The organism is Micromonospora sp. NPDC049497, assembly GCF_044465805.1.
Lineage (GTDB): Bacteria > Actinomycetota > Actinomycetes > Mycobacteriales > Micromonosporaceae > Micromonospora.
Genome location: NZ_JBITMC010000004.1, coordinates 184,461 through 239,653 on the forward strand (window position 1 = coordinate 184,461; position 55,193 = coordinate 239,653).

52 protein-coding genes and 1 pseudogene are annotated in these 55,193 nt (G+C 72.5%); 17 read left to right on the forward strand and 36 right to left on the reverse strand.

Features of this window, described 5'->3' with window-relative positions:
* Positions 1 to 169 precede the first annotated feature (169 nt).
* The 3 genes from ACIBR0_RS08600 to ACIBR0_RS08610 all read left to right on the forward strand — a co-directional run bounded on the left by ACIBR0_RS08600 (position 170) and on the right by ACIBR0_RS08610 (position 1,418).
* The gene (locus ACIBR0_RS08600; RefSeq protein WP_396713566.1) at positions 170 to 517 is read left to right on the forward strand and encodes an ArsR/SmtB family transcription factor; all 348 of its coding nucleotides are present in this window, start codon (positions 170 to 172) and stop codon (positions 515 to 517) included.
* Between the two features lie 62 nt (positions 518 to 579).
* Positions 580 to 1,014, forward strand: a complete 435-nt coding sequence (locus ACIBR0_RS08605; protein ID WP_396713824.1) for an SRPBCC domain-containing protein — start codon at positions 580 to 582, stop codon at positions 1,012 to 1,014.
* Entirely contained in the window at positions 1,011 to 1,418 is a 408-nt protein-coding gene (locus tag ACIBR0_RS08610; RefSeq protein WP_396713568.1) for a VOC family protein, read from the forward strand. Before ACIBR0_RS08605 ends, ACIBR0_RS08610 begins: the two co-directional genes overlap by 4 nt.
* Before the next feature lie 76 nt (positions 1,419 to 1,494).
* Here the strand turns inward: ACIBR0_RS08610 and ACIBR0_RS08615 are convergent, their stop codons facing one another.
* The 3 genes from ACIBR0_RS08615 to ACIBR0_RS08625 form a co-directional block, all read right to left on the reverse strand.
* Positions 1,495 to 4,050, reverse strand: a complete 2,556-nt coding sequence (locus ACIBR0_RS08615; protein WP_396713570.1) for a GNAT family N-acetyltransferase — start codon at positions 4,048 to 4,050, stop codon at positions 1,495 to 1,497.
* Positions 4,051 to 4,076: 26 nt separating this feature from the next.
* Positions 4,077 to 5,258: an acetoin utilization protein AcuC gene (locus ACIBR0_RS08620; RefSeq protein WP_396713572.1), complete on the reverse strand. Its 1,182-nt coding sequence runs from the start codon at positions 5,256 to 5,258 to the stop codon at positions 4,077 to 4,079.
* A gap of 62 nt (positions 5,259 to 5,320) precedes the next feature.
* Positions 5,321 to 6,166 (reverse strand): sulfurtransferase, encoded by an 846-nt coding sequence (locus ACIBR0_RS08625; RefSeq protein WP_396713574.1) that lies wholly within the window; start codon positions 6,164 to 6,166, stop codon positions 5,321 to 5,323.
* Between the two features lie 97 nt (positions 6,167 to 6,263).
* Between ACIBR0_RS08625 and ACIBR0_RS08630 the strand changes: the two genes are divergently transcribed.
* A complete protein-coding gene (locus ACIBR0_RS08630) occupies positions 6,264 to 6,947 on the forward strand; it encodes a metal-dependent transcriptional regulator (RefSeq protein WP_396713576.1) in 684 nt (227 codons plus the stop codon).
* A 40-nt stretch (positions 6,948 to 6,987) separates the two neighbouring features.
* Here ACIBR0_RS08630 and ACIBR0_RS08635 read toward each other — a convergent pair whose 3' ends face one another.
* The 5 genes from ACIBR0_RS08635 to ACIBR0_RS08655 all read right to left on the reverse strand — a co-directional run bounded on the left by ACIBR0_RS08635 (position 6,988) and on the right by ACIBR0_RS08655 (position 10,330).
* Positions 6,988 to 7,236 (reverse strand): DUF5522 domain-containing protein, encoded by a 249-nt coding sequence (locus ACIBR0_RS08635; RefSeq protein WP_357034460.1) that lies wholly within the window; start codon positions 7,234 to 7,236, stop codon positions 6,988 to 6,990.
* Between the two features lie 134 nt (positions 7,237 to 7,370).
* Complete coding sequence (locus tag ACIBR0_RS08640; protein WP_396713579.1) at positions 7,371 to 8,360, reverse strand: asparaginase; 990 nt, start codon at positions 8,358 to 8,360, stop codon at positions 7,371 to 7,373.
* 185 nt (positions 8,361 to 8,545) lie between these two features.
* Entirely contained in the window at positions 8,546 to 9,853 is a 1,308-nt protein-coding gene (locus ACIBR0_RS08645; RefSeq protein WP_396713581.1) for a hypothetical protein, read from the reverse strand.
* Between the two features lie 52 nt (positions 9,854 to 9,905).
* Positions 9,906 to 10,166: a hypothetical protein gene (locus ACIBR0_RS08650; RefSeq protein WP_396713583.1), complete on the reverse strand. Its 261-nt coding sequence runs from the start codon at positions 10,164 to 10,166 to the stop codon at positions 9,906 to 9,908.
* Entirely contained in the window at positions 10,163 to 10,330 is a 168-nt protein-coding gene (locus ACIBR0_RS08655) for a hypothetical protein (protein WP_396713585.1), read from the reverse strand. Before ACIBR0_RS08655 ends, ACIBR0_RS08650 begins: the two co-directional genes overlap by 4 nt.
* Positions 10,331 to 10,552: 222 nt before the next feature.
* Here ACIBR0_RS08655 and ACIBR0_RS08660 point away from each other — a divergent pair, with 222 nt between their 5' ends.
* A complete protein-coding gene (locus ACIBR0_RS08660) occupies positions 10,553 to 11,515 on the forward strand; it encodes a LuxR C-terminal-related transcriptional regulator (protein WP_396713587.1) in 963 nt (320 codons plus the stop codon).
* 219 nt (positions 11,516 to 11,734) lie between these two features.
* Here ACIBR0_RS08660 and ACIBR0_RS08665 read toward each other — a convergent pair whose 3' ends face one another.
* Positions 11,735 to 11,866 (reverse strand): hypothetical protein, encoded by a 132-nt coding sequence (locus ACIBR0_RS08665; RefSeq protein WP_396713589.1) that lies wholly within the window; start codon positions 11,864 to 11,866, stop codon positions 11,735 to 11,737.
* Positions 11,867 to 11,984: 118 nt separating this feature from the next.
* Here ACIBR0_RS08665 and ACIBR0_RS08670 point away from each other — a divergent pair, with 118 nt between their 5' ends.
* Positions 11,985 to 12,305: a TraR/DksA family transcriptional regulator gene (locus ACIBR0_RS08670; protein ID WP_396713591.1), complete on the forward strand. Its 321-nt coding sequence runs from the start codon at positions 11,985 to 11,987 to the stop codon at positions 12,303 to 12,305.
* A 245-nt stretch (positions 12,306 to 12,550) separates the two neighbouring features.
* Here the strand turns inward: ACIBR0_RS08670 and ACIBR0_RS08675 are convergent, their stop codons facing one another.
* The 3 genes from ACIBR0_RS08675 to nrdR form a co-directional block, all read right to left on the reverse strand.
* The gene (locus ACIBR0_RS08675; protein WP_396713592.1) at positions 12,551 to 12,772 is read right to left on the reverse strand and encodes a hypothetical protein; all 222 of its coding nucleotides are present in this window, start codon (positions 12,770 to 12,772) and stop codon (positions 12,551 to 12,553) included.
* Between the two features lie 597 nt (positions 12,773 to 13,369).
* Positions 13,370 to 16,258: a vitamin B12-dependent ribonucleotide reductase gene (locus ACIBR0_RS08680; protein WP_396713594.1), complete on the reverse strand. Its 2,889-nt coding sequence runs from the start codon at positions 16,256 to 16,258 to the stop codon at positions 13,370 to 13,372.
* Between the two features lie 67 nt (positions 16,259 to 16,325).
* A complete protein-coding gene (gene nrdR / locus ACIBR0_RS08685) occupies positions 16,326 to 16,826 on the reverse strand; it encodes a transcriptional regulator NrdR (RefSeq protein ID WP_396713596.1) in 501 nt (166 codons plus the stop codon).
* 551 nt (positions 16,827 to 17,377) lie between these two features.
* Between nrdR and lexA the strand changes: the two genes are divergently transcribed.
* The gene (gene lexA / locus ACIBR0_RS08690; protein ID WP_396713598.1) at positions 17,378 to 18,160 is read left to right on the forward strand and encodes a transcriptional repressor LexA; all 783 of its coding nucleotides are present in this window, start codon (positions 17,378 to 17,380) and stop codon (positions 18,158 to 18,160) included.
* 60 nt (positions 18,161 to 18,220) lie between these two features.
* Here lexA and ACIBR0_RS08695 read toward each other — a convergent pair whose 3' ends face one another.
* A complete protein-coding gene (locus ACIBR0_RS08695) occupies positions 18,221 to 20,020 on the reverse strand; it encodes a hypothetical protein (protein ID WP_396713600.1) in 1,800 nt (599 codons plus the stop codon).
* Between the two features lie 49 nt (positions 20,021 to 20,069).
* Positions 20,070 to 21,521, reverse strand: coding sequence for a GTPase HflX (gene hflX / locus ACIBR0_RS08700; protein WP_396713602.1), 1,452 nt, complete (start codon positions 21,519 to 21,521; stop codon positions 20,070 to 20,072).
* 178 nt (positions 21,522 to 21,699) lie between these two features.
* Here hflX and ACIBR0_RS08705 point away from each other — a divergent pair, with 178 nt between their 5' ends.
* Positions 21,700 to 23,172, forward strand: a complete 1,473-nt coding sequence (locus ACIBR0_RS08705; RefSeq protein WP_396713604.1) for an NAD-dependent malic enzyme — start codon at positions 21,700 to 21,702, stop codon at positions 23,170 to 23,172.
* Between the two features lie 187 nt (positions 23,173 to 23,359).
* Here the strand turns inward: ACIBR0_RS08705 and dapF are convergent, their stop codons facing one another.
* The 4 genes from dapF to ACIBR0_RS08725 form a co-directional block, all read right to left on the reverse strand.
* Positions 23,360 to 24,214 (reverse strand): diaminopimelate epimerase, encoded by an 855-nt coding sequence (dapF, locus tag ACIBR0_RS08710; protein WP_396713606.1) that lies wholly within the window; start codon positions 24,212 to 24,214, stop codon positions 23,360 to 23,362.
* 7 nt (positions 24,215 to 24,221) lie between these two features.
* Positions 24,222 to 25,127 carry a tRNA (adenosine(37)-N6)-dimethylallyltransferase MiaA gene (miaA, locus tag ACIBR0_RS08715; RefSeq protein ID WP_396713608.1) on the reverse strand — a complete coding sequence of 302 codons (906 nt, stop codon included), beginning with the start codon at positions 25,125 to 25,127 and terminating at the stop codon, positions 24,222 to 24,224.
* Positions 25,124 to 25,843, reverse strand: coding sequence for a class III extradiol dioxygenase subunit B-like domain-containing protein (locus ACIBR0_RS08720; protein WP_396713610.1), 720 nt, complete (start codon positions 25,841 to 25,843; stop codon positions 25,124 to 25,126). Before ACIBR0_RS08720 ends, miaA begins: the two co-directional genes overlap by 4 nt.
* Positions 25,844 to 25,989: 146 nt before the next feature.
* Positions 25,990 to 26,439 (reverse strand): hypothetical protein, encoded by a 450-nt coding sequence (locus ACIBR0_RS08725; protein WP_396713612.1) that lies wholly within the window; start codon positions 26,437 to 26,439, stop codon positions 25,990 to 25,992.
* A gap of 248 nt (positions 26,440 to 26,687) precedes the next feature.
* Here ACIBR0_RS08725 and ACIBR0_RS08730 point away from each other — a divergent pair, with 248 nt between their 5' ends.
* Entirely contained in the window at positions 26,688 to 27,896 is a 1,209-nt protein-coding gene (locus tag ACIBR0_RS08730; protein ID WP_396713613.1) for a DUF349 domain-containing protein, read from the forward strand.
* 429 nt (positions 27,897 to 28,325) lie between these two features.
* Positions 28,326 to 29,936, forward strand: a complete 1,611-nt coding sequence (locus ACIBR0_RS08735; RefSeq protein WP_396713615.1) for a cellulase family glycosylhydrolase — start codon at positions 28,326 to 28,328, stop codon at positions 29,934 to 29,936.
* 93 nt (positions 29,937 to 30,029) lie between these two features.
* Here the strand turns inward: ACIBR0_RS08735 and miaB are convergent, their stop codons facing one another.
* Positions 30,030 to 31,535, reverse strand: coding sequence for a tRNA (N6-isopentenyl adenosine(37)-C2)-methylthiotransferase MiaB (gene miaB, locus ACIBR0_RS08740; protein WP_396713617.1), 1,506 nt, complete (start codon positions 31,533 to 31,535; stop codon positions 30,030 to 30,032).
* A gap of 52 nt (positions 31,536 to 31,587) precedes the next feature.
* On the opposite strand from miaB, the gene ACIBR0_RS08745 reads away from it, so the two are divergent.
* Positions 31,588 to 31,809, forward strand: a complete 222-nt coding sequence (locus ACIBR0_RS08745; RefSeq protein ID WP_357033435.1) for a DUF2277 family protein — start codon at positions 31,588 to 31,590, stop codon at positions 31,807 to 31,809.
* A 34-nt stretch (positions 31,810 to 31,843) separates the two neighbouring features.
* Here the strand turns inward: ACIBR0_RS08745 and ACIBR0_RS08750 are convergent, their stop codons facing one another.
* Positions 31,844 to 32,323, reverse strand: a complete 480-nt coding sequence (locus ACIBR0_RS08750; protein ID WP_357033432.1) for a hypothetical protein — start codon at positions 32,321 to 32,323, stop codon at positions 31,844 to 31,846.
* 202 nt (positions 32,324 to 32,525) lie between these two features.
* Complete coding sequence (selD, locus tag ACIBR0_RS08755; protein ID WP_396713619.1) at positions 32,526 to 33,515, reverse strand: selenide, water dikinase SelD; 990 nt, start codon at positions 33,513 to 33,515, stop codon at positions 32,526 to 32,528.
* Positions 33,516 to 33,709: 194 nt separating this feature from the next.
* Between selD and ACIBR0_RS08760 the strand changes: the two genes are divergently transcribed.
* Genes ACIBR0_RS08760 through ACIBR0_RS08775 form a run of 4 tightly spaced genes read left to right on the forward strand, consistent with a single transcriptional unit; the run spans position 33,710 to position 37,106 of the window.
* A complete protein-coding gene (locus ACIBR0_RS08760) occupies positions 33,710 to 34,465 on the forward strand; it encodes an amino acid ABC transporter ATP-binding protein (protein WP_357033427.1) in 756 nt (251 codons plus the stop codon).
* Positions 34,466 to 34,519: 54 nt separating this feature from the next.
* Positions 34,520 to 35,398 carry a glutamate ABC transporter substrate-binding protein gene (locus tag ACIBR0_RS08765; RefSeq protein ID WP_396713621.1) on the forward strand — a complete coding sequence of 293 codons (879 nt, stop codon included), beginning with the start codon at positions 34,520 to 34,522 and terminating at the stop codon, positions 35,396 to 35,398.
* Positions 35,399 to 35,436: 38 nt separating this feature from the next.
* Positions 35,437 to 36,144, forward strand: a complete 708-nt coding sequence (locus tag ACIBR0_RS08770; protein WP_396713623.1) for an amino acid ABC transporter permease — start codon at positions 35,437 to 35,439, stop codon at positions 36,142 to 36,144.
* Positions 36,141 to 37,106 carry an amino acid ABC transporter permease gene (locus ACIBR0_RS08775; RefSeq protein WP_396713625.1) on the forward strand — a complete coding sequence of 322 codons (966 nt, stop codon included), beginning with the start codon at positions 36,141 to 36,143 and terminating at the stop codon, positions 37,104 to 37,106. Before ACIBR0_RS08770 ends, ACIBR0_RS08775 begins: the two co-directional genes overlap by 4 nt.
* A 61-nt stretch (positions 37,107 to 37,167) precedes the next feature.
* Here the strand turns inward: ACIBR0_RS08775 and rny are convergent, their stop codons facing one another.
* The 8 genes and pseudogenes from rny to ACIBR0_RS08815 all read right to left on the reverse strand — a co-directional run bounded on the left by rny (position 37,168) and on the right by ACIBR0_RS08815 (position 46,402).
* Positions 37,168 to 38,934 carry a ribonuclease Y gene (gene rny / locus ACIBR0_RS08780; protein ID WP_396713627.1) on the reverse strand — a complete coding sequence of 589 codons (1,767 nt, stop codon included), beginning with the start codon at positions 38,932 to 38,934 and terminating at the stop codon, positions 37,168 to 37,170.
* Positions 38,935 to 39,540: 606 nt separating this feature from the next.
* Complete coding sequence (locus tag ACIBR0_RS08785) at positions 39,541 to 40,239, reverse strand: regulatory protein RecX (RefSeq protein ID WP_396713629.1); 699 nt, start codon at positions 40,237 to 40,239, stop codon at positions 39,541 to 39,543.
* A 14-nt stretch (positions 40,240 to 40,253) separates the two neighbouring features.
* Positions 40,254 to 41,300: a recombinase RecA gene (recA, locus tag ACIBR0_RS08790; protein WP_357033407.1), complete on the reverse strand. Its 1,047-nt coding sequence runs from the start codon at positions 41,298 to 41,300 to the stop codon at positions 40,254 to 40,256.
* Between the two features lie 184 nt (positions 41,301 to 41,484).
* Positions 41,485 to 41,685 (reverse strand): DUF3046 domain-containing protein, encoded by a 201-nt coding sequence (locus tag ACIBR0_RS08795; protein ID WP_030504158.1) that lies wholly within the window; start codon positions 41,683 to 41,685, stop codon positions 41,485 to 41,487.
* Positions 41,676 to 43,038 (reverse strand): annotated as a pseudogene (locus tag ACIBR0_RS08800) (MFS transporter). The gene ACIBR0_RS08795 and the pseudogene ACIBR0_RS08800 overlap by 10 nt, the downstream one beginning before the upstream one ends.
* A gap of 80 nt (positions 43,039 to 43,118) precedes the next feature.
* Entirely contained in the window at positions 43,119 to 44,258 is a 1,140-nt protein-coding gene (locus ACIBR0_RS08805; RefSeq protein WP_396713632.1) for an acyl-CoA dehydrogenase family protein, read from the reverse strand.
* Positions 44,259 to 44,306: 48 nt separating this feature from the next.
* Positions 44,307 to 45,005 carry a UdgX family uracil-DNA binding protein gene (locus ACIBR0_RS08810; RefSeq protein ID WP_396713634.1) on the reverse strand — a complete coding sequence of 233 codons (699 nt, stop codon included), beginning with the start codon at positions 45,003 to 45,005 and terminating at the stop codon, positions 44,307 to 44,309.
* Positions 45,006 to 45,061: 56 nt separating this feature from the next.
* On the reverse strand, positions 45,062 to 46,402 hold the full coding sequence (locus ACIBR0_RS08815; protein ID WP_396713636.1) for an aminotransferase class I/II-fold pyridoxal phosphate-dependent enzyme: 1,341 nt from the start codon (positions 46,400 to 46,402) through the stop codon (positions 45,062 to 45,064).
* Between the two features lie 38 nt (positions 46,403 to 46,440).
* Between ACIBR0_RS08815 and ACIBR0_RS08820 the strand changes: the two genes are divergently transcribed.
* Both ACIBR0_RS08820 and leuE read left to right on the forward strand, forming a co-directional pair.
* Entirely contained in the window at positions 46,441 to 47,682 is a 1,242-nt protein-coding gene (locus ACIBR0_RS08820; protein WP_396713638.1) for a bifunctional pyridoxamine 5'-phosphate oxidase family protein/GNAT family N-acetyltransferase, read from the forward strand.
* Positions 47,682 to 48,350 (forward strand): leucine efflux protein LeuE, encoded by a 669-nt coding sequence (gene leuE, locus ACIBR0_RS08825; RefSeq protein WP_396713825.1) that lies wholly within the window; start codon positions 47,682 to 47,684, stop codon positions 48,348 to 48,350. The genes ACIBR0_RS08820 and leuE overlap by 1 nt, the downstream gene beginning before the upstream one ends.
* Positions 48,351 to 48,367: 17 nt before the next feature.
* Here leuE and ACIBR0_RS08830 read toward each other — a convergent pair whose 3' ends face one another.
* The 7 genes from ACIBR0_RS08830 to ACIBR0_RS08860 all read right to left on the reverse strand — a co-directional run bounded on the left by ACIBR0_RS08830 (position 48,368) and on the right by ACIBR0_RS08860 (position 55,021).
* Positions 48,368 to 49,297, reverse strand: coding sequence for a sporulation protein (locus ACIBR0_RS08830; protein ID WP_396713640.1), 930 nt, complete (start codon positions 49,295 to 49,297; stop codon positions 48,368 to 48,370).
* Positions 49,298 to 49,412: 115 nt separating this feature from the next.
* The gene (locus tag ACIBR0_RS08835; protein WP_396713642.1) at positions 49,413 to 50,477 is read right to left on the reverse strand and encodes a hemolysin family protein; all 1,065 of its coding nucleotides are present in this window, start codon (positions 50,475 to 50,477) and stop codon (positions 49,413 to 49,415) included.
* Positions 50,474 to 51,838 carry a hemolysin family protein gene (locus ACIBR0_RS08840; protein ID WP_396713643.1) on the reverse strand — a complete coding sequence of 455 codons (1,365 nt, stop codon included), beginning with the start codon at positions 51,836 to 51,838 and terminating at the stop codon, positions 50,474 to 50,476. Before ACIBR0_RS08840 ends, ACIBR0_RS08835 begins: the two co-directional genes overlap by 4 nt.
* A 202-nt stretch (positions 51,839 to 52,040) precedes the next feature.
* Entirely contained in the window at positions 52,041 to 53,612 is a 1,572-nt protein-coding gene (locus tag ACIBR0_RS08845; RefSeq protein ID WP_396713645.1) for a M28 family metallopeptidase, read from the reverse strand.
* A 224-nt stretch (positions 53,613 to 53,836) separates the two neighbouring features.
* Complete coding sequence (gene mnhG / locus ACIBR0_RS08850; RefSeq protein WP_396713647.1) at positions 53,837 to 54,163, reverse strand: monovalent cation/H(+) antiporter subunit G; 327 nt, start codon at positions 54,161 to 54,163, stop codon at positions 53,837 to 53,839.
* Complete coding sequence (locus tag ACIBR0_RS08855; RefSeq protein ID WP_357042411.1) at positions 54,163 to 54,426, reverse strand: monovalent cation/H+ antiporter complex subunit F; 264 nt, start codon at positions 54,424 to 54,426, stop codon at positions 54,163 to 54,165. The genes mnhG and ACIBR0_RS08855 overlap by 1 nt, the downstream gene beginning before the upstream one ends.
* A 1-nt stretch (position 54,427) precedes the next feature.
* A complete protein-coding gene (locus ACIBR0_RS08860; RefSeq protein WP_396713649.1) occupies positions 54,428 to 55,021 on the reverse strand; it encodes a Na+/H+ antiporter subunit E in 594 nt (197 codons plus the stop codon).
* Positions 55,022 to 55,193: the final 172 nt, after the last annotated feature.

The window sequence follows — 55,193 nt, forward strand, 5'->3', positions numbered from 1 at the left end:
GGCGCCCCCGGGGGGGGGGCCGGGGGGGGGGGGGCGCCGGGCGGCGCCCCCCCCGGCCCCGGGGGGGGCCCGGGGGGGGGGGGGGGCCCCCCACGTCGTTGCGGCGCTTGACCTCGGCGGACATCCGCGGTAGAAACCTCTTGGTTATTGAACCAGGAGGTTATATTCAGTGGACACGGACGCGCTCGACGCCACCTTCTCGGCCCTTGCCGACCCGACCCGCCGGGCCATCCTCGCCCGGCTCGCGGCCGGCGAGGCGACCGTGACCGAGCTGGCCGCGCCGTTCGCGATGAGCCAGCCGGCCATCTCCAAGCACCTCCGGGTGCTGGAACGCGCCGGCCTGGTCACGCGGGGGCGGGACGCCCAACGGCGACCCTGCCGGCTGGCGGCCGAGCCGCTGCGGGAGGCCACGGCGTGGCTGGCGGACTACCGCGACTACTGGGCGGAGAGCTACCAGCGCCTGGACGCGCTACTGGACGACCTCCAGCGCAGCGGCACCGAGAGCCGCGCCCGGTGACGGGCACCCACGACCCACTCGTGGTGCACGCGCCCGGTGACCGGCACATCGTGCTCAGCCGGATGTTCGACGCGGCGGCTCCGCTGGTCTTCGGCGCGTTCACCCGGCCGGAGCTGCTGGTCCGCTGGTACGGGGCGCGGGGCTGGCGGCTCGTCGAGTGCGAGGTCGACCTGCGGGTGGGCGGCCGCTGGCGCTTCGTGTCGCACGGCCCCGGCGGGCGGATGGTGCAGTACGGCACGTACCGGACGGTCGACCCGCCGCACCGGCTGGCCTGCACCGAGCTCTTCGAGGACCAGTCCTATCCGGGCGAGACGCTGGTCGACCACGAGTTCACCGAACTGGTCGGGCGGACCACCGTCACCACCACCCTGCGGTACGCCACACCCGAGGGCCGGGACACGGTGTTGCGCTATCCGATGGCCCGTGGCGTCGGAGAGAGCTTCACCCGCCTGGCCGACCTGCTCCACCAGACATCGACGACAGGAGAGATTCCGTGAACTGGACGCTGGAAGTGGTGGTCGTACCGGTCTCCGACGTGGACCGGGCGAAGGAGTTCTACGCCGAGCGGCTCGGCTTCGCCGTCGACCACGACACCGTGATCAACGACGACGCGCGGATCGTACAGCTGACCCCGCCGGGCTCCGGCTGCTCGATCGTCATCGGCAAGGGCGTGGTGCCCGACATGCCGCCGGGGTCGCTCAAGGGCCTCCAACTGGTCGTGCCGGACCTCCACAAGGCCCGCGCCGAGCTGGTCGAGCGGGGTGTCGAGGTCAGCGAGATCCAGGTGGTGGGCAAGAACCCGCGCCCCGTGCCGGAGCCTCTGGACAACGTCGGCTTCGTCTTCTTCACCGACCCGGACGGCAACTCCTGGGGCGTGCAGCAGATCTCCAGCCGCCCTTGAGCGCCCGCCCCACCGGCGATAGGCGTTAAGAAGGGCCCCTTCCTCTACCGCAGGCGTTAAGAAGGGGCCCTTCCTTTCACAGGCGGCGGGGGCCGGTGTCGGGGCGGGCGGCGGCGGAACCGACGCGGACCGTCGCGTGCAGCACCGAGATGCCGTCGGGTCGCGCGAGCACCGGGTTCAGCGTCAACGCGCGGACCCGGGGCTGCTCGTCGGCGAGCCGGCCCACACGCAGCAGCAGGTCCGCCAGGGCGGCCCGGTCCACCGGCGCGGCCCCCCGGTGACCGCGCAGCAGCGGCGCCGCGCGCGGCTCGTCGACGAGTTCGGCGGCGTCGCGGTCGGTCAGCGGCACCGCCCGCCAGGCCCGGTCCCCGAGCAGCTCGGTGGCGACGCCGCCGAGGCCGAAGCCCACCACCGGGCCGAACGCAGGGTCCTCCACCAGCTCCACCACACAGGCCACGCCGGGCGGGACCATCGGCTGGACCAGGACGTCCGCGCCGAAGACCGTCGCCATCTCGGCGTACGCGCGGTGCACCGTCGCCGCGTCCGGCAGGTCGAGACGGACGGCCCCGAGGTCCAGCCGGTGCCGCAGACCGGGGGCGGCGGCCTTCAGGGCCACCGGGAACCCGAGCCGCGTCGCCGCGTCCACCGCCTCGTCGACCGTGCGCGCCGGCACCGACTGGACCACGTCGATGCCGTACGCGGCGAGCAGCCCGATCGGGTCCAGCGCCTCGGGTCGCAGCGCCACCTGCGCCGCCTCCGGGTCGACGTCGGGCAGCTCGGGCAGGGTGCCCGGGGACCGGCGGAGCCAGTCGGCGTACGCGGTGACCCGGGCGAGGGCGCGGACCGCCTCCTCCACACCCCCGTACGCGGGCACGCCGGCCGGCGCCCGGCCGACCAGGAACGTCGCCACGGTCGGCTTGCCGGCGACGAGTGCGGCGGGCAGGGCGGCGGTGAAGTCCCGTTCCACGTCGGAGAGCTGACCGGGCAGCGGTGGCGCGAAGACCGCCACCAGGGCGTCCACCCGGTCGTCGGCGGCGGCCCCGGCGAGCGCGGCGGCGAACTCCGGCGCGCCGGCCCGGGGCCCGACGTCGCGCGGGTAGCCGTCGGCGAGGGTCAGTCCCTGTGCGGCGCAGGCGGTCGCGGCGAGGCCGGTCAGCGCCGAGGAGTTGCCGACCACGCCGACCCGGCGACCGGCCGGGAGCGGCTGGTTGGCCAGCAGCACCCCGACGTCGAGCAGCTCGGACACGGTGTCCACCCGGATCACGCCGGACTGGGCGAACAGGGCGCTGACGGCGACCTCGTCCGGGCCGGTGGAGGGGCCCAGGCCGGGTGGCCGGGCCGGCGAGGCCAGGGCGACCACCGGCTTCTCCCGCCCGATCCGTCGGGCCAGCCGGGCGAACTTGCGCGGGTTCCCGAAGGTCTCCAGGTACAGCATGATCACGTCCGTGCCGGGGTCGTCCTGCCAGTACTGCATCAGGTCGTTGCCCGACACGTCGGCCCGGTTGCCCGCGGAGACGAAGCTGGACAGGCCCAGCCCGCGCCGGTCCGCCTCGGCCAGCAGCGCCACCCCGAACGCGCCGGACTGGCTGAAGATGCCAACCCGGCCGGGCACCGGCAGCCTCGGGGCGAGCGTGGCGTTCAGGCGTACCGTCGGGTCGGTGTTGGCCACCCCGAGACAGTTCGGGCCGACCACGCGCATGCCCGCCGCGTGCGCCGCGCGGACCAGGGCGCGCTGCGCGGCCGCTCCCTCCGCGCCGGCCTCGGCGAAGCCGGCGGAGATGACCACCAGACCGTGCGCCCCGGCGGCGGCCGCGTCGGCGACCACGGCCTCCGCCGCCTCCGGCGGCACCGCCACCACGGCAAGGTCGACCGGCAGGCCCGCGTCGACGGCCGACGGGTACGCGGGCAGCCCGGCGACCGTCCGCGCGGTCGGGTGCACGGGCACCACCGCACCGGTGAAGCCCCCGTCCCGCAGGTGGCCCAGCACCGCCGCGCCGACGCCCTGCCCGGTGGCGCTGGCGCCGTAGACCGCGACCCCGCGCGGCGCGAGCAGCCGGGCGATGGAACGGGCCTCGGTGCGGTGCTCCCGGCCGCGCTGCACCTCCAGGGTGGCCTCGGTGGGCGCGATCGGGAAGGTCAGGTGCACCACGCCGTCGGCGAACTGCCGCTGCACCTGGTAGCCGAAGTCGGAGAAGACCCGCAGCATCGCGCCGTTGCTCGGCAGCACCTCCGCGACGAAGCTCATGATGCCGGCCCGCGGTGCCGCGTCGGCCAGGTGCTCCAGCAGCACCGACCCGATGCCCCGGCCCTGGTAGGCGTCCTCCACCACGAACGCCACCTCGGCCTCCGGCGCCTGGGGGCCGAGGCGCTCGTAGCGGCCGACCGCCACGATCTGGTCACCGGCCAGCACCACGAACGCCTCCCGGTCGCGGTGGTCGACGTTGACGAAGCGTTGCAGGTCCCGGTCGGGGATCCGGGGGTACGGCGAGAAGTAGCGCAGGTAGCGGGTGCGCTCGGAGAAGCGGGAGTGCATCGCCACGATTTCCGGCGCGTCCGACGGGCGGATCGGCCGCAACTGGACGGTGGTGCCGTCGCTGAGCAGCACGTCCACCGGCTGGTCCACCGTGGTCACGACGTCACCGTCCCGCCCCGGCCCGGTCAGTCACGGGGATCGTGCGGATCGAGCCCGAGCAGCGGGAAGACGGACCTCCGGGTCGCGGCGACGGCCCGGTCCACCGCTGTCGGCTCCCCCGTCGGCTGCCACGGCTCGTACGCCGGGTCCACGTCGTCGGTCATCCGCAGCGGGATCTCCCGGCCCGGACGACGGGCGGCGGCCAGCTCCCGCCAGGCGGGCGGGGTCAGCGTGGCCGGCTCCAGCGGTGCGCCGGTCGCCACGGCGAGCAGGTGCGTCCACGCCCGGGGCACCACCTCGACCAGGGCGTACCCGCCGCCGCCGGTGGCCACCCAGCGGCCCTCGCACAGCTCGTCGGCGAGTCTCCGCAGGGCGATGTACGTGGCGCGCTGCCCGTCCACGCTCAGGTGCAGGTCGGCCAGCGGGTCCAGCCGGTGGCCGTCGGCGCCGCACTGGGTCACCAGGATCTGGGGCCGGAACGCGCGCAGCACCGACGGCACGATCGCGTGGAAGGCACGCTGCCAGCCGGCGTCGTCGACGCCCGGCGGCAGCGGCACGTTCACCGCCGTCCCCTGCGCCTCCGGCCCGCCGGTCTCGTCGGGGAAGCCGGTGCCCGGGAACAGCGCCAGCGGGGTCTCGTGCAGGCTGACCGTGAGCACCCGGGGGTCGTCCCAGAAGACCTGCTGCACGCCGTCGCCGTGGTGCACGTCGACGTCCACGTACGCGACACGCTCCGCACCGAGGTCGAGCAACCGGGCGATGGCCACCGCCGGGTCGTTGTAGACGCAGAAGCCGGCGGCACGGGCCGGCATCGCGTGGTGCAGCCCACCGGCGACGCTGACCGCCCGCCGGGCCTCGCCCCGCCAGACCGCCTCGGCGGCGGCGACGGTGGCCCCGGCGATCAGCGCGCTGGACTCGTGCATCCCGTCGAAGACCGGGTTGTCGGAGGTGCCCAGTCCGAAGCCGGCGAAGAGGGGGTCGCGCGGCGCGGCGCGGACCGCGTCCAGGTAGCGCGGGTCGTGCACCCGGGCCAGCAGGTCGTCGTCGGCCGGCTCCGGCTTGACCAGCCGCACACCGGGCCGCTCCAGCACCCCCAGCTCGCGGGCGAGCGCCATGGTGAGCTCGACGCGTACCGGGTCCAGCGGGTGGTCACCCATGTCGTAGGTGAGCAGCGACGGGTCCCACACCACCACCGTGTCGTCGGACATGCGCCCATCGTCGCACGCGACCGGCAGCGGCCCGCCGCGCGCCTGCGGGTGTCGCCGACGCGCTACTCCCCCGTGGCCACCGGGCGCGACGGGTCGGCGACCCAGTTGCTCCACGAGCCGACGTAGAGCGCGGCGTCCGGACGACCCGCCAGGTGCAGGGCGAGGACGGCCTGCGCGGCGGTCACCCCCGAGCCGCAGTACGCCCCGACCGGCCGGGCGGTTTCCACCCCGGCGGCGGCGAACCGTTCCCGCAGCGCGTCGGCGGCGGGGAAGCGACCGTCGGTGACGTACTCGGGGGCGGGCACGTTCACCGCGCCGGGCACGTGGCCGGCGACCGGGTCGATCGGCTCGGTCTCGCCCCGGAAGCGCGGCGCGGCCCGCACGTCCAGCAGCACCCCCTCGTCGGCGGCGGCCAGCTCGGCGGCCCGCCCGGCGTCGAGCACCGGCAGGGCACCCGGGCGCACCTCGACGTCACCGGCCGCCGGGGTGGGCACCGCCGTCGTGGTGGGCAGTCCGGCGGCCAGCCAGGCCGGGAAGCCGCCGTGCAGGAGGCGTACGTCCCGGTGGCCCGCCCAGCGCAGCGTCCACCACGCGCGGGCGGCGGCCACCCCGTCGCCACCGTCGTACACCACGACGGGGTGACCCGCGCGGACGCCGGCGGCCCGCAGCGCGGCCTGGAGCGCCGCCGGGTCGGGCAGCGGGTGCCGACCGGCTGCGCCCGGCGGGCCGCACAGCTCGGTGTCCAGGTCGACGAAGACCGCGCCGGGCAGGTGGGCCACGGCGTAGTCGTCCCGCCCCGGTGGGCCGGTCAGCCGCCAGCGGACGTCGAGCACGGTGGGCGGGTCGGCGCGGTCCAGCTCGGCGGCGAGCCGGTCGGCCTCCACGAGGAGATCTTCGGTACCGGACATGGCGACCAGTCAACACCATCCGGGTGCGGGCCTCGCGGTTCGACGGCGGGCGTTATCGGTCGCGCGGGGTAGCATCGTGCACCGGAGGGCCACTGACGTGAAGCATGATCTGGTCGACACGACCGAGATGTACCTGCGCACCATCCTCGAGCTGGAAGAGGAGGGGGTGCCGCCGCTGCGCGCCCGGATCGCCGAACGGCTCCGGCAGAGCGGCCCCACCGTCAGCCAGACCGTCGCCCGCATGGAGCGGGACGGCCTGCTCACCGTCGAGGGCGACCGCCACCTCGCGCTCACGGCGGAGGGCCGCAGCTCCGCCGTGTCGGTCATGCGCAAACACCGCCTCGCCGAGCTGCTGCTGGTCAACGTCATCGGCATGCCCTACGAGGAGGCCCACGAGGAGGCCTGCCGGTGGGAGCACGTGATGAGCGACGCGGTCGAGAAGCGGGTCTACGACCTGCTCAACCGGCCGACCCGCTCGCCGTACGGCAACCCGATCCCGGGACTGGAGGAGCTGGGCTCCCCCGGGCCGGCCGCCGAGGCGGCCGAGGGTGAGCGCAACCTGGCGTTCCCCGGTCTCTCCGGGCCGGTCGTGGTCCGGCGGATCTGCGAGAGCGTGCAGACCGACGCCGACGTGCTGCGGCAGTTGCACGCCGCGGGGGTCGACCCTGGTGCCACGGTGACCGTCGCCCAGGAACGCGACGGCGTCTCCATCGACCGCTCCGGCGACCGGGTCCGGCTGCCGCGCGAGGTCGCCTCCCGGGTCTTCGTCGCCGCCGGCTGACGTTCCGCCGCGGCCCGGCCGTTCCGCTGCGGTCCGGCCGTCAGGTCGGGTCGTCGACGTACGGGCAGTGCCGGCAGCCGCGCCCGCAGCAGGTGCCACGGCGGGCCAGGAACCCCGCGCTGAGCACGAACAGGCCGGTCGCCGGGTCCGGGTAGCCGGCCTCACCGGCGGCCAGCGCGGCGGTGTGCGCGGCGACGATCCGCTCCCGATCGGGGTGGTCGTGCGCGAGGCGGGACGGGTGCGGCTCGGTGAGCGGCCGGCCGGCCAGGGGTCGTCGCTCTCCTGTCATCCGGGCCAGTCTAGGGACCGGTCAGGGCGCGACCGCGGCGGGCGGGCCGCTTGATCCACTCGGCGTCATTGAAGTCGGGGTGTCGTCGCGCGCGGGACACCCCGGTTTCGGTGAAGGCGAGTGGATCAACCACGTCAACCGTGGTCGGCGAAGGCGGCCACGACCCCGTCGCGGTCCACGCCGGCGGCGAGGAGCAGCCGGAGCAGCACCTTCGCCTTGTACGGGTCGAGCAGGCCCCCGTCGACCAGCCCCCGCCGTCGCAGGTCGGTCTCCGAGCCGATTGCGCCGTAGGTGTGCCGCAGGACCGACCCGGCGCCGGTGCGGGACGTCAGCACGACCGGCATCCGCTCGGCGAGCGCACCCAGCACCGGCGCGAGCGCCGGCCGGACGTGCCCGACGCCGAAGCCGGCGACCACCAGGCCGTGGCAGGCGTCGGCGACACCACCGAGCAGCAGCGCGTCGTCGTCCAGGGTCGCGGTGTGCAACGCGACGCGGGTGGCGTCGAGACGGCCCGTGTCGACCCGCGGAAGCGGCACCCGACGCTCCGGCCGGGCCAGCACCCGCACCCGACCCTCGATCACGTGCCCGACCGGGCCGGCGTTCGGCGACGAGAAGGTGCCGGTGCTGGTGCTGTGCGTCTTGCGTACCCAGCGGGCGGCGTGGATCTCGTCGTTGACCGCGACGAGCACGCCGAGGCCACGGGTGCTCGGCGCGGCGGTGACCCGGGCGGCGGCGAGCAGGTTCGCCGGCCCGTCCGCGCCGGGCAGGGTCGGGTTGCGCATCGCGCCGGTGAACACCAGCGGCGCGTCGTGCGGCCAGACCAGGTCGGCCAGGAACGCCGTCTCCTCCAGCGTGTCGGTCCCCTGGGTGACGATCACGCCGGTCGCGCCGGCGGTCACCGCCCGCGAGGCGGTGTCGACCACGTCGAGCAACTGGCGGTACGTGAGGTCGGCGCTGGGCACCGCGTGCGCGTCGCGTACGTCCAGGGGCAGCCCGATCTCCGCCAGCCCCGGCACGGCGGCAGTGAGGTCCTCGCCGGTCAGCCTGGTGACCACGCCCTGGGCACCGGGGTCGACCCCGCCCATCGCGATCGTGCCGCCGAGGGTGAACAGGGCGATGGACATGGAACCTCCCGCAGCCGTACCGGAACGCGGCCCGCAGACCGTACCGCCCGGGTCGACGTCCGGTGGGTCCGGTCCGCCGGCGCACGGCGGACCGGCGCGGCGGGTTCCGAGGTGGCGTCGCGGCACGCGGCGACGGGGCCCGGGAGAAGTCCCGGACCCCGCCGCCACTGTCGAGCCAGCTGTGATCAGACGCCGTAGATGAACTCGATGTCGACCGCACCGCCGCTGTTGCTGTTGCGCAGGTAGACGGTGTTGTTGCTCGGCCGGCGGACACCCGGGGTGGCGTCCCCGTCGCCGTCCCAGTCGCCCGGCACCGCCACGTCGCCCGAGGGACCGTGGCCGAAGATGAAGGACGCGTCGGTGCTCGTGGTGCCGTTGGTCAGGTACCAGGTCGAAATGCTGGGCCGGAACACGCCGACCCGGTCGATGCCGTCGTCGTTCCAGTCACCCGCGACCGGCCGGTCGCCCGACGGACCGTGGCCGAACTTGAAGGACATGTCGGTGCTCGTGGTGCCGTTGGTCAGGTACCACATCGACTCGCTCGGCCGGAACACGCCGACCCGGTCGATGCCGTCGCCGTTCCAGTCACCCGCGACCGGCAGGTCACCCGACGGACCGTGGCCGAACTTGAAGGACATGTCCGTGCTCGTGGTGCCGTTGGTCAGGTACCACATCGACTCGCTCGGCCGGAACACGCCGACGGTGTCGCGGCCGTCGCCGTTCCAGTCACCCGCCACCGGGATGTCACCCGACCCACCGTGGCCGAACTTGAAGACGATGTCGGCCACGCCGCTGTTGACGTTGCGCAGGTAGAAGGTCGAGTTGCTCGGACGGAAGACGCCCACCGTCTCGTCGCCGTCACCGTCCCAGTCCCCGGAGATCGGTACGTCTTCCTCGGGCACCGTCGGAGTGTCGTCGGCGGACCACCAGGAGGTCCGCTTCTCCGCGCCGGCCCAGCTGAAGCTGAAGTGGATGTGGTCGGTGTGCGGGCTGGCGCCACTGTAGGGCTGCCACCCGGCGGACGGGTCGTACGCCTTCCAGATCCTCTCGTTCCAGATGACGTACATGATGCCCAGCCGGCGGGCCATGGCGTGCTTGTTGCCGTACGAGTCGGTGGCGAGCAACCAGTTGAGCAGATCGTTCGCGTCGGCCCGCTGCGCGGTGTCGTAGTAGTTGAAGTGGTAGTCGAGCGCCCGACCCTCCTTGTGTTCACTGGTGCCGCCACTGTCGCAGTCCCGGCCGATGCCCCACGTATGCGAGCCGTAGGTCGAGTTCACCAGGTTCTTGAAGCTCGTCACACCCGGCTTGGCGGTCGGATCGCAGGTGGACTGGCCGACGTAGCTGGCGTATCCGTCGATGGAGGAGCTGAACGAGGGGGTGGCAGGTGCGGCCACGGCCGCCGTGGGGGCGACGACGACTGCCGTCGCTATGGCGGTGGCCAACGTGCCGGCGACGGCGAGGCCGCCCATTCTGCGTACGCTCTGCACGAACACTAAAGTTCCTTTCGAGGGGTCGACCCGCCTTTTCCCGGCGGGCGAACGGAATTCATACGACACGCCAGAGGCGAAGTCTTGGGTCGTCAACAATCAGATTCCGCACCAGATCGTGCAGAATGGAATGCGCCGCCGAAGGGGTGTCGGTGGCCACAAATGCGATGATGTCGAAGCCGGCCGGTCCGGCCCGAATGCGCAGGTGGTTTATTCGCTCGTCCTTGCCGGCGCGCGTCCACAACTGGCTGCGCAGTTCCGCTTCGGGATAGTCGCGGTTGCCGTCGAGAGGGGCGATGCGAGCCAGGGCGGCGATCACGACTGGACGGGGCCGGACGATGCGGGTGCGATCCAGCCGAAACCCTCGGCCAGTACGGCCGATCCGCCGTCGCCGCCCGCGAACTGGGTCAGCGCCACGGTCGCCACCGTGGCGAGAACTACGGCGACGTACAGCCGGCTGGAAAGGTTCCGGAGTGCAGACATGGCCATTCCTCTCGCAGAAGCAGTTGGGAGATTCGGGCCGATCCGGCCCCGTTCCGGTGTTGTCCACCGCGTTGGGAGAAGCGTGCCGCAGCCGTGTGCCGCTGTCACCGGGTTGCGGGTGGCGGAATCCTGCCTGGCGAGAAGTCGCAATGGCCGCGACCGGGGCTTCGCACCCGTCGTCGCTCCCCTATGATCACAACTGATTGACACGGGGGAGGGTCAATGCTGGAGGCATTGGGTTTGTCGGCGACGGATGAGTCCGTCTACCTGACGATGATCGCGCAGCCGACGTTGGATGTGGCCGGGCTGGCGGACCATCTCCACATCGACCAGTCACAGGTGCACCGTGCGTTGGACACCCTGGCCGGCCTGGCGCTGATCCGTCTCGACGGTCCCGGCGGCACCGCCCGAGCCGTACGCCCCAAGACCGGGCTCGCCGCGCTGTTGACGAGGGTGGAGGCCGACATCGCGGTCCGCCAGCGACAGATCGAGGCGGCCCGGACGGCGATCGCCGACCTGGCGACGACGCACGAACAACAGGAGGTGGCGATCCGGCTGGAGGGCATCGAGACGGTCCGGGAGAGGCTCGACGAGCTCGCCCGGACGGCCACGGTGGAATGCCTCTCCTTCACTCCAGGCGTGGCGCAACCTACCGACACCCTGCAGTCCGAGGCGCCCCTCAACGCGGCGGCTCTCGAGCGGACCGTACGCATCCGCAACGTCTATCAGGACAGCTTCCGCAACGACCCGGCGACGCTGGCGCACGCACGGCGGATGGCGGCGTTGGGCAGCGAATCCCGTACGGTGCCGACGCTGCCGATGCGCATGGTCATCGTCGACCGGAGCATCGCGCTGACGCCGATCGACCCGCAGCAACCGCGACTCGGCGCCCTGGAACTCCGTAGTCCGGGCCTGGTCGCCGCTCTGCTCGCCCTCTTCGAACAGGTCTGGGAGCAGGGCATCCCGTTCGGCGACAGCCCCGGCAAGCCGTCGACGGCGCTGGGTCCGCAGGAGAAGGCGCTGCTGCGGCTATACGCGGCCGGGCACACCGACGAGTCGGCGGCCCGGCAGCTGGGTGTCTCCGCCCGGAGCGTCCAGCGGTTGATGAACTCGCTGACCGATCGGCTCCAGGCGAGCAGTCGCTTCCAGGCGGGCGTCGAGGCGGCCCGGCGCGGTTGGATCTGAGCCCGGCAGGAAGGCCGCCGTGCGCGCGCGTCCCTGGGCACGTTCCCTCCGCGGCCTGGCCGCGCCCCACTGATCGGCCGGCCGGCGGTACGGTCCCCGCACAGGAGCCCTCTCCTGCTGCGGCACGAGCGCGTCCGGAGCTGACGCAACGGCTGCGCGGGTAAAGGCCATTGGCTTCCTCGTGCTCCCGGCCTATGGTTGCCGGATGCGTCGGTCGGGTCAGCAGGCGGGCGCCGCCGTCGTGACGGCGGCGGCGTACGCTGCCGCGCGCCGCCGCGTGTGGGCGACCACCCCCGCGATCCGGGTGGTGCGCACCGCCGTGCCGTCCGCCGCCGGTTCGGCGGTCTCCATCCCGCCGAGCCCGACCGGACGTGGTCCTCCCTGGCGCGGTACGAGTACATCCCGACCAGCCAGCAGGGCGAAGCGTCAGCGCTTCGGCCCTTTTTCTTTTTCCGGAGGAGTCCACGCCATGACCACCCATCTGCACCCGGACGAGCGGCAACGACTCGACACGCTGCGTGCCGCACTGACCCACGACTTCGAGGTGCACACCGCGCGGCTGACGCAGCTCACCGCGGACACCGGCGACCCGGGCGAGGCCCACACCCGGAGCGCGCTGATCGCCGCCACCCGCCAGAGCCTGGACCAGATCACCGACGCGTTGCACCGCATCGCCGAGGGGCGGTACGGCACGTGCGAGCGGTGCGCCGCGCCGATCCCCGCCGAACGCCTGGAGGTGCTGCCCCACGCGCGCTTCTGCGTGCCCTGCCAGCAGCAGCACGCCGGCTGACGGCCCACGACTGCCGTGCCGGGTTCCGGCACGGCAGTCGCCGTGGGCCTACGGTCAGACGCCGGCACTCCGCGTCTCGTTCGGATGACGGGGCGCTCTCCGACTCGATATCTCCTCAAGGTGCTTCCGCTGGTGCTGGCGGACCATCTCGTTCCACACCTCCTGGTCATGGTCCGGATCGGGCGGGATCCACCGGTGCGAGCCGTCGCTGTAGTGGAAACGCTCATCCCCCCGCCGCAGGACACTCACCGGACCCACCCGAGGAACCGTCGGTGCAGCAGCCCCGCCGGGACCCAGGTCAGATCCTCGGCGGCCCAGACGAGGTACGAGCCCATGTGGATCGCGAGCGAGACGGGAGCACTGTCGAACTCCGCCCGCAGCTCGGCGCGCCTCGTCGCGCACGGCCACGGCCCGCCACAACCACCGCAGCTCCACACCGGAAGGACCGGGCCGTGGGTGGTGGTCACGACCGGCCGCCCAGGAAGGGCCAGGTCGCGGCGCGGGCCTGCCAGCGGGTCGCCCATTCGGCCTGGGAGCAGGGGTACGGAGTCAGCCGGTGACAGGTTAGTGGTCGGACCCTACCGATCTGATGTCATGGATGAATCGGTGCCGCCCATCGAACCTCACGCATGGGTAGCCGTGACGTCACGAATGACTCAGCTCGACAGGAGCAATTCGACACTGGTCGTCACCCACCGCCGCTGCGTAGGCAAGCGGAACCGTACGGGTAGGCATACGTCACGCCAAACAATCACAGCGGGTGGGTAACTGCGGCGAGGTAACGCCTCCCCCCGCCGTCTTGCACGCAAGTGATCGATCAACCAGGCCGGATGCCGCACTGCTCCCGGGTTGAGGCAACGATGCACCGCGGCGAGCGCGGCCTGCCGAGCGGGTCCACAGGACCGTCAATCGGTGACCCAGCCGAGCACCGCAACCTCCGCACCGAAATCCTGTACGACGAGCGGTGTGGTCGCCATGCCGGCAGTCCAGTATTGGACTCACACCAGTACGCACAGCGATGAGCCCCGGACGCTCCAGCGCCCGGGGCTCATCGCGCTCGTACGTCAGCTGCAGCCGCTGGTGGAGCCGCAGCCCTCGCAGACGTAGCAGCTACCGGCCGGGCGCATCTTCGTACCGCAGGTGAAGCAGAGCGGCGCGTCGGCGGCCTTGCCGATCACGGCCTCCAGCAGCTCGGTGCTGGAACCGACCGACGGCGCCGGCTTGGCGGCGGCGACGTCGGCGGTCTCCTGCGCCGGCTGGGCGATCGGGCCGGTCTTCGGCTCGACGGGAGCCTCGACCGGGGCGGAGGCGGCCATCGCGGTGAGGTCCGTACCGCTGGCCTCCGCCTCCGCCTCGGCCCGCAGCTGGGCGGCCCGCTCCTGGGCGGTGAAGATGCCCAGCTCCGCGCGGCGCTCGTACGGCAGGAAGTCCAGGGCCAGGCGACGGAAGATGTAGTCCATCACCGAGGCGGCCATCCGCACGTCCGGGTCGTCGGTCATGCCGGCCGGCTCGAAGCGCATGTTGGTGAACTTGCTGACGTACGTCTCCAGCGGCACGCCGTACTGGAGGCCGATGGAGATGGCCACCGAGAAGGCGTCCATCACACCGGCGAGGGTCGAGCCCTGCTTCGACATCTTGAGGAAGACCTCGCCGAGGCCGTCGTCCGGGTAGGACGACGCGGTGAGGTAGCCCTCGGCGCCGCCGACGGAGAAGCTGACCGTCTGCGACGGGCGCTTCTTCGGCAGCCGCTTGCGCACCGGGCGGTACTCGACGACCTTCTCCACGACCTTCTCGACCTCGGCCGGCGCGGCCTCCACCGAGGCGACGGCCTTGTTGGACTTGCCCACCGAGAGCGGCTGACCGACCTTGCAGTTGTCGCGGTAGATCGCCAGCGCCTTGAGGCCGAGCTTCCAGCCCTCGAAGTAGATCTTCTCGACGTCCTCGACGGTCGCCGCCTCCGGCATGTTGACCGTCTTGGAGATGGCGCCGGAGACGAACGGTTGGATGGCCGCCATCATCCGCACGTGGCCCATCGGGGCGATGGACCGCTCACCCATCGCGCAGTCGAAGACCGGGTAGTGCTCCGGCTTGAGGCCGGGGGCGTCCACCACGTGGCCGTGGTCGGCGATGTGCTCGACGATCGCCTCGACCTGCTCCTCGGGGTAGCCGAGGCTGCGCAGGGCGCGCGGCACGGTCTGGTTGACGATCTGCATCGAGCCGCCACCGACCAGCTTCTTGAACTTGACCAGCGCCAGGTCCGGCTCCACGCCGGTGGTGTCGCAGTCCATCATGAAGCCGATGGTGCCGGTCGGGGCGAGCACGCTGGCCTGCGCGTTGCGCCAGCCGAACCTGTCACCGACCTTGTTGCCCTGGGTCCACTGCTTCGTGGCCTCCCGCACGATCGCGGTGGCCACCGGGCTGGTGGGCTTGATCTCGTCGTTGGCGGCGGCGTGCTTGCGCATGACCCGCTTGTGCGGCTCGGCGTTGCGGGCGTAGCCCTCGTAGGCGCCGACGACGCCGGCCAGCTCCGCCGAGCGGCGGTACGCGGTGCCGGTCATCAGCGAGGTGATCGCCGCGGCGACCGAGCGGCCCTGCTCCGAGTCGTACGGGAGGCCGGAGGCCATCAGAAGGGCGCCGAGGTTGGCGTAGCCGATGCCGAGCTGCCGGTAGGCGCGGGAGGTCTCACCGATCTTCTCGGTCGGGAAGTCGGCGAAGCAGATCGAGATGTCCATCGCGGTGATGACCAGCTCGACGGACTTGACGAACTTCTCCACCTCGAAGCCACCGTCGGCGCGGAGGAACTTCATCAGGTTCAGCGAGGCCAGGTTGCACGAGGAGTTGTCCAGGTGCAGGTACTCCGAGCACGGGTTCGACGCGGTGATCCGCCCGGTCTCGGGGCAGGTGTGCCAGTCGTTGATGGTGTCGTCGTACTGGAGGCCGGGGTCGGCGCACTCCCAGGCGGCCTGGGAGATGCTGCGGAACAGCTTCTTCGCGTTGATCGTCTCGATCGTCGCCCCGTCGAGCCGGCCGCGCAGGTCGAACCCGCCGTCGTTCTCCACCGCCGTCATGAACTCGTCGGAGACCCGGACCGAGTTGTTGGCGTTCTGGTACTGCACGCTGACGATGTCGGCGCCACCGAGGTCCATGTCGAACCCGGCGTCGCGCAGCGCGCGGATCTTGTCCTCCTCGCGCGCCTTGGTGACCACGAACTCCTGGATGTCCGGGTGGTCCACGTCGAGGATGACCATCTTCGCCGCGCGCCGGGTGGCGCCGCCGGACTTGATGGTGCCGGCGGAGGCGTCCGCGCCGCGCATGAAGCTGACCGGGCCGGAGGCGTTGCCGCCGGAGGAGAGCAGCTCGCGGGAGGACCGGATCCGGGACAGGTTGACCCCGGAGCCGGAGCCGCCCTTGAAGATCAGCCCCTCCTCCTTGTACCAGTCCAGGATGGAGTCCATCGAGTCGTCGACGGCGAGGATGAAGCAGGCGCTGACCTGCTGCGGCGACGGCGTGCCGACGTTGAACCACACCGGCGAGTTGAAGCTGAACACCTGGTGCAGCAGCATCCAGGTCAGCTCGTGGGCGAAGACCTCGGCGTCGGCCGGGCTGGCGAAGTAGCCGTACTCCTCACCGGCGGTGCGGTAGGTGGTGACGACCCGGTCGATCAGCTGCCGGAGCGACCACTCCCGCTCCGGGGTGCCCACCGCGCCACGGAAGTACTTGGTGGTGACGATGTTGGCCGCGTTGACGCTCCACGACTCCGGGAACTCCACGCCGCGCTGCTCGAAGTTGATCGAGCCGTCGCGCCAGTTCGTCATGACGACGTCGCGCCGCTCCCACGCGACCTCGTCGTAGGGGTGCACCCCCGCGGTGGTCCAGACCCGCTCGACCTTGATGCCCGCCGTCGCGCCAGCCTTCGACCGTGACCTGCTCGTTGTCACACCATCCCCCGACATCTCATCCGCCCCCTCGTCCGCACGGTCACCCGCCGCGCGTTCCGACTGTCTTCTCAAACTGCAAAAATCAATGTGTACGGCCGGCGGCGCCGGCCCCCTCGGCCCCGGCGCCCTCGCGGGCGCGTGCGGCGGCCCGCAGCGTCTCGATCTCCCGCTCGAAGTCGGCGAGCGAGTCGAACGACCTATAGACGCTGGCGAACCGCAGGTAGGCCACCTCGTCCAGGTCCCGCAGGGGACCCAGGATCGCCAACCCCACCTCGTGGCTCGGAAGCTCGGCGGCCCCCTTGGCGCGGACGGTCTCCTCGACCTTCTGCGCCAGCAGGGCGATCGAGTCCTCGTCCACCGGCCGGCCCTGGCACGCCTTGCGCACCCCGCCGATGATCTTCGTACGACTGAACGGCTCGGTCACCCCGCTGCGCTTGACCACCGCGAGCACCGCCTCCTCGACGGTGGTGAACCGCTTGCCGCACTCGGGGCAGGACCGCCGCCGGCGGATCAACTGGCCGTCGTCGGCCTCCCGCGAGTCGACGACCCGGGAGTCGGGGTGCCGGCAGTACGGACACCGCATCGCCCGACCTCCTCCATCGACCGCGGGCCCGCCGACCGCCCTCCGGGCACGCGCCATCACGGCGGAGCCATCGCCCGATGGTTTCGCCGTGCCGACGGTACGGGAGTGCGGTCGGTAGTCGAACCCAACCTGTAGGCGACTTACGCCCGTGTGACTACTACATCTAGGGGTCGACCGTATGCCGCGGACGATCCGAGGTCAAGTTGGCCGGCGTGTCCGGCGCGTCACCTGCGACGCCCCTTTCCGGGCGACCCGAGAGCCCAACGCCACGCCACCGGTGGGGGTTACCGGCCACCCGGTCGGGAGGTGCCGACGAACCGCTGGCGTCGAACAGTCGTTCGACCCGACGTACCATTTATCAGAACAGGAGTACGAACCGATCGGATTTTCACCCCGACACGCCGAACGAGGTCGTACAGATGTTTGAAAATGACTGATCTCACCTATACGGTCATCAACAACCGGCTTCGGCGATCCCCCGCCGATCCGGGCACCACATCACACGCGCCACGAGCCGCCGAGGCACCCAGCGCCGACCAGGGAGGACGGACGTGACCGAGGACCGGGCCAGCCGGCCGAAGACCCCGCAGAAGATCACCGAGGCGGGTCCGCCGGCCACCCGACGCCGCGGCGCCGCGCGCAGCCGGGCCGGGCAGCCGGCCGTACGACCGGTCACCCCGGTGGTGAGCGCCTTCCCGGACCCGACGACGGTCGACCTGACCGCCCGCCAACGGCGGATCCTGGAGTTCATCCGCACCTGGGTCGAGCGGCACGGCTACCCGCCGAGCGTCCGGGAGATCGGCGAGGCGGTCGGCCTCGTCTCGCCGTCGAGCGTCGCCTACCAGCTCAAAGAGCTGGAGAAGAAGGGCTTCCTGCGCCGCGACCCCAACCGTCCCCGCGCGGTGGACGTCCGGGCGCCCAGCGACGTGGACGACGAGGTGTCCCGTGCACAGCGCCCGACCCCGGCGTACGTGCCGATGCTGGGCCGCATCGCCGCCGGTGGGCCGATCCTCGCCGAGCAGGCCGTGGAGGACATCTTCCCCCTGCCCCGCGAGCTCGTCGGTGAGGGCGAGGTCTTCATGCTCCAGGTCAAGGGCGACTCGATGCTGGACGCGGCCATCTGCGACGGCGACTGGGTGGTCGTCCGGCAGCAGCCGACCGCCGACTCCGGTGAGATCGTCGCCGCCATGCTCGACGGCGAGGCGACGGTGAAGACGTACCGCCGCCGTGACGGGCACGTCTGGCTCATGCCGCAGAACCCGGCCTTCGACCCGATCCCCGGCGACGACGCGACCATCATGGGCCGGGTCGTCGCGGTGCTCCGCCGAATCTGACGCCGTTCGGGGTGGCCGCCGGTCGGCGGTCACCCCGGGCACAACATCCGTGCGGACGAGTCAGTACCGGTCGCCCCGGTAGCTGCGGTCGCCCCCGGGCACCTGGCCGTAGGGACCGCCGCGCTCGTCGCGGTAGCCGTCGTCACGCCGCCGACCCGACCGCTGACCGCGTGCCTCCGGGTCAGGGCTGCGGCGCGGAGGTTCCGCCCGGCCGCCACCGTAGGCACCGCCGCCACCCGGCTGACCACCGCCGGCCGGGCCGCCGCCGTAGACGCCGCCGGCCGGACGACCACCGCCGCCACGACCGCCGTCGCCACCACGGCCACGGTCCGGCGCACCGCCACGGCCGCCTCCGGCCGGAGCCGCACCACCGACACGGTCACCGCCGGCCGGAGCCGCACCACCGGCCGGGGCAACGCCACCTGCCCGGCCACCGCCCGACGGGGCGCCGCCGCCACCGGGCCGACCGCCGTACACGCCGCTGCCGCTACCACCGGCTGGGCGGCCACCGCCGTAGACGCCTCCGCCGGCCGGCTTGCCCCCGTAGACCGCACCACCGGCCGGAGCGGCACCACCACGACCGCCACCGGGCGGGACCGCGCCACCGGGAGGGGCACCGCCCGGTCCGCCGTAGACACCGCCGGAGGGCGCACCGCCGTAGACACCGGCCCGGGACCGGTCACCCGGGGGCAGGAAGCCCACCGCCTCGTCGTCCGGACCGTCGTCGGAGTCCCGGCCCGGCGGCGGGTTCCGCCGTGCCCGGAGGATGCCGACGACCCCGGCACCGACCAGCAACGCGCCGACGACACCGACCGCACCGATCAGGTAGGTGATGTCCTGGAGCGTGAGGCCGTCCATCCAGGACTGGCCCGCGGCCGACCTGGGCCCGGCCGCCGAGCCCGCGACGGGCTTCGCGCCCTCCGTGGACGGCTTGTAGGCCAGGATGTCGATCGGGTCCTCGGCCTCGAGCTGACCGCCGTCGGAGATGGTGAGGAACGACTTGCCGTCCGGCGTGTAGGAGATCGCCTCGCCGAACGGGTCGGCCAGCGCGGTCACCCGGGGCTCGGCGCTGGTCAACGCCTTCACCACGTCACCGTCGGAGACGTCGTACTCGAAGGCGTCGGCGTACGTGCGGAGCACCACGCGGGACCCGTCCGGGGAGCGGGCGGCACCGGTGACAGCCGTCCGGCCTGCTTTGGCGAACGGGTTCTCCGTGTCGGTCATCGGCAGGTTGACCTCGCCGACCTTCTTCAACGGCACGGCCGGGGTGTCGCCGGTGCGCAGCTTCCCGCTCGGCGCGAAGATCTCCGCCTTGCCGGCGGTCACCTTGGTGATGATCAGAGGGGTGCCGTCGCCGTTGAGGAGCAGCGCCTCGGCGTCGCGCGGCTTGCCGTCCGGGTACGCGATGCGGTGCAGCTTCGGCTGCGCGCCGCCGCCGACCGGCATGCTCCACAGCGCAACCCGCTCGCGGCGGGTCTTGCTGGTGACGTTGTCGCCGGTGTCGGCGATCCACAGCGTCTTGCCGTCCGGCGAGAGTGCCAGGTCCTCGGTGTCGAGAGGTCCGCCGCCGGAGTAGCGGACCGGATCCTTGGCGATCTTGCACTTGGTGTCGAGGAAGAAGACGCGCTTGCGGCGGTCGTCGTCGGTGCCGTCGTTGACGACGATGTAACCGGTCTTCGTCGCCACCAGGCCGGAGACCTCGCGGAGGCGCTCGTCGGTCACCGTGCACCGCTTCTGACCTGCCGCGAGAGCGAGCGGGGAGGCGGCGGGGGTGGAGGCCGCCAGGGCGACCCCGGCCCACGCCACGGTTGCCCCCAGCACGCTGAGGGCAACCGTGACCGAGGAGAAGACGCGGCGCATCTTGCTAGTGTCGCATGTCCCGCGGTGCTCTCCGGGGCGCCGGGACGCCCTACGACCGCTGCGCGACCGCCCGCTCCGCTCCGGTCTCGTACGGTGCCAGCTCCGCCGCGAGTGCCTCGCCGACCCGAACGTGCAGCAGGGTGCCCTCCGGCAGGTGCGACGTGCTCAGCACCTCGCCCTGCCGGTGCAGCCGCGCGACCAGGTCACCCCGGTCGTACGGGAGCACGGCGCGGACCTCCACCGCCGGACGGGGCAGCCGCCCCTCGATGGACTCCCGCAGCCCGTCGATGCCCCGCCCGGTGTGGGCGGACACGAAGACGGCGTCCGGCCAGAGCCGCTTCAGCCGCAGCAGGGTCTCCTCGTCCGCGGCGTCGGTCTTGTTGACCACCAGCAGCTCGGGCAGCCGGTCGGCGCCGACCTCCGCGAGCACCTCGTGGACCGCCCGGACCTGCTCCTCCGGGTCCGGGTGGGTGCCGTCGACCACGTGCACCACCAGGTCGGCCTCGGCGACCTCCTCCAGGGTCGAGCGGAACGCCTCGACGATCTGGTGCGGCAGGTGCCGGACGAAGCCGACGGTGTCGGACAGCGTGTAGAGGCGCCCGTCGGAGGTGGTGGCCTTGCGGGTGGTCGGGTCCAGCGTGGCGAACAGCGCGTTCTCCACCAGCACGCCGGCACCGGTCAGCCGGTTGAGCAGGCTGGACTTGCCGGCGTTGGTGTAGCCGGCGATGGCGACGGCCGGCACCGCGTTGCGGGAGCGTCGGGCGCGCTTGGTCTGGCGTACCGTCCGCATGCCCTTGATCTCCCGGCGCAGCCGGGAGATGCGGTGGCGGATCCGACGCCGGTCGGTCTCCAGCTTGGTCTCACCGGGACCGCGCAGGCCCACGCCGCCGCCGGCGCCGCCGCCGCGACCGCTACCACCGGTCTGCCGGGAGAGGGTCTCACCCCAACCACGCAGGCGGGGCAGCAGGTACTCCAGCTGGGCCAGCTCGACCTGTGCCTTACCTTCCTTGCTCTTCGCGTGCTGGGCGAAGATGTCCAGGATCAGGGCGGTCCGGTCGACCACCTTGACCTTGGTGCGCTGCTCCAGGTTGCGCAGCTGCGACGGGGACAGCTCACCGTCGCAGATGACGGTGTCGGCGCCGGTGGACAGCACCACCGAACCGAGGTCCTCGACCTTGCCGCGGCCGACGTAGGTGGCCGGGTCCGGGCGGTTGCGCCGCTGGATCAGGCCCTCGAGGACCTGGGAGCCGGCCGTCTCGGCCAGCGCGGCCAGCTCGGTGAGGGAGTTCTCCGCGTCGCTCTGGCTGCCCTCGGTCCACACCCCGACGAGGATCACGCGCTCCAGGCGCAGCTGCCGGTACTCGACCTCGGTGATGTCGGTGAGCTCGGTCGAGAGGCCGGGGACCCGCCGCAACGCCTGCCGCTCCGACAGCTCGAAATCACCGGTTGTGGCGTCGAACTCGTCGTCCTCGTTGGGAACGTAGGTCTCCTGCTCTCGCAAACTCAGTCTCCTGTCCGTTTGGTCACGTAGAACGCAATCCTGACATGTGCCAACGCACGACGCACCTGCTATATGCCCGTGGCCGTACCGGCCGGTAGCGGGGTCGGATGCCGGCCGGACCAGCGGGGCGAGTAGAAATGCTGAGCGAACCGTTCAGCGTCGACGGAGGAAAAACACCGTGGCCATCACCCGTCTCCCGAGTGCCGGGTTCTCGATCACCATCCGGATCGCGGTGCCCGCGGACGCCTCCTCGATCGGACGCCTCACCACCTCCGTCGGCGAGGCCGGTGCGATCGTCACCGCCCTCGACGTGGTCGACTCCGACCCGACCCACGTGCTCGTCGACCTGACCTGTGACACCGCCGACTCCAGCCACGCCGACCAGGTCGTCGACGCGCTGACCGCGCTGGACGGCGTGGACGTCCGCAAGGTCTCCGACCGGACGTTCCTGCTCCACCTCGGCGGCAAGATCGAGGTCACGCCGAAGGTCGCGCTGCGCAACCGGGACGAGCTGTCGCGCGCGTACACCCCGGGTGTGGCCCGGGTCTGCATGGCGATCGCGGAGAACCCGGCGGACGCCCGTCGGCTCACGATCAAGCGCAACACCGTCGCCGTGGTCAGCGACGGCTCCGCCGTCCTCGGCCTGGGCAACCTCGGGCCGGCCGCGTCCCTGCCGGTGATGGAGGGCAAGGCCGCGCTGTTCAAGCGCTTCGGCGGGGTCGACGCGTGGCCGGTGGTGCTGGACACCCAGGACACCGACGAGATCGTGCAGATCGTGAAGGCCATCGCGCCCGCGTACGGCGGGATCAACCTGGAGGACATCGCCGCGCCGCGCTGCTTCGAGATCGAGGCCCGGCTGCGCGAGGCCCTGGACATCCCGGTCTTCCACGACGACCAGCACGGCACCGCGATCTGCGTGCTGGCCGCGCTGACCAACGCGCTGCGCGTCGTGGGCAAGCAGCTCGCGGACGTCCGGGTCGTGGTCTCCGGCGCGGGCGCGGCCGGCACCGCGATCATGAAGCTGCTGCTCCGCCAGGGCGTCGGCGACATCATCGCGTACGACCGGAAGGGCGCCCTGCACCGTGGGATGCCCGACCTCAACCCGGCCTGGCAGTGGCTGGCCGAGCACACCAACAAGGAGAGCTACTCCGGCGACCTGCCGGGTGCGATCCGGGGCGCGGACGTGTTCATCGGCGTCAGCGCGCCGAACCTGCTGACCGGCGACGACATCGCCGCGATGGCCAAGGACTCGATCGTCTTCGCGCTGGCCAACCCGGACCCGGAGGTCGACCCGCGGGAGGCGCGCAAGCACGCCGCCGTCGTCGCCACCGGCCGCTCCGACCAGCCGAACCAGATCAACAACGTGCTGGCGTTCCCGGGCGTCTTCCGGGGCATGCTCGACGCGCACGCCGAGGAGTTCACCGAGGAGATGGCCATCGCCGCCGCGCGGGCCATCGCCGACGTGGTGGGCGAGGAGAAGATCAACCCGACGGTGATCGTGCCGAGCGTCTTCGACTCCCGGGTCGCCCCGGCGGTCGCGGCGGCCGTCCGCGCCGCAGCGCAGAACCCGGCGGTCACCCCGCCCCCCGCCGCCGACCCCGGCCCGGCCGACCTCCCCGAGATCGCCGCCAACGCCAGCGCCACCCCGTAACCCCCCCCCCCCCCCCGCACCGCGCACCGGCGAAGGGCGGCGACGCGGCCCGACAACGCCGATCTTGCACTTTCTGCCGGGACATTCGGCGCGAAAGCACGCATACCAAGGACCTAAAGTGCAAGATCGCGGGGCGCGGAGCGCGAGGTAGCGCGTGGGGGGCGTGGGGGGTGTGGGGGTGTGGGGGTTAGGCCGCTGTCGTGAGGGCTGTCGGGTCGACCTCGCCGGTGGCGACGAGGGCGGCGGGGCCGGCCAGCCAGCACGAGTCGTCGGCGATGGTGACCGAGAGGCGTCCGCCGGGCACGTCGACCGCCATCACGCCGGTGTCCCGGCCGGCGTCGCGGAGGGCGACCGCCGCCACCGCGCACGCCCCGGTGCCGCAGGAGAGGGTCTCGGCGGAGCCGCGCTCGTACACCCGCATCAGCACGTGCCCGTCGGCGCCGTCGACCGGCTCGCCCAGGGCGGTGAACTCGACGTTCACCCCGGCGGGGAACACCGTCGCGTCGACGTCCGGCGCCCGGGTGAGGTCGAGTCCCGTCAACTCCAGGCCGGCGGGCAGCGCGCACACCAGGTGCGGGTTGCCCACGTCGACCGCCGTGCCGGGCAGGGTCAGGCCGCCCAGGGTGGCGGTGGCGGTGTCGTACAGCCGGGGGCGGCGCATCTCGACGGCGACCGCGTCGGTCGTGACCACCGCGCGCACGACGCCGGCCCGGGTGGCCACCGGCAGCGGCGCCTCCCCGTCCGGGGTGGCCAGCCCGGTGGCGACCAGGTAGCGGACGAAGACGCGGGCGCCGTTGCCGCACATCTCGGCGAAGGAGCCGTCGGCGTTCCAGTAGTCCATGAACCACTCGGCCTCGCCGGCCATCGTCACGCCCTCGGGGTGCTTCGCCGCCCGGACCACCCGCAGCACGCCGTCACCGCCGAGCCCGCGCCGCCGGTCGCACAGCGCCGCCACCACCCCCGGTGTCAGATCGAGCTGGTTGTCCGGATCGGGGAGGATGACGAAGTCGTTGCCGGTGCCGTGGCCCTTGGTGAACTGCACGCCTCCATCATCGCGCAGCGGCGGGCACCACACGCAGGGCGGTCTCGATCAGGTCCGGTGCGGCCGAGTCCAGCCAGTGGATCCGCGGGTCACGGCGGAACCAGGAGCGCTGCCGGCGGACGAACCGGCGGGTGGCCCGCACCGTCTCGTCGTGCGCCTCGGCCTCGGTCAGCTCGCCGGCCAGGAACCGCAGCACCTGTTGGTAGCCGAGGGCGCGGCTGGCCGTACGCCCCTCGGGCAGGCCCCGCCCGATCAGCTCGCGCGTCTCGGCGACCAGGCCGTCGGCCCACATCCGGTCCACGCGCAGCGCGATCCGCTCGTCCAGCAGCGCGGTGTCCAGGTCGACGCCGAGCTGGACCGACGGGTAGTAGGGCGTGGGTTCCGGCAGTGACGCGGTGAACGGTCGCCCGGTCAGCTCGACGACCTCCAGGGCGCGGACGATCCGCCGGCCGTTGCCGGGCAGGATGCTCGCCGCCGCCTCCGGGTCGGCCTCGCGCAGGCGCGCGTACAGGGGGGCCGGCCCGGCGGCGGCCAGCTCCGCCTCCAGCCGCTCGCGGACCGCCGGGTCGGTGCCGGGGAACTCGAACCGCTCCAGCACCGCCCGCACGTACAGGCCGGAGCCGCCGACCAGCAGGGGCACCCTCCCCCGGGCCAGGATGTCGTCGACCGCCGCGCGGGCCAGCCGCTGGTACTCCGCGACGCTCGCCGGCTCGGTGACCTCCCAGATGTCCAGCAGGTGGTGCGGCACGCCCTCCCGCTCGGCCGGGGTGAGCTTGGCGGTGCCGATGTCCAGGCCCCGGTACAGCTGCATCGAGTCGGCGTTGACCACCTCGCCGCCGAGGGCGTGGGCGAGGGCGATGCTCAGCGCCGACTTGCCCGCCGCGGTCGGCCCGACGACCGCCACGACGGTCATGCCCGCTCCCAGGACGCCACCAGGTAGGCGACCCCGTAGGGCGCCGAATGGTGTCGCAGCTCGCCGCGCCACTCGCCGCCCGCCGCGCGGACCGCGCCGGCCAGGACCTGCCACGGCGCCCGGCCGGCGACCTTCAGCTCCGCCGACAGCCCCGGGTCCAGGTCGAGCAGGGCCTCGGTGTCCGCGTCGGCCAGGGCCCGGGCGACCCCCTCGTCGTACGCGGGCGCGCGCGGATCGTCGTAGCCGGGTGACTTCTCGCCCCGGCAGGCCGAGGAGTCCCCGAGCACCAGCAACGCGGTACGCCGCTCCGGCCGCTCGGCCAGCTCCGTCCCGAGCGCGACGCACTCGGCCCCCGCGGCGTCGATGGCGACCGCCTCGGCGAACCGGGGCAGGTCGGCGCCGGTCCGGTTCACCAGCCACGCGCCGATGGTCAGGCTCAACGGGAGCCGCTCGGACCCCGCGCAGCTGACCTTCCACAGCCGGACGGCCCGGTCCACCCCGAACGGCCGCAGGGTGCCGGAGTCGGCGGGGTCGAACCGGGCGGTCTCCGGGCCGCCGCCGAGCAGGACGATCTCGTCCGGTCCGGCGGCCAGCAACCCGGCGACGGCCGCGTCGCAGGCGACACGCAGGTCGTCCAGCTCGGGGGCAGCCGCACCGGCCAGCTCGGGGACGATCAGCGGCGGGTGGGGGCAGACGGCGGCGGCGACCAGTGACACGAGGCAACCGTATCGGTCGCGCCGCCCGCCACGCCCCGGACCTCGCTCCGCGCCGCCACCGTCCGCCTCCGCCTCCGCCACCGTCCGCCTCCGTCCCGGCTCGGGACCGTGGCCGGCTCAGCCGGCCGGGTCGGGCAGGTGCCGGCTCAGCCGGCCTGGTCGCCCCAGCCGCCCTGGACCATCGTCTGGAAGCGCCACTGCCCGCCGGTGCGGAGCAGCAGGTCGGCGTAGCGCACCCGCTGCCGTTCCCCGTCGACCGTGAACTCGGCGTCGGTGAAGACGACGACCAGGCCGCGGGTGAGGAAGTACGGCGTGCGGCGCGACTCCATCGTCAGGTCGCCGCCACCGCCGAGCACCCCGCCCATCATCCCCAGGTACGCCGCCCGGTCGAGCTGGCGGGCCGAGCCCTCCCCGGCGGCGTCGTCGGTGACCGTGTTGAGCGGGAACATCGCCAGGTCGGCGGTGCCCGCCACGTCGCCCGCCTCGGCCAGCGCGTCGTACCGGCGGAACCACTCGTCGAGCTCGGCCAGGTCGGCCGGATCGGGCACGAAGCCCGGGTCCACCGGGGGCGTGAGCTGCGTACGGGACTGGGTCATCTGCTCCTCCTCGCCGTGCCCTTCCGGGCAACTGCTGTCGTACGTCGTACGGTACACCGTACGGCGAATTCCGACACACCCGTCCGGACGACGGTGCGGAGGGAGTAGGACACCGTATGGTCACGGTCGGCGATAGGCGCTCGACGGCAACCGGGTCGGACCTGTGACAATGCCCGGAGAAACTTGGCTGCGCCGTGGCGGCGATCGAAGGGCTGCTCCTTCGACGCCGGGAGAACGAGGATGGGCACATGAGCGACTGGACTGCCTTCGGACGGGTGGACGCGGACGGCACCGTGTACGTGAAGACCGCCGAGGGCGAGCGGGTGGTCGGATCCTGGCAGGCAGGAGCACCGGAGGAGGGCCTGGCGCACTTCGCCCGCCGCTTCGCGGACCTGGTGACCGAGGTGGACCTGACCGAGGCCCGGCTCAACTCGGGTGCGGCGGACGCCGGCCACTCACTGAGCACGATCCGCCGGATCCGCGCCTCGCTCGCCGAGGCGCACGTGGTCGGCGACATCGACGCCCTGGCCACGCGCCTCGACAAGCTCGCCGTCGTCGCCGAGGAGAAGGCCGGCGAGGCCAAGGCCGCCAAGGAGGCCGCCCGCGGGGAGGCGCTGGCCCGCAAGACGGCCCTGGTCGAGGAGGCCGAGAAGCTGGCCGCCGAGTCGACCGGCTGGAAGACGGCCGGCGACCGGCTCAAGGAGATCCTCGACGAGTGGAAGACCATCCGCGGGGTCGACAAGAAGGCCGACGGTGAGCTGTGGAAGCGGTTCGCCGCCGCCCGGGACGGGTTCACCCGTCGCCGCGGCGCCCACTTCGCGTCCCTCGACTCGCAGCGCAAGCAGGCGCAGGGGGTCAAGGAGGAGTTGGTCGCCGAGGCCGAGAAGCTGAAGGACTCCACCGACTGGGCGGCCACCGCCAACCAGCTCAAGGACCTGATGAACCAGTGGAAGGCCGCACCGCGCGCCTCCAAGGAGGCCGAGCAGAAGCTCTGGGAACGGTTCCGGGCGGCGCAGGACGACTTCTTCACCCGGCGCAGCGAGGTCTTCTCCGCACGGGACAACGAGCAGCGGGCCAACCTGGAGCGCAAGCAGGCGCTGCTGGCCGAGGCCGAGGCCCTCGACATCGACGGCGACCCGAAGGGCGCGCAGGCGAAACTGCGGGACATCCAGGCCCAGTGGCACGAGGCCGGCCGGGTGCCCCGCGAGGCGGCGGCCGGGCTGGAGCGCCGGCTGCGCGCGATCGACGAGAAGGTCCGCGAGGTGATGGACTCCGCGTGGCGGCGTACCACCAAGGAGGACAACCCCCTCCTGGCCCAGATGCGGACCCAGGTCGCCGAGGCCGAGGAGCGGCTGGCCCGCGCCCAGGCCGCCGGTGACACCCGCCGCATCAAGGAGGCCGAGCAGGCCCTCGCCTCCAAGCGGCAGTTCCTCCAGCTCGCCGAGCAGGCCGGCTGACCCCTCGACACACCCCGGATAACCCCGGCCCCCCACGTGGGTGACCGGGGTTCTCCGTTGACCCCACTCCCCCGGCGCCCGGCGGCGACAACTTCGGGGAAAATGCTGGCTGCGGCGCGGGGGAGACGACATCTTCCCCGACGTTGCCGGCTCCGCCGGAAGGCGCGCGGTGGGACGAGACGGTGGCGTGGTTGACGCATCGGCGTGCGCTGATCAGAATGGGCGGCAGAGCCAGGTCAGGACCGGCGCGAGGGCGTCGACGGTGGACGCCGCCGTCGGGAGTCGCCGGTGTCCGTCCGCGAGTGACCGCGTCCACGTGACGTCACCGGAGCACGCACTGTCCGCGTACTCCGGGAAGAGCGTGACCACCCACCTGGCCCTCCGCCCGCGCGGCCGTGAGCAGCGACGGGCGTCCGAACTGGAGCTTTCATGCCACGACCCACCGCCCTCGGCGGCGCGCTCACCGCGCTCGCCACCGCCGCGGCCGGCGTCCTCGTCGCCGCCGCCGTCAGCACCTCGCCCGCCGTCGCCGCCCCTGCCGGCACCGGCACCGGCTACCTGAAGACGAGCGGTAACAAGATCGTCGACAGCACCGGAGCGACCGTCCGGATCACCGGCATCAACTGGTTCGGGATGGAGACCGACAACAAGACCTTCCACGGGCTCTGGTCGAACAACCCGTGGCGGGGACAGATCGACAAGATGGCGAGCCTCGGCTACAACACGCTGCGGGTGCCGTACTCGAACGACGCGCTGAAGCCGGGCGCCACCGCCAGCGGGATCAACGACTTCGTCAACCCGGACCTGGTCGGGCTCTCGCCGTTGCAGATCCTCGACAAGGTCGTCGACTACGCGGGCAGCAAGGGGATGCGGATCATCCTCGACCGGCACCGGCCGACGGCCGCCGGGCAGTCACCGCTGTGGTACACCGGCACCGTCTCCGAGGCGACCTGGATCAACGACTGGAAGATGCTCGCCCAGCGGTACGCGGGCAACACGACGGTCATCGGCGCGGACCTGCACAACGAGCCGCACGCCGAGGGCACCAACCCGAACGCCACCGGCGCCTGCTGGGGCTGCGGCGACCCGGCCCGGGACTGGCGGCTCGCCGCCGAACGGGCCGGCAACGCGATCCTGTCCGCGCAGCCGAACTGGCTGATCTTCGTGGAGGGGGTGAGCTGCCCCAGCGGCGGCCTCTCCAACGTCTGGGACAACGACCCCAGCAACGACGAGGACTGCGGCTGGTGGGGCGGCAACCTGTCGAAGGCCGGTCAGTTCCCGGTACGGCTGAACGTGCCGAACCGGCTGGTCTACTCGCCGCACGAGTACGCCACCAGCGTCTACGAGCAGACCTGGTTCAAGGCCCCGGAGTTCCCGGACAACCTGCCGGCGATCTGGGACAAGTACTGGGGTTACCTGCACAAGCAGAACATCGCCCCGATCATGATGGGCGAGTTCGGCAGCACCCTCGCCGACCCGCGGGACAAGGTGTGGCTGGAGAAGCTGATGGCGTACACCGGCACCGGCGTCAACGGGATGTCCTTCACCTACTGGTCGTGGAACCCGAACTCCGGTGACACCGGCGGCATCGCGCTCGACGACTGGACCAGCATCAACACCACCAAGCAGGCGATCCTCCAGCCGTACCTGATCCCGCCGGTCGGCGGCGGTGGCGGCGGGGTCACCCCCACGCCGACGACGCCCGGCCCGACGCCGACCACACCGGCACCCACCGGCGGCTGCACCGCGACGTACAAGCAGGTCAACGCGTGGCAGGGCGGATTCCAGGGCGAGCTGACCGTCAAGAACACCGGCACGGGTGCGCTCAACCCCTGGTCGGTGACGTGGACCTGGCCGGCCGGAGTGACCCTGGCCAGCGGCTGGAACGCCACGGTGACCCAGTCCGGCACCACGGTCACCGCGGCGGCGCCGACCTGGGCGTCGTCGCTCGCCGCGGGCGCGTCGGTGACCGTCGGCTTCACCGCCAACGGCGCGGCCTCCGCCCCCGGCTCGGTGAAGCTCAACGGCACCGCCTGCTGACGGTGTAAGGAAGGGCCCCCCGTTAACGCCTGGTGTAGAGGAAGGGCCCCTTCTTAACACAACGCGTTAAGAAGGGGCCCTTCCTTCGCGGGGTCAGTGGGCGGCGGCGCACCCGCCGGTCGTGGCCGCCGGCGTCGGTGCCGGCGCGCCGATCGTGGGCAGGCCGAGCAACACCCCGGGCGTACGCGGGGAGCGTCCCGCCTCGGCCGCGTCACCGGCCCGGGTACGCCGGTGCGACAGCGGCTCGGTGTCGGCGTTGAGGTGGTGCGGGGCGGCGTACGTGACGGTGGTGTGCACGATGTCCCCGGGCCGGATCGAGCCGGCGTACGAGCCGGCGTCAAAGTGGACCAGGCGGCCGTCGCGGGCGCGGCCGGACATCCGCCCGGTGCGCTCGTCCTTGCGGCCTTCGCCGACGGCGACCAGCACCTCGACGGTCTCCCCCACCAGCTTCCTGTTCTCCGCCCAGGTGATCTCCTCGACGCAGGCGATCAGCCGCTCGTAGCGCTCCTGCACCACCTGCTTGGGCAGTTGGCCGTCCATCGTGGCGGCCGGGGTGCCGGGGCGCTTGGAGTACTGGAAGGTGAACGCCGACGAGAAACGGGCCTCCCGCACCACGTCGAGCGTCCGCTGGAAGTCGGCCTCGGTCTCGCCGGGGAAGCCGACGATGATGTCGGTGGTGATCGCCGCGTCCGGCATGGCCTCCCGGACCTTGGAGATGATCCCCAGGTACTTCTCCGACCGGTACGAGCGGCGCATCGCCCGCAGCACCTCGTCGGAGCCGGACTGCAACGGCATGTGCAGCGAGTGGCAGACGTTCGGCGTCTCGGCCATCGCGGCGATCACGTCGTCGGTGAAGTCCTTCGGGTGCGGACTGGTGAACCGGACGCGCTCCAGCCCGTCGATGTCGCCGCACGCGCGCAGCAGCTTGCCGAAGGCGTACCGGTCGCCGAACTCGACACCGTAGGAGTTGACGTTCTGCCCGAGCAGGGTCACCTCCAGCACGCCCTCGTCGACCAGGGCGCGCACCTCGGAGAGGATGTCGCCGGGGCGGCGGTCCTTCTCCTTGCCGCGCAGGGAGGGCACGATGCAGAACGTGCACGTGTTGTTGCAGCCGACGGAGATGGACACCCAGCCGGCGTACGTCGACTCGCGGCGGGTCGGCAGCGTCGACGGGAAGACGTCGAGGGATTCGAGGATCTCGACCTCAGCGGCGGCGTTGTGCCGGGCGCGTTCCAGCAGCACCGGCAGCGACCCGATGTTGTGGGTGCCGAACACCACGTCGACCCAGGGCGCCTTGCGGACGATGTCGCCCCGGTCCTTCTGGGCCAGGCAGCCGCCGACGGCGATCTGCATCCCCGGGTGCCTGTCCTTGACGGGACGCAGATGACCCAGGTTGCCGTAGAGCCGGTTGTCGGCGTTCTCCCGGACCGCGCAGGTGTTGAAGACCACCACGTCGGGGTTGTCGTCGGCCTCGCGGGCGCGCACGTAACCCGCCTGCTCCAGCAGGCCGGAGATGCGCTCGGAGTCGTGCACGTTCATCTGGCAGCCGTACGTGCGCACCTGGTAGGTGCGCGGGCTGCTCGCCGCTGCGGTAGTCATGACATGCACAGCGTATCCGGGTCGACCGGATGGACCGAGACGAGGAGGAGCCGTGTGCCGGAGCATCAAGACCCTGCGTGAGCCGTACACCCCCGAGGTGACCGACGCGGACGTCCAGGCCGCCGCGTTGCAGTACGTCCGGAAGATCTCCGGGTTCCGCGCGCCGGCCGCGCACAACGCCGCGGCCTTCGACGCCGCGGTGTCCGCGGTCGCCGCGGCCACCGCGACCCTGCTGGCCCAACTGGAGGTACGCGGACAGCGCGCCGCCGGGTGAGAAGGAAGGGCCGACGGGGGCCCTTCCGCACACCTCAGGCGGCGGCGAGCGCGGGGAGCACCGAGTCGGGGGCCCAGCGGGAGCGGTGGCACTGCGACCAGCCCCGGCAGCGCGGGTCGGCGTCGGTGCAGAGGCGCTGGTTGCCGAGCACCTCGCCGTCGTCGGTCTCCCGCACGTCGAAGTGCACCGGGCGGATCGTGCCGTCCGGGGCGACCAGCAGGTGCCGGGTCGCGTCGAGCGTGTCGTCGCGGAGCAGGCAGTTGCGGTCCAGCAGCCGGGCCAGCGCCGCCACGCTGGCGTGCTCGGGGAGCGACTCCGGCACCCCGTAACAGTCCACGATCGTCGCGAACTCTCCCGGCGCCTGCCAGACGTCGCAGATCACCGCGTACGTCGGCAGTCGTGCCGGGTCGGCCACGGCCAGGGGCATCACCACCCGGCCGAGCGCCTCGGCCAGTGCCGGGTAGACCTCCACCGGCCTCGCCTGGTCGATTCTCCAGTTCCACAGCTCGGTCATGCCGCCTCCTCGCTGTGCTCGTCCCACCGGCCTCCGGATCGGGCCTTACTGACGATGGTGGGGGGAATTTGACCGCAGCCGGGGGCAAGTTACCGGTCTGTGACCATTCCGGGCAAAATTTCCTCGGGCACCGTTGCTCCGAGTAGCGGGAAGATGACAGTTTATCGGGTATGGTGCCGCGACACGCCGCCCGGCACCCGGCTCAGCGGAGCACCAGGCGATGCTCTCCGGGAGGCAGCAGCTCGCCGATCACGGGGGCGCCCGGGACCTCGCCGGCCACCAGCAGACCGCCGGAGGTCTGTGCGTCGGCCAGCAGGAGACGCTCCTCCTCGCCGGCCCGGCCGAAGTCGGTCCACGGGGAGACCCAGTCCAGGTTGCGCCGGCTGCCGCCGCTGACGTACCCGTCCCGGACCGCCTCGCGGGCACCCGCCAGGTAGGGCACCCGGGCGGTGTCGATGGCCACCGTCAGCCGGCTCGCCCGGGCGAGCTTGGACGCGTGCCCCAACAGCCCGAAGCCGGTCACGTCGGTGCCGCAGCGGACCCCGGCGGCGACCGCGGCCCGGGCCGCGGCCCGGTTCAGGGTGGTCATCGCGGCGACCGCCTCGGCGAAGCTCTCGCCGGTGGCCTTGTGCCGGGTGTTCAGCACCCCCACCCCCAGCGGCTTGGTCAGCGACAGCGGCAGACCGGCCCGGCCGGCGTCGAGGGTGATCAGCTCCTCGGGCCGGACCACCCCGGTGACGGCGAGACCGTACTTCGGGCCCTCGTCGTCGACGCTGTGACCGCCGGCCAGGTGACAGCCGGCCTCGCGGGCGACGTCCTGCCCGCCCCGCAGGACCTCCCGGGCCAGCTCCAGCGGGAGCACGTCGCGCGGCCAGCAGAGCAGGTTCAGCGCGACCAGGGGCGTGCCGCCCATCGCGTACACGTCGGAGAGGGCGTTGGTCGCGGCGATGCGGCCCCAGTCGTACGCGTCGTCGACGACCGGGGTGAAGAAGTCGGCGGTGGTGACCAGGCCGGTGCGCTCGTCCAGCCGGACCACCGCGGCGTCGTCGCCGTGGTCGAGGCCGACCAGCAGCTCGGCGGTGCCGGTGGCCGGGCCGAGGCCGGCGACCATCGCCTCCAGCTCGCCCGGAGGGATCTTGCAAGCGCAGCCGCCACCGCGCGCGTACGCCGTCAGACGAACCGGTGCGGTCATCCCCACATGATCTCGGCGGGGTGTCGCCGCCGCCACCGGAGCGACCCATTCGGCGGTCAAAATCGGACTCCCGACCCTGATCGAGGCTGGTGTTACCGCTCCGTGACCAACTGAGTTGCGTTCCGCCACATCACCCCGCCTACAGTGGCCCAACCGGGGGTCATCCGACCCCACTCCGGGCGACCACAGGGACGGTGTACGACGTGACGACGGGCGAACCGCTCATCGTGCTGGACGCGGTCAACAAGTACTTCGGGCCGCTGCACGTGCTGGACGACGTCTCGCTGTCGGTCGGGCGCGGCGAGGTGGTCGTGGTGATCGGCCCGTCCGGCTCCGGCAAGTCGACGCTCTGCCGTGCCATCAACCGGCTGGAACCGATCAACTCGGGCACCATCACCTTCGACGGGCGACCGCTGCCGGCCGAGGGCAAGGACCTCGCCAGGTTGCGCAGCGAGGTGGGCATGGTCTTCCAGTCGTTCAACCTCTTCGCGCACAAGACCATCCTGGAGAACGTCACCCTCGGGCCGATCAAGGTCCGCAAGGAGAAGCCGGCCGCCGCCCGCGAGCGCGGCCTGGCCCTGCTGGACCGGGTCGGCATCGCCAACCAGGCCGACAAGTTCCCCGCGCAGCTCTCCGGCGGCCAGCAGCAGCGGGCCGCGATCGCCCGCGCGCTGGCCATGCAGCCCAAGGCGATGCTCTTCGACGAGCCGACCAGCGCGCTCGACCCGGAGATGGTCGGCGAGGTGCTGGACGTGATGACGTCACTGGCCCGCGAGGGCATGACCATGGTCGTGGTCACCCACGAGATGGGCTTCGCCCGGCACGCGGCGAACCGGGTCATCTTCATGGCCGACGGGCAGCTCGTCGAGGACGCGCCGCCGGCCGAGTTTTTCGCCAACCCGCGCAGCGAGCGGGCCAAGGACTTCCTCTCCAAGATCCTCACGCACTAGGCGTCCCGGAGCGCGCCGTCCCCCGGCGGGCACCACCCGAAGAAGGAGAAGAGTATGCGTATCACGCGCGTAGCGGCGCTTGCGGCAGCCGCCACCCTGGCGTTCGGCCTGACCGCCTGTGGCGGCGACGAGGGCGGGGAGGGCACCGGCTCCGGCAGCAAGTCCTTCGCCGCCGGCAGCACCATGGAGAAGCTCAACAAGGCCCAGAAGATCAAGATCGGCACCAAGTTCGACCAGCCCGGCTTCGGCCAGAAGGGCCTGTCGGGCGACCCGGAGGGCTTCGACGTCGAGGTCGCGAAGATCATCGTCAAGGAGCTCGGCATCCCCGAGGACAAGATCGAGTGGGTCGAGGCCCCCTCGAAGGTCCGCGAGGACGTGATCGTGAACGGCACCGTCGACCTGGTGGCGGCGACCTACACGATCAACGACAAGCGCAAGGAGCGCATCGCCTTCGCCGGCCCGTACTACGAGGCCGGACAGAACATCATGGTGAAGAAGGACGACAGCAGCATCACGGGGCCGGACTCCTTCAAGGACGGCGCCAAGAAGGTCTGCTCGGTGACCGGCTCCACCCCGGCCGAGAAGATCAAGGAGTACGTCAAGGACGTCGCCACGCAGGTGGTGCTCTTCGACACCTACGACAAGTGCCGCGACGCCCTCAATGGCGGCCAGGTCGACGCCGTCACCACGGACAACGTGATCCTGCTCGGCTACATCGCCAAGGACGAGGCCTCGTTCAAGCTGGCCGGTGACAACTTCACCAAGGAGCCGTACGGCATCGGGGTGAAGAAGGAGGACACCGCCTTCCGTGACTTCGTCAACGACACGCTGGAGAAGGCGTTCGCCGACGGCAGCTGGAAGAAGGCCTGGGACGACACGGCCGGCAAGTTCGGTGCCGAGCTGGGCACTGCGCCGACCATCAACCGCTACTGATTCCTGCTGATCTGGAGGGTGGGGAGGACGACCGACCCGTGAGTGTGCTCATCGACCGGTTCGACGTTTTCGCGGGTGGCTTCTGGCTCACCCTCCAGATCTGCGTACTCGCCGCGATCGGCGCCCTGATCCTGGGCGCCGTCGTGGCGGTACTGCGGATCTCCCCGGTACCGCCGCTGCGCGCCGTCGGGACCGGCTACGTCAACGTCTTCCGCAACATGCCGCTGACCGTGGTGATGTTCTTCGCCGCGTTCGGCCTTCCCGCGCTCGGCTCGAACGCGGACTTCCTCCGCATCCCTCTGATCGACTCACTGTTCAGCCGACTCGGTACCGACCTGCCGTACTTCCGCTTCGCGGTGATCGCCCTGGTCCTCTACACGGCTGCCTTCGTCTGCGAGGCGCTGCGCTCGGGCGTGAACGCGGTCCCCGCCGGGCAGGCCGAGGCCGCCCGTTCGCTCGGTCTGACCTTCGGGCAGAACCTGCGGTACGTGGTGCTGCCGCAGTCCTGGAAGGCGTCCATCGTGCCGCTCGGTTCGGTGATCATCGCGATGATCAAGAATTCCGCCCTGGCCGGCTTCTTCGGCGTGGTCGGTGACCTGTCGGCCACGGCCGACCAGCTCACCGGAGCCGAGGGCTACGCGTTCATCCCGGTCGCGATCGGCATCTCGATCGGCTACCTGATCATGACCGTGCCCCTCGGTGCCCTCCTCGACCGGATCGAGAAGCGACAGGCGGTGGCCCGATGAGTCAGCAGAGCGTCCTCTACGACGTCCCGGGTCCCCGGCAGCGCCGGATCACCCTGATCAGCAGCCTGGTCGCCACGGTTGTCCTGCTGATCGGCGCCTACTTCCTGATCTACCGGCCGCTTGATGAGAACGGCCAGTTCTCGATGGAGCTCTGGGGTCCGCTCGTCGACCCCTCCAACGAGACCTTCTCCCTCGTCTGGAAGCGGATCGGTACCGGATTCCGCAACACCCTCATCGCGGCAGCGCTGGCCATCGTGTCCTCGCTGGTGGTCGGCACCCTGCTGGCGTTGCTGCGGATCCAGCTCAAGAGCCTCGCCCAGCGACGCTTCACCGGCTTCGCCACCCCGCTGGCGTACCTGCTGCGCGGGTTGAGCGCCGTTCTGTCGGCGGTCACCCGGGTCTGCGTCGAGGTTTTCCGCGGCCTGCCCGTGGTGATCACGATCTTCTTCGTGGGGCGCGGCTTCCCCGAGTTCGGCATCACCATGGACACGCTCTGGTACCTGGTCATCGGCCTGACCATCTACAACTCCGTGGTCATCGGTGAGATCCTCCGCTCCGGCATGGAGGGACTCCCCGGGGGGCAACGGGAGGCGGCGGCCGCGATCGGGCTCTCCCCGCTGCAGACCACCTGGATGATCCTGCTGCCGCAGGCGTTCCGCATCATGCTTCCGGCGCTGATCAGCCAGCTCGTGGTGGTGCTCAAGGACACCTCGCTCGGCTTCATCATTAGCTACGAGGAGACCCTGACGATCGCCGAGCAGATCATCGGTTCCCTGGACAACCCGATCCAGGTGTACTTCGTCATCGCGGTGCTGTTCATCGTCGTCAACTACTCGCTGTCGAAGCTCGCCCAGTACGTGCAGCACCGCCTCGCCCGGGGCCGGCGCAGCACCGTCGCCCACACGACCGGAGCTGCGGGAACCGAGTTGGAGACCGAGGCGGTACCCGGCACCACCACCTGACGACACCAGCGCGACGGAAGGGCCGACCCCCCTGCGGGGCCGGCCCTTCCTCGTCACTGCGTCAGCGGGCGATCTCGGTGACCCGGGACTCACGGACCACGGTCACCCGGATCTGACCCGGGTACGTCAGCTCCTCCTCGATCTGCTTGGCCACGTCCCGGGCCAGCACGGCCGCGCCGATGTCGTCGACGTCGTCCGGCTTGACCATCACCCGGATCTCGCGGCCCGCCTGCATCGCGAAGACCTTGTCCACACCGAGCTTGCCGGCCGCGATCTCCTCGATCCGCTCCAGGCGCTTGACGTACGCCTCCAGGCTCTCGCGGCGCGCGCCCGGCCGACCGCCGGAACAGGCGTCGGACGCCTGCGTGAGGACGGCCTCGATCGTCTGCGGCGGCACCTCGTTGTGGTGCGCCTCGATGGCGTGGACGACGTCCTCGCTCTCGCCGTACTTGCGGGCCAGGTCCGCGCCGATGATGGCGTGGCTGCCCTCCACCTCGTGGGTGAGCGCCTTGCCGATGTCGTGCAGGAACGCCGACCGCTTGATCGTCAGCACGTCCAGGCGCAGCTCGGCGGCCATCACGCCGGCGATGTGCGCGGTCTCCACCAGGTGCTTGAGCACGTTCTGCCCGTACGACGTGCGGTAGCGCAGCCGCCCCAGGTAGGTCACCAGCTCCGGGTGGATCTCGGTGATGCCGACCTCGACCAGGGCGTCCTCGGCGGCCCGCCGGCAGAGCTGGTCCACCTCCTGGCGGGCCAGGTCGTACACCTCCTCGATCCGGTGCGGGTGGATCCGCCCGTCGAGGACCAGCTTCTCCAGGGTGAGCCGGCCGACCTCCCGCCGGACCGGGTCGAAGCACGAGAGCAGCACGGCCTCGGGGGTGTCGTCGATGATCAGGTTGACCCCGGTCACCGACTCGAAGGCCCGGATGTTGCGGCCCTCGCGGCCGATGATCCGACCCTTCATCTCGTCGCCGGGCAGGTGCAGGACGCTGACCACGCTCTCCGCGGTCTGCTCGCTGGCCACCCGCTGGATCGCGTCGACGACGATGTGCCGGGCGCGCTGCTCGGCGGTGTTGCGCGCGTCGGACTCGATGTCCCGGACCAGCAGCGCGGCCTCCCGCTTCGCCTGCGTCTCGATCGCCTCGATCAGCTCGGCCCGGGCCGCGTCGGCGGTCAACCCGGCCACCCGCTCCAGCTCCCGACGACGCCGCTCCTCGGCCTCGGCCAGCTCCGTCTCCCGCTGGGCGAGTGCCGACTCGCGGGCGGCGAGGGCGGCGCTGGCCGCGCTGAGCTGCCGTTCCCGCTCGGCGAGCCGCTCCACCTCCTCGGTGTGCAGGCGTTCCCGCTCGTCCATCCGGGCCGCCCGCCGCTCCACCTCGGCGGCCTGCTCGCGGGTCGTCGCCGCGAGCACCGCCATCTCCCGCTCACCGCTGCGCCGGGCGGCGGTCCGCAGTTGGTCGGCGTCGATCTCGGCCTGCTTGTGTGCCCGCTCCAGGATGGTGTCGGCCTCGGCACGGGCGTCGTCCAGCACCCGCCGCGCCTCGGCCCGGGCCGACTTCGCCTCCGCCTTGGCGGCGGCGGCCTCGGTGCGGGCGGCGGCGGCCGCCGACTTCGCCACGTCGATGGTGCTGTTGACCTCGTCGGCGGCGGTACGCAGGGCGGCCAGGGACTGCTCCTGGCGATCCTTCTCGGCGACGAAGGCGGGGTCCTCGGGCCTCGGGGCGCTGGCGAGGCGCCGCAGCGTCCGCACGCCCACCAGCACGGCGGCGACCACCACCACGGCCAGCAGCAGGACGACCGCCAGGAGGACCAGGTCGAAGCCGTTCACGCCACCCCTCCGCGCGGGAGCGGGGCGGATGCCCGTGGAGAGTGATGGTTGCCCGCGTCAGCGGCTCGGGACACCCGCGTGCCGGACTCGCCGGCCTGCCCGCTCATGCCGGTCCCCCGGTGGACCTGTGCCGCCTCGCCATGGCGTGCCTCCCCTGAACGTCACGCCGCAGGACGTGCCGGTGGGCACACTCCTGCGGCTCTGGACGCCCGACCGGAGCGGCTGGCCGTGGGTAGCTTTCTCCGCCGGCGGTGCCCCGCGGGCATCGTCGGCGGCCGGGTGCAGTTGTCGCCCCGACTCCGGACCGGCCAGTCCGGAGTCGACACCGAAGGCCGGTGGATCGGCCAAAGTGATGCTGTTCCGTTACGCGTTCTATGTTGTGCGCTTAGCCTGCGCTGGTCGGGCAACGTGAGCCTGTATGGCGAGGCTAGGTCTCCGGAGGTGCTCCGGTCAAGAACTCATGATCAAACCCCCCGAACGGAGAGAGTTCGCGGTGTGACGCACCGCTGATCGGGGACCGGACACCAGGGGACAAAGGTGAGCCGAGACGGGACAGTCAGCCTGCCTGGGCCCCTCCCGCCTGGTCGCAGCGGCGGCGCGTCGCGCTCAGTCGACCGGGCGACTCTCCCGGTCGAGGTCGCCCTCCGCGTCGGCCAAGGCGTCGGCGTCGATCTGGTCGGCGAACTCGGCCGCCTCGGCGCTCTGCGCGGCCAGGGCGTCCTTCACCGCCCGGATCGCCACGCCCGGCGGATAGCCCTTGCGGGCCAGCATGGCGACCAGCCGGCGGAACACCGCGTCGGGCTCGCCCCGGGCCGAGCGGAGCTTCCGGTCGACCAGCGCACGGGCCGTCCCGGCCTCCGTCTCCTCGTCCAGCTCGCCGAGCGCCTCGCTGGCCACCTCACCGTCGACGCCGCGCTGGCGCAGCTCGTTGGCGAGCGCCCGACGGGACAGACCCCGGCCGGCGTGCCGGCTCGACACCCAGGCCTTCGCGAACGCCGCGTCGTCGATGATGCCGACCTCGTCGTAGCGGTCGAGCACCTCGGCCGACACCTCGTCGGAGATGCCCTTCCTGGCGAGGGCGCCGGCCAGCTCGGCCCGGGTACGCGGGCGCACCGCCAGCTGCCGGAGGCAGATCTCCCGAGCCACCTCGGCCTCGTCCCGTGGTGGGGACGGGGTCGCCTCCGGCTCGGTGTCCGCACCACGGGCACGCCGGTCCCGGCGAGGTCGGGGCGCGGTGTCGCCGTCACCCGACCGGGGCGGGCTGGCATCCCAGCCGCGCCCCGTGCGGGCACGTCGTCCTGCCATCGATCAGCGGCCGATCAGAAGTCGACCGGCGGCAGCTCCGGGCCGCCGGCGGCGTCACCCGCGCCCTGCCCGACGCCGAGCTTCTCCAGGATCTTCTTCTCGATCTCGGCGGCCACGTCCGGGTTCTCCCGGAGGAACTCGCGGGCCTTCTCCTTGCCCTGGCCGAGCTGGTCGCCGTCGTACGTGTACCACGCGCCGGACTTGCGGATGATCGCCTGCTCCACGCCGACGTCGATCAGCGAGCCCTCGCGGGAGATGCCCTTGCCGTACATGATGTCGAACTCGGCCTGCTTGAACGGCGCGGCGACCTTGTTCTTCACGACCTTGACCCGGGTGCGGTTACCGACCACGTCGGTGCCGTCCTTGAGGCTCTCGATGCGCCGCACGTCGAGCCGGACCGAGGCGTAGAACTTCAGTGCCCGACCACCGGTCGTGGTCTCCGGGCTGCCGAACATCACGCCGATCTTCTCGCGGAGCTGGTTGATGAAGATCGCCGTGGTGCCGGTGTTGTTGAGCACACCGGTGATCTTCCGCAGCGCCTGGCTCATCAGCCGGGCCTGGAGACCCACGTGGCTGTCGCCCATCTCACCCTCGATCTCGGCGCGCGGCACCAGCGCGGCCACCGAGTCGATGACGATGATGTCGAGCGCGCCGGAGCGGACCAGCATGTCCACGATCTCCAGCGCCTGCTCGCCGGTGTCCGGCTGGGAGACCAGCAGGGCGTCGGTGTCGACGCCGAGGGCCTTCGCGTACTCCGGGTCGAGCGCGTGCTCGGCGTCGACGAACGCCGCGATGCCGCCGGCCCGCTGGGCGTTGGCCACCGCGTGCAACGCCACCGTGGTCTTACCGCTGGACTCCGGACCGTAGATCTCGACGACCCGGCCCCGGGGCAGACCGCCCACGCCGAGCGCCACGTCGAGCGCGATGGAACCGGTGGTGATGACCGAGGTCTGGATGACCGGCCGCTCACCCAGCCGCATCACCGAACCCTTGCCGAACTGCTTGTCGATCTGAGCGAGAGCAAGGTCGAGTGCCTTCTCCCGATCGGGCCCTGCGGCCATGTTTGCCACCCCTGCCTTCGCCGGCGTCTTTCCTGAGCTTCGCGTCACGCGGACACGCTAGGCGCTGGGTCCGACAGAAAACCAGCGGCCATGCCGCGAGCTGTGGACAAGCACCCCGCTGTGGACAATAGCCGAACAGGTGTACGAGTCGGCAAGCGACACGCGGAAGCGACGAAACGACTGCTCAACGTAGTCGCGCGGGGACCCGGTCGGGATAGGCGGCGACCACGGCCCGCCACACCACGTGCGTCTGCTCGCCCGCGGCGAGCGCCTGCTCGATGGTCCGCCCGCCCAGCTGGGACAGCACCTGGTCGCGGGCGATGCTGGCCGCGTACCCGGGGCCGAACGCCTCCTCCAGCCGCGTCCAGAAGTCGGTCAGCCGCACGTATCAGTCCTCCTCGTCCGGTGCACCGGACGGCACCGACCGCAACGCTAGCGCCACCAGCGGGACGACCGCGATCGCCGCCAGCAGGGTGAGCACCGGATAACCCGCGGCCCCCATCACAAACCCGCTGGCCGCCGCCGCACCGGCACCGGCCAGGCCCATCGTGAGGTCGGACAGCCCCTGGACACTGGGACGGATCGCCGCCGGCACCGCCTCCGACAGCAGCGTCGAGCCGGCCACCATGGTGCCGGACCAGCCCAGCCCGAGCAGGACCAGGCCGAGCGAGAGCAGGGGCGTGTCGTGCCCGGCGGTGCCGGCGACCGCGCACGCGGCGAGCAGCAGCCCGACACCACCGAGGATCACCGGCCGGCGGCCGAGTCGATCGGTGAGCCAGCCCACAACCGGGGAGAGGGCGTACATCCCCGCGATGTGCAGGCTCAGCACGATGCCGACCACCCGCAGCACGTCCGCGTCGCCGTGCGACTGGCCCAGGCGCACCGGCGTCATCGACATGACCGCCACCATCACCACGTGGCCCACGGCCACGGCCGCGATGCCGAGGCGGGCGGCGGGCCGGGCGCGTACCGTCCGCCAGGCCGCGCGCATCCCCGCCCCGTGCCGGGCGGGCGCCGCCGGTGGGGTGACGGCCGCCGCCGGCGGGGTGAGGTCCGGCGGGGCAGCCACGTCCGCGACCGGGGCCTCCGCCGCCGCCAGCCGGCGCGCGGTGAGCAGCGGGTCGGGCCGCAGCAGGACCAGGAGTACGCCGGCGGCGAGCACGAACGCGGCGGCGCTGAAGGCGAACGGGCCGGCCAGCGGCGGCAGGCCCCAGCCGGAGGTGGTGCGGTCGGCGAGCGCGGCGAAGTTCGGCGCGGCCACCGCCCCGATGGTGGTGGCCCAGACGATCAGGGACAGTTGTCGGCCCCGCCGGGCGGGCTCGGCGAGGTCGACCGCCGCGTAACGGGCCTGGAGGCCGGCGGCCGTCCCGCCGCCGAAGAAGAACATGCCCAGGAAGAGCAGCGGCACCAGGCGGGTGACCGTGGCGACCACCACCAGCACGGCGCCGACAGTGCCGGCGAGGTACGCCACCGCCAGCCCCGGCCGGCGGCCGTGCCCGTTGATGATCCGGGTGACCGGTACGGAGAGCAGTGCCCCACCGACCACGGCGGCGCTCTGCGCCAGACCGGCGACCGCGGTGCCGGCGACCCGGGCGGCGAGCAACGCGCCCACCGAGATGCCGATGGTCACGCCGATCCCGCCGATGATCTGCGTGACGAACAGCAGGCGCAGCGTCCGGCGCTGGATCGGTACGACGTCCGGAGCGGTACGGACCGGCGCGGTCAGGTCGGTGGCCATCGGCGGGCTCCCGGAGCGGTAAGGGGTGGACAGCGCTCCCATCCTTGCGCATCCACCCCGCTCTCCGGGACCCGGTTTCGCTACAGGCCGAGGCCCCGGCCGATGATCTCCTTCATGATCTCGGTGGTACCGCCGTAGATCGTCTGCACGCGGCCGTCCAGCCACGCCTTCGCCACGGGGTACTCCAGCATGAAGCCGTAGCCGCCGTGCAACTGCACGCAGCGGTCCGCGACCCGGTTCTGCAGCTCGGTGGTCCACCACTTCGCCTTCGCCGCGTCGGTGACCGACAGGCGCCCCACGTTGAACTCGGCGACGCAGTGGTTGACGAACGTCCGCGCGATGGTGACCTCGGTGTCCAGCTCGGCCAGTAGGAAGCGGTTGTGCTGGAACTTCCCGATGGGTCGGCCGAACGCCTCCCGGGAGCGGGCGTAATCGAGGGTGACCGCGAGCAGTTTCTCCGCCGCGGCCACCGCCGCGATCGCGATGCTGAGCCGCTCCCGGGGCAGGTTCCCCATCAGGTGGTAGAAGCCGTGGTTCTCGGTGCCGATCAGGTTCTCCGCCGGCACCCGGCAGTCGTCGAAGAACAGCTCCGCCGTGTCGTTGGCCTTCAGGCCCACCTTGGCCAGCCGCCGGCCCCGGGTGAAACCGGGCGTGCCCGCCTCCACCGCCACCAGGCTCACCCCGTGCGCGCCCTGGTCCGCCGTCCGGGCCACCACCAGCACCAGGTCCGCCATCTCACCGTTGGTGATGAACGTCTTCTGGCCGTTGAGGACCAGCGAGTCGCCGTCGCGTACGGCGGTGGTGCGGATCCCGGCCAGGTCCGAGCCGGCGCCCGGCTCGCTCATCGCGATCGCGGTCACCAGGTCGCCGGAGCAGAAGCCGGGCAGCCACCGCTTGCGCTGGTCGTCGCTGGTCAGCTCGGTGAGGTACGGGGCCACCACGTCGTTGTGCAGCCCGAACCCGAGGCCGGAGCAGCCGGCGGCGACGATCTCCTCGACCAGCACCGCGTTGAACCGGAAGTCCTGCTGGCCGCCGCCGCCGTACTCGGGGTCGACGTCCATGCCGAGCAGCCCGGCCCGGCCGGCCTTGCGCCACACCTCGCGGTCGACGATTCCCTCGGCCTCCCAGCGCTCGTGGTGCGGCACCGCCTCGCGGGCCAGGAACTCACGGCACAGGTCACGGAACTCGGCGTGGTCACGCTCGTAGAGATGCTGCTCCATGGCGGCAAGTGTGGCACCGCTCACCGCCCCTGCCCAGGGGCGTGACGGTCAGGCGAGGGCGCGGGCGGCCACGGTCAGGTCGGCGACCAGTCCGTCGTACGCCGCGTCCTGGTCGTCGGCGCGCAGCACCGCCGAGGGATGGATGGTGGCCAGCAGGCGGGCCTCCGGGGCGTCCGCCACCTTCCCGGTGTTGTCCACCGGCACCCGGGCGAAGTCCTCCGGGCGCTGGGCCGAGGCGGGCCAGGGCAGCAGCTCGCCGCGTTGCCGGGTGACCCGGAAGGTCGGGCCGAGCAGCGCCTTCGCCGCGGTCGCCCCGAGCACCACCACGATCTCCGGACGGAGCCGGGCGAACTCGGCGACCAGCCAGGGACGGCAGGCGGTGATGTGCACCCGGTCGGGGGTCTGGTGGATGCGCCGCTTGCCTCGCAGCTCGAAGCGGAAGTGCTTCACGGCGTTGGTCAGGTAGATGTGCGCCGGGTCCAGCCCGGCGTCGTCGGCGGCCTTGCGCAGCAGCCGGCCGGCGGGGCCGACGAAGGGCAGGCCCTTCTGGTCCTCCATGTCGCCGGGCTGCTCCCCCACCAACACCATCCGCGCGCTCTCGTCGCCCCGACCGAAGACCGTCTGGGAGGCGTCCCGGTACAGCTCGCACCCCCGGCAGCCGGTGGCGGCGGCGCGCAGCTCGTCGAGGGTGTCGGCCTGCGGCGGGATGAACTGCTGGGCGCCGGGGGCGGTGTCGGGCTCGGCCATGACGACCGTTCTACCCCGTTCGGGCCGACTCACGCCGGCCCGCCACGCCCGCGGGGTCAGGTGGAGAAGCTCGCCGCGGCTCCCGGCCGGACGGCACGGGCGACCGCGTCCGCGAGCGGCGCCAGGTCGGCCTCGTCGAGCGTGCTGACGGTGAGTCGGACCGCCGGCCCGGCGCCGATCCGGTAGAGCCCGCCCGGGGCGACGGCCCACCCTGCGTCCCGCAGGGCGGTGACCACGCTGGTCTCGTCGAGCACCGGCACCCAGACGTTGATGCCGCTGCGCCCCCGGGCCGGGACGCCCCGGTCGGCCAGCTCGGCGAGCAGCCCGGCGCGGCGGCGCTCGTAGCTCTCCCCCGCCCGCGTCACCCGCTCGGCCACCGCCGGATCGGACCAGAGGGCCAGCACGAGACGCTGCAGCACGGTGGACACCCAGCCGGCGCCGACCCGCAGCCGGCCGGCCACCCGGGCGACGGTCGCCTCGTCGCCGGCCACCACCGCGAGCCGCAGGTCGGGCCCGAACGGCTTGCTCACCGACCGGACGAAGGCCCACGCCGGGGTCGCCCCGGCGAGCGGACGCAACGGTACGCGGGCCAGCTCCGCGGCGTGGTCGTCCTCGATGACCAGGAGGTCCTCCCGGCCGGCGAGCAGCGCCCGCAGCCGCCCCGCCCGCTCGGCGGAGAGCGCGGCGCCGGTCGGGTTCTGTGCGCGGCTGGTCACGACCAGCGCCCGCGCGCCGAGGGTCAGCGCGGCTGCCACGCCGGCTTCGGTGGGCCCGTCGTCGTCCACCGGGACGCCGATCGGCCGCAGCCCGAGGGCGGCGACCAGGTCGAGCAGGTTGGCCCAGCCGGGGTCCTCCACGGCGACCGCGTCCCCCGGCCGGAGGTGCGCGGCGAGCAGACGCTCGATGCCGTCCAGCGCCCCTCCGGTGACGGTGAGGTCGTCGGCCGGGACGCCGTCGGCTGCCAGCCGCTCCCGGGCGGTCTCGGCGAACGCGGGCAGGACGGTGCCGCCCTCGTACCCCGTGGGGGGCCCGACCTGTGCGGCGAGCGCGGCCAGGTGCGGACCGAGCGGCGGCAGCAGCCGGGGGTCGGGCTGGCCGAGCGCCAGGTCGCGGACCCCGGGCGGGGGCGGCGGCAGCAGGGCCGACCGGCGGCCCGCCACCGGCGGTCGGGGACGCACCCGGGTGCCGTGCCGGCCGGCGGTCACGACCAGGCCGCGCTGGCGCAGCTCCTGGTAGGCGCGCGCGACAGTGGCCGGGCTGACCGCCAGGTCGGCGGCGAGGGCGCGGACCGCCGGGAGGGCGGTGCCGGCGGGGAGCGCGCCGGAACGGACGCCGGATTCCACGCTGGCCGAAATCGCGGCCGACGTCGCGCCGGCGATCTGATAATGTGCTGCCACAGTTGAAGGATTGTACTAGAACAAAGGTGGCCTGTCGCATGTACCCTCCGACTCCGCGGACCACCGCCACCCGCATGCGCGACCGGATGAGCTACGACGCCGACGCGGCCCACGCCGTGCTGGACGAGGCGTACCACTGCGTACTGACCTTCACCGTCGACGGCGAGCCGCGGGCGCTGCCCACCCTGCACGTCCGCGTCGGCGACACCCTCTACCTGCACGGCTCCACCGGCAGCCGGCCGCTGCTGGCCGCCCGGGGCGACGGGCTGCCGGTCTGCGTGGCGGTCACCCTGCTCGACGGCCTGATCTACGCGCGGTCGCAGTTCCACCACAGCGCCAACTACCGCTCGGTGGTCGTGCACGGCACCGCCGGACTGGTCACCGACGAGCGGGAGAAGGCCGCCGCGATGACCGCGCTGGTGGAGAAGGTGGGGGCCGGGCGCAGCGCGGAGAGCCGACCGCCGAGCCGACGCGAGCTGGCCGAGACCGCCGTGCTGGCGCTGCCGCTGCGCGAGGTGTCCACCCGGTCCCGCACCGGCGGGGTCAGCGACGATCCGGCCGACCTCGACCTGCCCTACTGGGCCGGGGTGGTGCCGCTGCGCCTCACGGCCGGGGCGGCCGAGCCGGCCGAGGGCGTGACCGCGCCTGTTCCGGCGTACCTCCGGCCGGCCCGCTCCCCCTGGCTGGAGCCGGTGGCGCGGCGCGGGGAGCACGTGGTGCTGGAGCCGCTGGACCTCGCCCACGCCGAGGATCTGTACGCGGCCACCACCGACCCGGAGGTGTGGCGACACCTCGGCGGCCCGCAGCCGGCCGACGCCGCCGAGATGATGCGGGTGGTCGCGGCCTACCTCGCCGCCGGGCGCTCCGGCGAGCGGGTGTCGTGGGTGCAGCGCTGCGCCGCGACCGGCGCGGTGGTCGGCACCACCTCCTTCTACGAGGTCGACCCCGAACGGCGCTCGGTCGCCATCGGCTACACGTGGCTCGGCCGGCCCTGGTGGCGCACCGGCATCAACACCGAGGCGAAGCTGCTGCTGCTCACCCGGGCCTTCGACGAGCTGGGCGCGGTCCGCGTGGTCTGGCACACCGACATCCGCAACGAGCGCTCGCAGCGGGCGATCGAACGGCTGGGCGCGTCCCGCGAGGGCGTGCTGCGCATGCACCGGCAGCGCGCGGACGGCTCCTGGCGGGACACCGTGCAGTACGCGATGACCGTCGACGAGTGGCCGAAAGCACAGGTCACGCTGCGGGAAAGGCTTCGCCCGACGGCGCCCGTGGCGTGATGATGGCGGGCGTGCTGGGCATCACCGACATCTGGACGTACGTGCTGGGCACCGTGGCGATCATCCTGCTGCCCGGGCCCAACTCGCTCTTCGTGCTCTCCACCGCCGCGCGGCGGGGCGTGGGAGCCGGTTACCGGGCCGCGGGCGGGGTGTTCGTCGGCGACGGGGTGCTGATGTTCCTCTCCGCCGCCGGCGTGGCGTCGCTGCTCCAGGCGTACCCGCCGCTCTTCCTGGTGATCAAGTACGCGGGCGCCGCGTACCTGGGCTATGTCGGGCTGACCATGCTGCGCGGGGCCTGGCGGCGCTGGCGGACGCGCAACGACCCGACCGCGCCGCGGCTCATCGACGCCGCGGAGCCGGCGGCGATGCGCAGTCCGTTCCGCAAGGCGCTGGTGGTCAGCCTGCTCAACCCGAAGGCGATCCTGTTCTTCATCTCGTTCTTCATCCAGTTCGTCGACCCGGGCTACGCGTGGCCGGCACTGTCGTTCCTGCTGCTCGGCCTGATCGCCCAGGTCACCAGCGCGCTCTACCTGACCATGCTGATCTTCGCGGGCACGTTCCTGGCGGCGCAGTTCCGCCAGCGCCGTCGCCTCGCCGCCGGCGCGACCACCGGCGTCGCGGCCCTCTTCCTGGGCTTCAGCGTCAAGCTCGCCACCGCGAGCGTCTGACCCGCCCGGTGGCGCGGTCAGGTGCCGTCGCCGCCTCCGCCACCACCACCGATACCGGCTCCCCCGGCGACGCCGCCCAGGCCGTAACCGGGTGCGATCGGCTCGTCCGGGCGGCGGCTGACGTGCGCCGACTCGGTGATGGTCGCGGACCAGTCGGCGTGGGCCGCCGCGGCGGCGTGCCGGTTGATCGCCTCCCGCAACCAGCCGTCGACGGTGGCCACCCAGTCCCGCTGCTCGGCGCCGTTGTGCCACACGCGGAAACGGCTGATGCTCTGGTGGGTGATCCCGGCCAGCGCCAGCCGCCGGTCCATCCAGAGGATCACCTCCAGGCCCGCCGGGTTGGCGACGAAGGTCACCTCCATCTCGGTGATCGGTCCGGCGTAGATGGGCGCCACCCAGAAGCCCAGCCGCTGGTGTACGGGCAGGATCTGCTCCACACCGGGCAGCCGGCTGTCCACGAGGCCGGCCTGCCTCATGGTGAAGCCGAGAGTGTCCAGCGCGGCCAGGATGTGCGCCTGCGTGGGGAGCGGGTGGACGAAGACCGGCACCATGGCGCCCTGGTCGAGCGAGGGGTCGATCGCCACCTCGGTCCGCAGCCCCGTCCGCATGCTGAGCAACGGCACCCCGCCGAAGATCGTCACCGGGGTCTCCCACGGCAGCGGGAACTCGAACGGGATCGTGCGGGCCCGCCGGGCGCGCAGCACGAAGGCCTCGGCGACCTGCGCCTGATGGAACTGCACCAGGCGGCGGGGCGCCTCCGGGTCGTCCGGTTCGGCGGTGGCGACCAGGCCGAGCCGGACGTGCCGCACGGGTACGTCCGTGGACCCGGCGGTGACGGTCACCCGCCCGGGCAGGTGGAGGCCGGGGCGGGTGCTCGGGTTGGCCAGGGCGGTGCGCACCGTCAGGCCCGTCCAGCCCGACTCCGGTGACACGCCCGTCAGCCGCACCGCGCTCCCCGTTCCGGCGGACGCGGCACCGCCCCGGTGCCGCGGCGGGACCGTCCGGTCCCGCCGCGGCTTACCCCTGAGGGCCCCGCGCAACCGCCGGGATCAGGGCGGCGGATCAGCGCAGGCGGCGCCCGCGCGGCACCGGGTCGGTCTCGTCGTCGAACTCGCCGATGACCTCCTCCAGCAGATCCTCCAGCGCGACGAACCCGATCGGCCGGGTCGGCCCACCGCCGTTGCGTACCAGCGCCAACTGCGACTGCCGGGCCCGCATCGCCGCCACGGCCTCGCTGACGGTCGCCGCCGCCGGCAGGGTGAAGGCGTTCGTCATCAGGTCAGCGGCGGTGGCCGTCGGCCGGGTGGCGGTGGCCCGCACCGCCTCCCGTACGTGCACCAGGCCGCAGACGTCGCCGGCGGCGTCCAGCACCGCCAGGCGGGAGCGTCCGCTGTCCCGGCTGACCTGCTCGATCCGGCCGGCGTCGTCGTCGCGGCGGACCGTCACCATCTGGCTGAACGGCTCCATCACCTGGGCGACGGTGGTGCCCTGCAACTCCAGCATGCTGGTGAGCAGTCGGTGCTGCTCCACGCCGAGCGTCCCGTGCTCGCGGGACTGCTCCAGCAGGATGCGCAGCTCGTCCGGGCCGTGCACTTGGGCCAACTGGTCCTGCGGGCTCACCTTGACCAGTCGCAGGATGCCGTTGGCCAGGGCGTTCAGCGCGGACAGCACCGGCCGGGCGAGCCGGGCGAACGCCCGGAACGGCAGCGCCAGCAGCAACGCCGAGCGTTCGGCGTCGGTGATCGCCCACGACTTCGGGGCCATCTCGCCGACCACCAGGTGCAGGAACGTGACCAGGCCGAGGGCGAACACCAGCGCGATCGCGTGACTGGCCGCGTCGGGCAGGCCCACCCCGTGCAGCAGCGGGCTGAGCAGATGCTCGATCGCCGGTTCGGCGAGCGCGCCGAGCCCCAGGGTGCAGAGGGTGATGCCGAGCTGCGCGCCGGCCAGCATCAGGGAGAGCTCCCGGACGCCGTCCAGGGCCGCCTTCGCCGCCCGGCCACCGCCGGCCGCCGCATGCTCCAGCCGGTAGCGCTTGCTGGCGATCAGGGCGAACTCGGCCGCCACGAAGAACCCGTTCAGGGCCAGCAGGATCCCCGAGGTGAACAGCGCCACACCCGGGCTCATGACCGCTCCTCGGAGTTCGTGCCGGCGCCCACGCCGGTGAGCCGCAGCCGCACCGAGTCGGCCACGTGCCGGTCGACCGCGAGCACCTCGACCAGGGCCCGGGAGCCGGCGGGCACGTCGTCCCCTTCGGCCGGCAGGTCGATCTCCAGCCGGTCACCGACCTCGGGAACCCGGCCCAGCTCCCGCATGACGAGGCCGGAGAGGGTGTCGTACTCCGGGGCCTCGGGCAGTGCGATGCCGGTGCTGTCGGCGACCTCGTCGATCCGCCAGCGGGCCGGCACCACCCAGGAGCCGTCGGCCTGGCGGATCGGGGTGCGCTCGGGCGGGTCGTCCTCATCGCGGATCGGGCCGACCAGTTCCTCGGCGATGTCCTCCAGCGTGATGACGCCGGCGAAGCCGCCGTACTCGTCGACCACGCAGGCGAGCTGCCGGTGCCCGGACCGCAGCCGGTCCAGCACCGTCGGCAGCGGCAGCGTCTCGGGCACCAGCAGCGGGGGCACGGCAACCGCGCTGACCGGCGTGGTCGCGCGACGCTCCAGGGGCACTCCGAGCACGTCGGCGATGCCGACGACACCGATCACGTCGTCGACGCCCTCGGTGCCGCGTACGGGGAAGCGGGAGCGGCCGGTGTCCAGCAGCTCGACGACCCGGCTGACCGGCTCGTGCGCGCGTACGGTGTGCACGTCGACCCGGGGCACCATGGCCTCCCCGGCGGTCAGCTCACGGAAGTCGAGCCCGCGGTCCAGCAGGGTGGACATCTCGGCGGTGAGGTGCCCCTCCTCGCGGGACTCGGCGATGATCTGCTCCAGGTCCTCCGGGGTGGCGCCGCTGGGCAGCTCCTCGATCGGCTCGATGCCGATCCGGCGGAGCAGCCGGACGGCGGCGCGGTCGAAGAGCGTGATGACGGGCCCGGCCACCCGCATATACATGAGGGTGGAGCGGCTCAGCGCCCGGGCCAGCGGCACGGCGCGCGCGATGGCCAGGTTCTTCGGCGCCAGCTCGCCCAGGACCATCTGGACCACGGTGGCGATGAGCAGGGCCAGCACCACCGACAGGGGCAGGCTGACCGCGGTGGAGACCCCGGCCACGCCGAGCAGGTCGGCCAGGCCCGCGCCGAGGTACGGCTCGGCGACGTAACCGACCAGCAGGGCGGTGACGGTGATGCCGAGCTGGGCGCCGGACAGCATGAACGACAGCCGGCCGGTCACCTCCAGGGCCCGGGCCGCGGCCCTGTCCCCGTCGTCGGCGAGCTGCTTGAGCTTGCCGCGGTCCACGGCGACGTAACCGAACTCCTGGGCCACGAAGTAACCGGTGGCGGCGGTGAGCACGATGATGAGAAGGAGACCAACGACGATCAACACGGGTCGCTCAGGGCTCCCGGGGTCGTCGGGTTCGAGGGAAGCCGGGTCAGCCCCGGCTTGCTACTGCTGCCCTCCTGGGCAGACGAGTCGATCATGCCGCCATTTTATCCAGAAACGCTGAACGCCCGCTGAAGGTGTAAGGAAGGGCCCCCTCTTAACGCCTCGCGTAGAGGAGGGGGCCCTTCTTAACACAGCGACACGCTCAGCTCTGGGTGATCTTCACGTCGTCGACGGCCGCCTCGACCAGGCTGGCGCCGCTGGCGTCCGCCGCGTCGATGACGATGCGTACCGTCTGTCCCCGCAGGGCCGAGATGTCCGCACCGGCGGTCTGCCACGCCGCCGCCCGGTTGGTCGCCGCCCCGGTCGCGTTCACGACCGTGACGGTGCTCCCACCGACCACCCGTACGCGCAGGTAGTCCGCGCTGCTGGAGTTGGTGAGGTGGGCGAGGTACCAGGAGAGGGAGAGGTTCAGGGTGCCGGTCGACGGCAGCGTGATCGCCGGGGACTGGATCGTGCTCACCCCGCCGTCGAGGTCGTACGCCCCGGCGCCGCTGCCGGCCAGCGGCCCGGTGACGAGGTCGAAGCTGCCGCTGACGGTGGTGCCGAGCTGGGTCGCCACGCCGGAGCTGGTGGCGGCCGGGTCACCGCGCTCCCACCGTCCGAGGGTCGCGGTGTCGGTGCCGGACGGGTTGGCCGTCCAGCCGGTCGCGGTCTCGAAGGTGTCGCTGTAGACCGTGGTGCCCGGCGGGGTGCCCGCCCCGGCGAGGGTCCACACCGTGTACGCGATCGCGTCGGAGTTGCGGTCCAGCGCGGTGTCGTTGATGTTGGTGCTGGTGTCGCAGGAGCGGTGGTAGCAGGGGTCGAACGCCTGGCCGGCCGTACCGCCCCAGAGCGACGCCTGGGTGCTGGTCTTGGTGCCCTCCGCGCCGGTGAACGTGCCGCCGGCCGGGATGCCGACGCTGATGAACGGCCCGTAGTCGCTGCGGCCGTCGAAGTCGGTGCCCCGGGTCGGCACCCCGATCGAGGTGAAGTACGCCTGGATGGTCTGCTCGATCTGGGCGGAGCCGGCCGGGCCGGGGCCGGAGCCCACGCCGTCGGAGTTGTCGCCGTCGTACACGAAGTAGCCGGCGTTGGGCGAGCCGACCATGTCGAAGTTGAGGTACTGCTTGATCTTCGACCGCTCGGTCGTCGGGAGGTTGTTCACGTAGTACTGCGAGCCGCGCAGACCCAGTTCCTCCGCGCCCCACCAGCCGAACCGCAGGTGCTTGGTGGGGGTGAAGCCGCTGCGCGCCACGGCGAGCGCCACCTCCAGGATGGCCGCCGAGCCGGAGCCGTTGTCGTTGATGCCCGGTCCGGAGCTGACGCTGTCCAGGTGGGCCCCGCTCATCACCACCGCGTTCGGGTCACCACCGGGCCAGTCGGCGATCAGGTTGTAGCCGGTGGCGCCGTTGTACGTGAACGACTGCACGGTGGTGGTGAAGCCGGCCGCGTCCAGTTGGCCCTTCACGTAGTTGACCGACGCCAGGTACCCCGGCCGGCCGTGGGCCCGGTTGCCGCCGTTGGCGGTGGCGATGGACTGGAACTGGCTCAGGTGCGCCTTGACGTTCGCCAGCGGGATGTCGGGCGCGGCGAGGGCCGCCGGTGCGGCGACGGCGGGCGCCGGGACGCGCTCCGGCGCGGTGGGGGCGGCGGCGGCCGAGGAGGCGGTCACGGCCGTCACGGCCGCGGCGGCCAGCACGGCCAGCCAGGCGGAGCGAGGGGTACGGGGTCTCATGGGTCCTCCGGGGTACGGGCGGGTTCCCCGGTCGCGCCGGTCCGGCGGCGACCGCGGTGACATCCGTTGATCGACGAATGTCACTGCGAAGGGTGCATCGGGAGCCCTCCCCGGGCAAGACGCAAGACGGCAGAATCGCCGCCCACCCGGAATTGGGACGGGTCGTCCCCGACTGTTAAGAAGGGACCCTTCCTCTACCGGAGGCGTTAAGCGGGGGCCCTTCCTTACCGCAACTCGTCGGTGTCGAGGAGGGTCTCGTCGACGGCGCCGGAGCGGTAGGTGGCGCGGCCGATCATCTGGGCCGCGACCGGGGCCGTGGCCAGCTGGAAGAGCGCGACCAGCCCGATCATGCCGAGGTCGCCGGGTGTCCGCAGGCGCAGCGCCACGCCCGCCACCAGCAGCAGCACCCCAAGGGTCTGCGGCTTCGTCGCGGCGTGCATCCGGCTCAGCGTGTCCGGGAAGCGCAGCACCCCGATCCCGGCGACGAGGCTGAGCAGCGCACCCGCCACCAGGCACCCGGCGCCGAGCCAGTCGGCCGCCGTGGCGAGCATCAGGACCCGTCCCGGGCGGCGAAGCGGACCAGCGCCACCGATCCGACGAAGCCGAGCAGGGAGAGCACCACCAGCACGGGCAGCGTGGTGGAGTGGCGGTTCACGGCGGCCTCCGCGCCGACCGCGCCGACCATGGTGGCCAGCAGCATGTCCGCCGCCACCACCCGGTCGAGCAGGGACGGGCCGCGGTAGAGCCGGATCAGCGCCAGCAGCGCGGTCACCGAGAACAGGCCGGTCAGGACGACGGCGAGGACGGCGGTCACGTCAGGTTCCCTTCTCGACGGTGGCGGTCTCCACGAGGCGTACCTCGGCGGCGGAGCCCAACGCGCGGACCAGCCGCCGCTCGATGGCGTGCATGCGCTCCCGGCTGTCGGCCAGGTCGGAGGGACCGCGCACGTCCAGCACGTGTACGTAAATCACTCCGGCGTCCCGGTCCACCTCGACGACCAGCGTGCCCGGCACCAGTGAGACCACCTCGGCGGTGAGCGCCAGGTTCAGGTCGGTAGGCACCCGCATCCGCACGGCGATGATCGCCCCCCGGGGCCGGTAGCCGGGCTGCACGGCGATCCGGGACACGTTCGCGCTGGCGGTGACCAGCTCACCGGCGAAGCGGAGCAGGAAGACCAGCAGGGCCCGGGGGCGTACCCGCCCACCGAAGGTGACCGGGGGCAGCGGGAAGAACAGCAGCACCGCGCCGGCGACCAGCGCGCCGCCCACCAGATTGCCCCAGGAGACGTCGCCCCAGAGGAGGTTCCACACCAGCACCAGCCAGCCGAGAGCGATGAGCTGGTCCCGCCACCGCCCGACCCGGCCGCGCGGCCCGGTCGTGGCGTCCACCGCCCGTTCGTCCGCGCTCACGGCACCACCTTTGTTCCCGACTGCGGGGCTCGCAGGACCGGCTCACTCCTCGCGCTCACGGCACCACCTCTGTTCGCGACTGCGGGGCTCGCAGGACCGGCTCACTCCTCGCGCTCACGGCACCACCTCTGTTCGCGACTGCGGGGCTCGCAGGACCGGCTCACTCCTCGCG

What these genes read in the sequence shown, in the direction of transcription:
- ACIBR0_RS08605 (WP_396713824.1), top strand. Translation starts at nt 580, where the DNA reads ATGTTCGACGCGGCGGCTCCGCTGGTCTTCGGCGCGTTCACCCGGCCG.
- ACIBR0_RS08620 (WP_396713572.1), bottom strand. Translation starts at nt 5,258, where the DNA reads ATGTCCGACGACACGGTGGTGGTGTGGGACCCGTCGCTGCTCACCTAC.
- ACIBR0_RS08625 (WP_396713574.1), bottom strand. Translation starts at nt 6,166, where the DNA reads ATGTCCGGTACCGAAGATCTCCTCGTGGAGGCCGACCGGCTCGCCGCC.
- ACIBR0_RS08635 (WP_357034460.1), bottom strand. Translation starts at nt 7,236, where the DNA reads ATGACAGGAGAGCGACGACCCCTGGCCGGCCGGCCGCTCACCGAGCCG.
- ACIBR0_RS08640 (WP_396713579.1), bottom strand. Translation starts at nt 8,360, where the DNA reads ATGTCCATCGCCCTGTTCACCCTCGGCGGCACGATCGCGATGGGCGGG.
- ACIBR0_RS08655 (WP_396713585.1), bottom strand. Translation starts at nt 10,330, where the DNA reads ATGTCTGCACTCCGGAACCTTTCCAGCCGGCTGTACGTCGCCGTAGTT.
- ACIBR0_RS08660 (WP_396713587.1), top strand. Translation starts at nt 10,553, where the DNA reads ATGCTGGAGGCATTGGGTTTGTCGGCGACGGATGAGTCCGTCTACCTG.
- ACIBR0_RS08665 (WP_396713589.1), bottom strand. Translation starts at nt 11,866, where the DNA reads ATGGAGACCGCCGAACCGGCGGCGGACGGCACGGCGGTGCGCACCACC.
- ACIBR0_RS08670 (WP_396713591.1), top strand. Translation starts at nt 11,985, where the DNA reads ATGACCACCCATCTGCACCCGGACGAGCGGCAACGACTCGACACGCTG.
- ACIBR0_RS08680 (WP_396713594.1), bottom strand. Translation starts at nt 16,258, where the DNA reads ATGTCGGGGGATGGTGTGACAACGAGCAGGTCACGGTCGAAGGCTGGC.
- nrdR (WP_396713596.1), bottom strand. Translation starts at nt 16,826, where the DNA reads ATGCGGTGTCCGTACTGCCGGCACCCCGACTCCCGGGTCGTCGACTCG.
- ACIBR0_RS08695 (WP_396713600.1), bottom strand. Translation starts at nt 20,020, where the DNA reads ATGCGCCGCGTCTTCTCCTCGGTCACGGTTGCCCTCAGCGTGCTGGGG.
- miaA (WP_396713608.1), bottom strand. Translation starts at nt 25,127, where the DNA reads ATGACCGTCGTGGCGGTCGTCGGGCCGACCGCGGCGGGCAAGTCGGCG.
- ACIBR0_RS08725 (WP_396713612.1), bottom strand. Translation starts at nt 26,439, where the DNA reads ATGACCCAGTCCCGTACGCAGCTCACGCCCCCGGTGGACCCGGGCTTC.
- ACIBR0_RS08730 (WP_396713613.1), top strand. Translation starts at nt 26,688, where the DNA reads ATGAGCGACTGGACTGCCTTCGGACGGGTGGACGCGGACGGCACCGTG.
- ACIBR0_RS08735 (WP_396713615.1), top strand. Translation starts at nt 28,326, where the DNA reads ATGCCACGACCCACCGCCCTCGGCGGCGCGCTCACCGCGCTCGCCACC.
- miaB (WP_396713617.1), bottom strand. Translation starts at nt 31,535, where the DNA reads ATGACTACCGCAGCGGCGAGCAGCCCGCGCACCTACCAGGTGCGCACG.
- ACIBR0_RS08750 (WP_357033432.1), bottom strand. Translation starts at nt 32,323, where the DNA reads ATGACCGAGCTGTGGAACTGGAGAATCGACCAGGCGAGGCCGGTGGAG.
- selD (WP_396713619.1), bottom strand. Translation starts at nt 33,515, where the DNA reads ATGACCGCACCGGTTCGTCTGACGGCGTACGCGCGCGGTGGCGGCTGC.
- ACIBR0_RS08765 (WP_396713621.1), top strand. Translation starts at nt 34,520, where the DNA reads ATGCGTATCACGCGCGTAGCGGCGCTTGCGGCAGCCGCCACCCTGGCG.
- ACIBR0_RS08775 (WP_396713625.1), top strand. Translation starts at nt 36,141, where the DNA reads ATGAGTCAGCAGAGCGTCCTCTACGACGTCCCGGGTCCCCGGCAGCGC.
- ACIBR0_RS08785 (WP_396713629.1), bottom strand. Translation starts at nt 40,239, where the DNA reads ATGGCAGGACGACGTGCCCGCACGGGGCGCGGCTGGGATGCCAGCCCG.
- recA (WP_357033407.1), bottom strand. Translation starts at nt 41,300, where the DNA reads ATGGCCGCAGGGCCCGATCGGGAGAAGGCACTCGACCTTGCTCTCGCT.
- ACIBR0_RS08805 (WP_396713632.1), bottom strand. Translation starts at nt 44,258, where the DNA reads ATGGAGCAGCATCTCTACGAGCGTGACCACGCCGAGTTCCGTGACCTG.
- ACIBR0_RS08810 (WP_396713634.1), bottom strand. Translation starts at nt 45,005, where the DNA reads ATGGCCGAGCCCGACACCGCCCCCGGCGCCCAGCAGTTCATCCCGCCG.
- ACIBR0_RS08820 (WP_396713638.1), top strand. Translation starts at nt 46,441, where the DNA reads ATGTACCCTCCGACTCCGCGGACCACCGCCACCCGCATGCGCGACCGG.
- leuE (WP_396713825.1), top strand. Translation starts at nt 47,682, where the DNA reads ATGATGGCGGGCGTGCTGGGCATCACCGACATCTGGACGTACGTGCTG.
- ACIBR0_RS08835 (WP_396713642.1), bottom strand. Translation starts at nt 50,477, where the DNA reads ATGAGCCCGGGTGTGGCGCTGTTCACCTCGGGGATCCTGCTGGCCCTG.
- ACIBR0_RS08845 (WP_396713645.1), bottom strand. Translation starts at nt 53,612, where the DNA reads ATGAGACCCCGTACCCCTCGCTCCGCCTGGCTGGCCGTGCTGGCCGCC.
- mnhG (WP_396713647.1), bottom strand. Translation starts at nt 54,163, where the DNA reads ATGCTCGCCACGGCGGCCGACTGGCTCGGCGCCGGGTGCCTGGTGGCG.